Annotated in this window: 48 protein-coding genes and 1 pseudogene (1 of these 49 running past the window's edge); 41 read left to right on the forward strand and 8 right to left on the reverse strand. The window is 59.0% G+C overall.

The genetic code is table 11. The features are described 5' to 3' along the window. A pseudogene (locus G485_RS28775) lies at positions 1-222 on the reverse strand (IS1380 family transposase); the annotation flags it as partial. Positions 223-385: 163 nt separating this feature from the next. Here G485_RS28775 and G485_RS0105440 point away from each other — a divergent pair. From G485_RS0105440 to G485_RS0105455, 4 genes are read left to right on the forward strand one after another with little or no spacing between them, the layout of a single operon-like run. Continuing rightward, a complete protein-coding gene (locus G485_RS0105440; protein WP_156922144.1) occupies positions 386-1,045 on the forward strand; it encodes a hypothetical protein in 660 nt (219 codons plus the stop codon). Continuing rightward, a complete protein-coding gene (locus G485_RS0105445) occupies positions 1,042-1,572 on the forward strand; it encodes an accessory gene regulator ArgB-like protein (RefSeq protein WP_027091722.1) in 531 nt (176 codons plus the stop codon). Before G485_RS0105440 ends, G485_RS0105445 begins: the two co-directional genes overlap by 4 nt. Beyond that, a complete protein-coding gene (locus G485_RS28780; protein ID WP_084423124.1) occupies positions 1,569-1,694 on the forward strand; it encodes a cyclic lactone autoinducer peptide in 126 nt (41 codons plus the stop codon). Before G485_RS0105445 ends, G485_RS28780 begins: the two co-directional genes overlap by 4 nt. Positions 1,695-1,712: 18 nt before the next feature. Next, the gene (locus G485_RS0105455; RefSeq protein ID WP_084423125.1) at positions 1,713-2,105 is read left to right on the forward strand and encodes a LytTR family DNA-binding domain-containing protein; all 393 of its coding nucleotides are present in this window, start codon (positions 1,713-1,715) and stop codon (positions 2,103-2,105) included. 176 nt (positions 2,106-2,281) lie between these two features. On the opposite strand, the gene G485_RS0105460 is transcribed toward G485_RS0105455, so the two are convergent. Both G485_RS0105460 and G485_RS0105465 read right to left on the reverse strand, forming a co-directional pair. Then, a complete protein-coding gene (locus G485_RS0105460) occupies positions 2,282-3,178 on the reverse strand; it encodes an SDR family oxidoreductase (protein WP_027091724.1) in 897 nt (298 codons plus the stop codon). A 51-nt stretch (positions 3,179-3,229) separates the two neighbouring features. After that, complete coding sequence (locus tag G485_RS0105465; RefSeq protein ID WP_276203339.1) at positions 3,230-4,642, reverse strand: SpoVR family protein; 1,413 nt, start codon at positions 4,640-4,642, stop codon at positions 3,230-3,232. A gap of 234 nt (positions 4,643-4,876) precedes the next feature. On the opposite strand from G485_RS0105465, the gene G485_RS0105470 reads away from it, so the two are divergent. The 17 genes from G485_RS0105470 to G485_RS0105550 all read left to right on the forward strand — a co-directional run bounded on the left by G485_RS0105470 (position 4,877) and on the right by G485_RS0105550 (position 22,514). After that, positions 4,877-5,458 (forward strand): TetR/AcrR family transcriptional regulator, encoded by a 582-nt coding sequence (locus G485_RS0105470; RefSeq protein ID WP_027091726.1) that lies wholly within the window; start codon positions 4,877-4,879, stop codon positions 5,456-5,458. 39 nt (positions 5,459-5,497) lie between these two features. Beyond that, positions 5,498-6,022, forward strand: a complete 525-nt coding sequence (locus tag G485_RS25205) for a VC0807 family protein (RefSeq protein ID WP_205620117.1) — start codon at positions 5,498-5,500, stop codon at positions 6,020-6,022. A 170-nt stretch (positions 6,023-6,192) separates the two neighbouring features. Continuing rightward, complete coding sequence (gene helD / locus G485_RS0105480) at positions 6,193-8,559, forward strand: RNA polymerase recycling motor HelD (RefSeq protein WP_027091727.1); 2,367 nt, start codon at positions 6,193-6,195, stop codon at positions 8,557-8,559. Positions 8,560-8,564: 5 nt separating this feature from the next. Continuing rightward, positions 8,565-10,397, forward strand: a complete 1,833-nt coding sequence (gene recQ, locus G485_RS0105485; RefSeq protein ID WP_027091728.1) for a DNA helicase RecQ — start codon at positions 8,565-8,567, stop codon at positions 10,395-10,397. A 47-nt stretch (positions 10,398-10,444) separates the two neighbouring features. Then, positions 10,445-11,560: a M24 family metallopeptidase gene (locus tag G485_RS0105490; RefSeq protein ID WP_027091729.1), complete on the forward strand. Its 1,116-nt coding sequence runs from the start codon at positions 10,445-10,447 to the stop codon at positions 11,558-11,560. A 223-nt stretch (positions 11,561-11,783) separates the two neighbouring features. Beyond that, the gene (locus tag G485_RS0105495) at positions 11,784-12,668 is read left to right on the forward strand and encodes a LysR family transcriptional regulator (RefSeq protein WP_027091730.1); all 885 of its coding nucleotides are present in this window, start codon (positions 11,784-11,786) and stop codon (positions 12,666-12,668) included. A gap of 158 nt (positions 12,669-12,826) precedes the next feature. After that, entirely contained in the window at positions 12,827-13,750 is a 924-nt protein-coding gene (locus tag G485_RS0105500; protein ID WP_027091731.1) for a transporter substrate-binding domain-containing protein, read from the forward strand. 39 nt (positions 13,751-13,789) lie between these two features. Beyond that, positions 13,790-14,578 (forward strand): amino acid ABC transporter permease, encoded by a 789-nt coding sequence (locus tag G485_RS0105505; RefSeq protein ID WP_027091732.1) that lies wholly within the window; start codon positions 13,790-13,792, stop codon positions 14,576-14,578. Beyond that, positions 14,575-15,285: an amino acid ABC transporter permease gene (locus tag G485_RS0105510; protein ID WP_027091733.1), complete on the forward strand. Its 711-nt coding sequence runs from the start codon at positions 14,575-14,577 to the stop codon at positions 15,283-15,285. Before G485_RS0105505 ends, G485_RS0105510 begins: the two co-directional genes overlap by 4 nt. Further along, a complete protein-coding gene (locus G485_RS0105515) occupies positions 15,282-16,034 on the forward strand; it encodes an amino acid ABC transporter ATP-binding protein (RefSeq protein ID WP_027091734.1) in 753 nt (250 codons plus the stop codon). Before G485_RS0105510 ends, G485_RS0105515 begins: the two co-directional genes overlap by 4 nt. Positions 16,035-16,061: 27 nt before the next feature. Further along, positions 16,062-17,075, forward strand: a complete 1,014-nt coding sequence (locus G485_RS0105520; RefSeq protein ID WP_027091735.1) for an LLM class flavin-dependent oxidoreductase — start codon at positions 16,062-16,064, stop codon at positions 17,073-17,075. Positions 17,076-17,101: 26 nt separating this feature from the next. After that, positions 17,102-17,596 carry a DinB family protein gene (locus G485_RS25210; RefSeq protein WP_084423126.1) on the forward strand — a complete coding sequence of 165 codons (495 nt, stop codon included), beginning with the start codon at positions 17,102-17,104 and terminating at the stop codon, positions 17,594-17,596. Between the two features lie 27 nt (positions 17,597-17,623). After that, complete coding sequence (locus tag G485_RS0105530) at positions 17,624-18,163, forward strand: GNAT family N-acetyltransferase (protein WP_027091736.1); 540 nt, start codon at positions 17,624-17,626, stop codon at positions 18,161-18,163. A gap of 24 nt (positions 18,164-18,187) precedes the next feature. Further along, a complete protein-coding gene (locus G485_RS0105535) occupies positions 18,188-19,513 on the forward strand; it encodes an LLM class flavin-dependent oxidoreductase (protein WP_027091737.1) in 1,326 nt (441 codons plus the stop codon). A gap of 89 nt (positions 19,514-19,602) precedes the next feature. Further along, on the forward strand, positions 19,603-20,664 hold the full coding sequence (locus G485_RS0105540) for a lactonase family protein (protein ID WP_027091738.1): 1,062 nt from the start codon (positions 19,603-19,605) through the stop codon (positions 20,662-20,664). A 65-nt stretch (positions 20,665-20,729) separates the two neighbouring features. Continuing rightward, positions 20,730-21,524: a lipase family protein gene (locus tag G485_RS0105545; protein ID WP_027091739.1), complete on the forward strand. Its 795-nt coding sequence runs from the start codon at positions 20,730-20,732 to the stop codon at positions 21,522-21,524. 528 nt (positions 21,525-22,052) lie between these two features. Next, complete coding sequence (locus G485_RS0105550; protein WP_027091740.1) at positions 22,053-22,514, forward strand: cupin domain-containing protein; 462 nt, start codon at positions 22,053-22,055, stop codon at positions 22,512-22,514. Positions 22,515-23,024: 510 nt separating this feature from the next. Here G485_RS0105550 and sda read toward each other — a convergent pair. Together sda and G485_RS29730 are read right to left on the reverse strand one after the other, a co-directional pair. After that, positions 23,025-23,213 (reverse strand): sporulation histidine kinase inhibitor Sda, encoded by a 189-nt coding sequence (gene sda / locus G485_RS25215; RefSeq protein WP_035154899.1) that lies wholly within the window; start codon positions 23,211-23,213, stop codon positions 23,025-23,027. Between the two features lie 211 nt (positions 23,214-23,424). Next, on the reverse strand, positions 23,425-23,637 hold the full coding sequence (locus tag G485_RS29730; protein ID WP_156922151.1) for a hypothetical protein: 213 nt from the start codon (positions 23,635-23,637) through the stop codon (positions 23,425-23,427). Between the two features lie 71 nt (positions 23,638-23,708). On the opposite strand from G485_RS29730, the gene G485_RS28785 reads away from it, so the two are divergent. Genes G485_RS28785 through G485_RS25225 form a run of 3 tightly spaced genes read left to right on the forward strand, consistent with a single transcriptional unit; the run spans position 23,709 to position 27,601 of the window. After that, positions 23,709-26,030: a sensor histidine kinase gene (locus tag G485_RS28785; RefSeq protein WP_084423128.1), complete on the forward strand. Its 2,322-nt coding sequence runs from the start codon at positions 23,709-23,711 to the stop codon at positions 26,028-26,030. Continuing rightward, positions 26,027-26,665, forward strand: coding sequence for a response regulator transcription factor (locus tag G485_RS0105565; protein WP_027091741.1), 639 nt, complete (start codon positions 26,027-26,029; stop codon positions 26,663-26,665). The genes G485_RS28785 and G485_RS0105565 overlap by 4 nt, the downstream gene beginning before the upstream one ends. A gap of 12 nt (positions 26,666-26,677) precedes the next feature. Beyond that, on the forward strand, positions 26,678-27,601 hold the full coding sequence (locus G485_RS25225; RefSeq protein WP_051318046.1) for a polyprenyl synthetase family protein: 924 nt from the start codon (positions 26,678-26,680) through the stop codon (positions 27,599-27,601). A gap of 10 nt (positions 27,602-27,611) precedes the next feature. Here G485_RS25225 and G485_RS0105575 read toward each other — a convergent pair whose 3' ends face one another. Continuing rightward, the gene (locus G485_RS0105575; RefSeq protein WP_027091742.1) at positions 27,612-28,547 is read right to left on the reverse strand and encodes an AraC family transcriptional regulator; all 936 of its coding nucleotides are present in this window, start codon (positions 28,545-28,547) and stop codon (positions 27,612-27,614) included. A gap of 181 nt (positions 28,548-28,728) precedes the next feature. Here G485_RS0105575 and G485_RS0105580 point away from each other — a divergent pair, with 181 nt between their 5' ends. From G485_RS0105580 to G485_RS0105620, 8 genes are all read left to right on the forward strand, one after another. Beyond that, on the forward strand, positions 28,729-29,460 hold the full coding sequence (locus G485_RS0105580; RefSeq protein ID WP_027091743.1) for a ThuA domain-containing protein: 732 nt from the start codon (positions 28,729-28,731) through the stop codon (positions 29,458-29,460). A 2-nt stretch (positions 29,461-29,462) separates the two neighbouring features. Continuing rightward, entirely contained in the window at positions 29,463-30,497 is a 1,035-nt protein-coding gene (locus G485_RS0105585) for a Gfo/Idh/MocA family protein (RefSeq protein WP_051318047.1), read from the forward strand. A 423-nt stretch (positions 30,498-30,920) separates the two neighbouring features. Next, the gene (locus tag G485_RS25230; RefSeq protein WP_051318048.1) at positions 30,921-32,420 is read left to right on the forward strand and encodes a glycoside hydrolase family 3 protein; all 1,500 of its coding nucleotides are present in this window, start codon (positions 30,921-30,923) and stop codon (positions 32,418-32,420) included. A gap of 315 nt (positions 32,421-32,735) precedes the next feature. Continuing rightward, a complete protein-coding gene (locus G485_RS0105600; protein ID WP_027091745.1) occupies positions 32,736-33,062 on the forward strand; it encodes an ArsR/SmtB family transcription factor in 327 nt (108 codons plus the stop codon). A gap of 156 nt (positions 33,063-33,218) precedes the next feature. Next, positions 33,219-34,928 carry a SulP family inorganic anion transporter gene (locus G485_RS0105605; protein WP_027091746.1) on the forward strand — a complete coding sequence of 570 codons (1,710 nt, stop codon included), beginning with the start codon at positions 33,219-33,221 and terminating at the stop codon, positions 34,926-34,928. A 284-nt stretch (positions 34,929-35,212) separates the two neighbouring features. Next, positions 35,213-35,986: an SDR family NAD(P)-dependent oxidoreductase gene (locus G485_RS0105610; protein WP_027091747.1), complete on the forward strand. Its 774-nt coding sequence runs from the start codon at positions 35,213-35,215 to the stop codon at positions 35,984-35,986. Positions 35,987-36,014: 28 nt separating this feature from the next. After that, positions 36,015-36,890, forward strand: coding sequence for a fumarylacetoacetate hydrolase family protein (locus tag G485_RS0105615; protein WP_027091748.1), 876 nt, complete (start codon positions 36,015-36,017; stop codon positions 36,888-36,890). 18 nt (positions 36,891-36,908) lie between these two features. Continuing rightward, complete coding sequence (locus G485_RS0105620; protein WP_027091749.1) at positions 36,909-37,652, forward strand: IclR family transcriptional regulator; 744 nt, start codon at positions 36,909-36,911, stop codon at positions 37,650-37,652. A 286-nt stretch (positions 37,653-37,938) separates the two neighbouring features. Here G485_RS0105620 and G485_RS0105625 read toward each other — a convergent pair whose 3' ends face one another. Beyond that, positions 37,939-38,826 (reverse strand): AraC family transcriptional regulator, encoded by an 888-nt coding sequence (locus G485_RS0105625; protein WP_027091750.1) that lies wholly within the window; start codon positions 38,824-38,826, stop codon positions 37,939-37,941. Between the two features lie 203 nt (positions 38,827-39,029). Between G485_RS0105625 and G485_RS0105630 the strand changes: the two genes are divergently transcribed. From G485_RS0105630 to G485_RS28240, 9 genes are all read left to right on the forward strand, one after another. Next, positions 39,030-39,797, forward strand: coding sequence for an SDR family NAD(P)-dependent oxidoreductase (locus G485_RS0105630; RefSeq protein WP_027091751.1), 768 nt, complete (start codon positions 39,030-39,032; stop codon positions 39,795-39,797). A 24-nt stretch (positions 39,798-39,821) separates the two neighbouring features. Further along, the gene (locus tag G485_RS0105635; RefSeq protein WP_027091752.1) at positions 39,822-40,919 is read left to right on the forward strand and encodes a mandelate racemase/muconate lactonizing enzyme family protein; all 1,098 of its coding nucleotides are present in this window, start codon (positions 39,822-39,824) and stop codon (positions 40,917-40,919) included. Positions 40,920-40,945: 26 nt separating this feature from the next. Then, positions 40,946-43,342, forward strand: a complete 2,397-nt coding sequence (locus G485_RS0105640) for a glycoside hydrolase family 95 protein (RefSeq protein ID WP_051318049.1) — start codon at positions 40,946-40,948, stop codon at positions 43,340-43,342. A 278-nt stretch (positions 43,343-43,620) separates the two neighbouring features. Next, positions 43,621-45,915 carry a helix-turn-helix domain-containing protein gene (locus tag G485_RS0105645; RefSeq protein ID WP_027091754.1) on the forward strand — a complete coding sequence of 765 codons (2,295 nt, stop codon included), beginning with the start codon at positions 43,621-43,623 and terminating at the stop codon, positions 45,913-45,915. Between the two features lie 498 nt (positions 45,916-46,413). Further along, positions 46,414-47,268, forward strand: a complete 855-nt coding sequence (locus G485_RS0105650; RefSeq protein ID WP_027091755.1) for an ABC transporter permease — start codon at positions 46,414-46,416, stop codon at positions 47,266-47,268. A gap of 31 nt (positions 47,269-47,299) precedes the next feature. Then, on the forward strand, positions 47,300-48,196 hold the full coding sequence (locus G485_RS0105655; protein WP_027091756.1) for a carbohydrate ABC transporter permease: 897 nt from the start codon (positions 47,300-47,302) through the stop codon (positions 48,194-48,196). A 114-nt stretch (positions 48,197-48,310) separates the two neighbouring features. After that, positions 48,311-50,017 carry an ABC transporter substrate-binding protein gene (locus tag G485_RS0105660; RefSeq protein WP_027091757.1) on the forward strand — a complete coding sequence of 569 codons (1,707 nt, stop codon included), beginning with the start codon at positions 48,311-48,313 and terminating at the stop codon, positions 50,015-50,017. A 146-nt stretch (positions 50,018-50,163) separates the two neighbouring features. Beyond that, the gene (locus tag G485_RS25235) at positions 50,164-52,449 is read left to right on the forward strand and encodes a glycosyl hydrolase family 95 catalytic domain-containing protein (protein WP_051318050.1); all 2,286 of its coding nucleotides are present in this window, start codon (positions 50,164-50,166) and stop codon (positions 52,447-52,449) included. Positions 52,450-52,455: 6 nt separating this feature from the next. After that, positions 52,456-57,264, forward strand: a complete 4,809-nt coding sequence (locus G485_RS28240) for a X2-like carbohydrate binding domain-containing protein (protein ID WP_051318051.1) — start codon at positions 52,456-52,458, stop codon at positions 57,262-57,264. 180 nt (positions 57,265-57,444) lie between these two features. Here G485_RS28240 and yhbH read toward each other — a convergent pair whose 3' ends face one another. Next, positions 57,445-57,671, reverse strand: the end of a protein-coding gene (gene yhbH, locus G485_RS0105675) for a sporulation protein YhbH (RefSeq protein WP_027091758.1). 922 nt of this gene lie beyond the right edge of the window; only the last 227 of its 1,149 coding nucleotides appear in the window; its start codon lies beyond the right edge, outside the window; it ends in the stop codon at positions 57,445-57,447.

A 57,671-nucleotide genomic window follows, 5' to 3' on the forward strand; every position in this document is an offset into this window, starting at 1 on the left:
GAAAGGTTCGATGTGGTCGAAGTCGCTTTTGCCTTGGCAAAGCAAGCCAAGATAGCTGGTCATGACATCGCCATGACTGTGAATCGGGTTCTCCATTCCTTTCACGGTGGAGCGATTGAGACGCTGCGGCAATCGGGTATGGGAAAGCAAGGCGCCGACGGTGGCCAGGCCAGCATGCGTAGTCAACAGAATTTCCTTAGATTGGGTGAATTGGATTCTCATATGTAGCACCTCGCAGGTGAAAGTGGATCATTCATGGTTCCTTTAAAATTCACCATCGGAGATGCGATTTCCTTTCTTTTTCTTCTTTTTCACAGAAGAACTATCACGGATTCAGGACATTGGTAAAATGGAACTAGTAAGAAGTTGAGGTACGGGGGATCTTATGTCATTCATCATGTTTATAGCTGCCTCTATGCTTGAGTACATTTCGTTTTTCATTTTCGTTCTGGTGCTGTTCCGGTTCTCCATCAAGGAATACATCCTGAAGTTCATGCTCGGCTCCTTAATCCTGGCTTTCGTCTCGAATACGGTTCAGACGGAATCCTTGCAAGATATATCGCCGTTGATCAACGTGTTTATCTTGTTTTTCCTGATCACCATTATTTTGCGCACCAAGCTGTTCCATTCGTTTATCATGGTGACAATCGGATATGTGGCGCAATCTCTCGTTCAATGGTTGCTGGTGACGTTCTTTATCCATTTCGGCGTTTTCGATGAAATTACGCCCTATACGGGCAACGCTTACCGCATCCAAGTGATGACCTTTATCGTGATGTGCCTGATCTCTTACTGCATCCATATTACCAAGGGTGGGTTCAGCTACATTCAGTCCAGCAGCCGATTCTACAAAGATTCCTTTCGCGGCAACAAGATGTTCGCGATATTCATGATTCTCGGGCTGGTTATTCTGTTTGCGGGCAATATCTTCTATATGACTTCCTACGATCGGCTGTCGGATTCGTTGGCTACGATTTGCATCGTCGTTGTCGTTCTCTTAATCGTGATGATCTACTTTTCCATTCGAAAGGACGAGTCGGAATGATCGAGAAGCTGGCCTTATCCATTGCAACGTCGATTAAGAGAGTCGACGCCGAGCAGACGCCCAGCATTGAAGTGATGAAGTTCTCGCTGATTACGATCTTGCATACGCTCTCTGCCGTTGTGCTCGTCATTATAATCAGCCTTTTTTTGGGCAAGCCGTGGGTGACTCTGTATGGAATGGGTTATTTCATGTTTCTTCGATTTTTTTCGGGCGGGTACCATATCGAAAAATCGAGCCTTTGCACCGCTTTATCCGTTCTGCTGATGTGCGCCGCGCCCTTCATTCCGCTAGACGAGAAATACGTTTATATGGTCAATATCGCGAACTTATTGATGATGCTTCTGTTTGCTCCGGCGAATATTAAAGGATTTGCGCGAATTCCGGAGAAATATTTTCCTATCCTCAAGTTGGTTTCGATGGCGATCGTTGCGGCGAACTTCTTGTTCAACAATCCTACGCTCGCTGTCCTTACCATATTTCAATCTGTATTGCTATTATTTAAACAGAGAGGAGGGGAAACGGTATGAAGAAAAAAGCGGTACTTGGCGTCGCCAAGCTGCTGGGCGTATTTGCTGTCTTTTTCGTCAGCACGGCGTGCTTTTATCTTTTTCACCGCCCGGAAATCCCTGCCGAACTGAAACGCTCTTAAAGAAAGGGAGGGAGCGCCATGTCTGGCTTTCGTCTATTGGATGGGGATGGCAAACCGGTCGAAATCGGACTCGATGAGGTGCTGGCGATCCGTCCAACTTCGGACGGTCCGGAATTCCATACGAAGCGAGGCGTCTTCTATTATCCTACTACGCTCGAGGAATTTCAGGCGCTGCTCGGCGAGTCCGGGTTCGAAAGGCTTGACCGCGGATTTCTGGTCAATATGAACCACGCCAAAGCGTTCGACAAGAAAACGAGAAAAGTGTATTTCGAAGATCCGTGGTCGAAGGACAGCTTGTTCGCCACCGTCTCCGAAGCGAATATGCACAAGGTCATGCACTTGGTCCGCGAGGATCAAACCTCTTATTCGGCACCTGCGAAGAAGTTTTTCTGGAAGAGCAAAGAGGTTTGATCGGGTCGCTCGGATCGTCGGCGGCAAGCTGGCTGCTCGCGTTTGTGCATCGTCTCATCGCCCAAGCCTGTCGGCTTGGGTTTTTTTTCGCTTCATTGACGGGAAGGAATATTCGGGCAAACTACCGGACGGACCGGAACGCCGTCCGATTGAAGCGGCCGGTTGACCCCGCAAGGTCAACCGTTCACGATGGCGCCTCCGTTGACGTGCAGTACCTGGCCCGTCACGTAGGAAGAATCCTCGGAGGCGAGATAGACGTAAGCCGGCGCCAACTCGTCCGGCTGTCCGGCGCGCTTCATCGGGGTATCCGATCCGAACTTCGCCACCTCCGAGGCGCCGAACGTGGACGGAATAAGCGGCGTCCAGATCGGGCCCGGCGCGACGGCGTTGACGCGGATGCCTTGCCCGACGACGTTCAGCGCGAACGAGCGGGTGAAGGCGACGATGGCGCCTTTGGTGGCGGAATAGTCGAGCAGCGTCGGGCTGCCCTTGTACGCCGTGACCGAGGCGGTGTTGATGACGGCGGAGCCGGATTTCAGATGCGGCATGGCGGCCTGGGTCAGGTAGAACATGCCGAAGACGTTCGTGCGGAACGTCTTCTCCAGCTGCGCGGGCGCGATTTGTTCCAGCTTGTCCGTCGGGTGCTGCTCGGCCGCGTTGTTCACGACGATGTCCAGCCGCCCGAGCGCTTGCACGATGTCCGCAATCGCCTGACGGCAGAAGGCCGGATCGCCGATATCGCCGGCGATGATGTGGCAGCGGCGGCCTTCCTGCTCGACCTGCCGCTGCGTCTCGCGCGCGTCCGTGAACTCGCTCAAATAAACGATCGCCACGTCCGCGCCTTCCTTGGCGAACGCGATGGCCACCGCGCGGCCGATGCCGCTGTCGCCGCCGGTGATGACGGCGACTTTGCCGGCGAGCTTGCCGGCCGGGCGGTAGACCGGGGATTCCGCTTCCGGGCGCGGGTACATGTCGCTCTCAAGGCCGGGCTGGCGGTCCTGATGCTGCGGAGGGAAATGGTCGGGCCGGTTCGGCGCCGGCGTTCCCTGCGAGGAATCCGATGCGGTTGTCATCGTTCATCCACTCCTTTCCTATGGGAGTAGATTACGACCAACGCGCGCTTTTTAAACATTTTTACGGGTCGTTTTCTTGCCGTCGCAGGTGAACAGAACCGGCTTGTCGTCCACGACCGTCTCCAGATGGACCGTCTTGCCCCATAGTTGGGAGACGAACGGCATCGTGCGCTCGATATATTTCAGATCGAGCTCGGTGCCTTCGTACTGGTGGGACAAATACAGCTCCCCGTTCCGCTGATAATCCCCGTCGGTGACGACGAGATACGGAAATCCTCCGTTCACGCGCGAATAGACGAGCTGATCGCGGATCGTCTCCCACGTTTTGTCCGTAATCGTCCAGTCCTGCCCTTTCTTCTCGAAAATATAAAGGTCGAGCTCGTCGGTCAATTCCTTGGTCAAGTAGTTGCGGATGAAGGAAGGGTCGGAATCCATCTCCCGCACCTCGAAAATCTTCTCCCGTCCCCAACGCTTCTCGATGTCCTCGAAAATTTTCAGCCCCAAATAATAAGGGTTAAGCGAGTTGCGCGACGGCTGCACGACGGCGGAGTTGAGCTTGGCGTACTCGATCGTCTCTTCGCTCGTGAGCGACAGCTCGCGCATGATCCGCTGGTGCCAGAACGTCGCCCAGCCTTCGTTCATGATTTTTGTCTCGATCTGCGGCCAGAAATAGAGCATCTCCTCCCGGAGCATCGACATCACGTCCCGCTGCCAGTCGGTCAGGACGGGAGAGTATTCCTGGATGAACCAGACGATGTCCTTCTCGGGCTCGGGAGGGAAGCGGCGCGGCTCCTGGGCGGCCGACGACTCGGCCTTCTTCGCGTCCTTCTCCCTGTCTTCCAGCGACCACAAGTCGTCGTACGGAGTGGGAAGGGCCGTTCCTTTGCCTCTGCGTTCCTTCTCGTTCTGCTGCTGCCATTCCATATAGCGTCTTTTGTCCAGACCTTGCGGCCGGACGAGCCGCGGATCGACATGCTCCTGGACGGCCATGACCGCGTCGAGGAATTTCTCCACTTCTTCGCTGCCGTACTCGATCTCGTATTGGGCGATGCGCTCGGCAGTGGCCGACATGCTCTCGACCATGTTGCGGTTCGAGGTGGAGAAGCGGGCGTTGTTCTTAAAAAAGTCGCAGTGCGCGAGCACGTGCGCGACGATCAGCTTGTTCTGGACGAGGGAGTTGCCGTCGAGCAGGAACGCGTAGCAGGGGTTGGAGTTGATGACGAGCTCGTAAATTTTGCTCAGGCCGAGGTCGTATTGCATTTTCATCCGGTTGAAGGTTTTGCCGAAGCTCCAGTGATGGAATCGCGTCGGCATTCCGTACGCGCCGAACGTATAGATGATGTCGGACGGGCAAATCTCGTAACGCATCGGATAGAAGTCGAGTCCGAAGCCGCGTGCGACCTCGGTAATGTCCTCGATCGATTTCTCCAGTTCGATATATTCGTCTCCGTGGGACATGAACATGCTCAGTACCCCCTCCGCAAGGCAATAGTTGCACCACCCTATGTATATGCGGGAAGCCGGCAAGGCGTGACAGGAGGACAAGCGGCGCGATATTACATTGATCAGCTTGACACTGCAACCTTCGTTCAAGATTTTCGACTCGATCGGATTTTCTCCTTGACATACCGGCGGTCGGTCTGGCATAATCAAATTACAACATACCGACGGTCGGTACAAAGAAAGGGTTGAACGCAAATGTCCGCTGCATCGGCAAGCTTTCAGAAAATCATGGATACCGCCGAAGCGCTCATCCAGGAGAAGGACTGCAGGCAGATGACGCTGCAGGATATTATCCAGCGCTCCGGCTTGTCCAAAGGGGCGATCTACCATTACGTGTCGGGAAAAGACGAGCTGCTCGGCCTGATCCTGAAATCCCGCGTCGAGAGAGCCAACAAGCGCTTCGACGAAGCGGTGCGGGATCCGGGCTCGTCGGGGATGGAGAAGCCGCTCCGCTCCATTGCGGAGGGAATGCTTCAAGCGACCCGTTACGACAACGTCACGAACAAAATTTTTACGTATTTGCTCAGTCAGGCGGATCAGCCGAAAATTGCGGCCGTGCTCGACGAGGTGCACGAATTTACGCTGCGCACGTGCGCGTCGTGGGTCGAAACGGGGCAGCGAAGCGGCTACATCCCCGCGGAAGCGGACGGCAGGAAGCTTGCCGAATCGCTCCTCACGTTCATGTACGGGATGCGCGTGCAGAGCACGATCAAGCGGGAGGCGTTCCGGGTGACGGAAGACGAATTGATCCGGTTCATGAGCCGGACGCTCAGCTAAATGCAAACCGAATTTTCGGAAAAAGGAGATTCATCCACCATGTCGAAACGCGCGCATGTCATCATGACTCTCATTTTGAACGGGGTCGTTCCCTGGCTTCTCTACGTTTGGCTGAAAGACTACATGAGCGGCACCGCGGCGCTGACGATCGCCACAACGGTTCCCCTCGCGGAGAATTTGATTTACTTGGCCAGAAACCGCAAGCTGGACGCTTTCGGCTCGCTCATGCTGTTTACGTTCCTGCTCACGCTGGCGTTCGTGATGCTCGGCGGCAGCGAGAAAGTTTTGCTCGTCCGGGAATCGCTCATCACCGCCGGCGTCGGCCTGCTGTTCCTCGTCTCCTTGATGTTCCCCCGCCCGCTCATGTTCTATCTGGCCGAACGGTTTGCCGGCAAGGGCGATTTCGCAGCCAACTGGAATTACTCGTACTTCCGCTTCGTTATGCGGCTCATGACGTTCGTATGGGGCTTTATGCTGACCGCCGAAGCGGCGGTGCGCGTCACGATGGTGTTCGAGCTGTCGACCGAACACTTGTTGAGGCGGAAAATCCGGATAACGAGGTAGCCGTTTTTCCGATCCGATGGCGGAACGTTTTGACGACCGAAGAGGCGGATTGGAGGCGGCGATTGGACGAGATGCGGAGCGAAGATTGCCCGGCTTCGGCTTGCACTTGGCGGAATGGCATGATACAACAAGGGATATCGATAAGTTCGCCAGGGGAAAGGAAGAGGCATGTGTCGAAGGAGCGGTCCATCCGCGAGGAGGAAATGAAGCGGTTAACCGAAGTGCTCGGCGTGATCGACCGTCGTCTGCGGAAGGAGCTGTCGGTGCTCGGAGAGAGACGCGGCGACGTCGTCGGCATCCGGCAGGAGTTCTGGGACGACGTGACGGTCAACTTCTCCGACGCGACGGAGCTCGGGGAGACGTGGAGCAGCATCGTGCAGCAGGCCGAGCTGCTGGCCGAGCGCGAGCGGAGCCACAAGGTCGCGTCGGCCGCCGCGTCGCGGCTGGCGCTGCAGCGCGACAACCCGTATTTTGCGCGGGTCGACTACCGGGAAGCCGGCGAAGCGGCCGCGGAGCGCATTTATATCGGAAGAGGCACGCTCGTGGGCGACGACGGGGAGACGTTCTACGTTTACGACTGGCGGGCGCCGGTCTCGAGCTTGTTCTACGACCATGAGCCCGGTCCGGCCGCGTATGAGACGCCGAGCGGCGTCATCGAAGGCGAGATGACGCTGAAGCGGCAATTCGTCATTCGCGGCGGCGTGCTGAAGCATGTCTTCGATACGGATGAGACGATCGGGGACGATATTTTGCAGGCGGTGCTGTCGGAACGGTCGGACACGTCGATGAAAAGCATCGTGGCGACCATCCAGAAGGAGCAGAACCGCATCATCCGCGACGAGAAGCACAAGCTGCTCGTCGTGCAAGGCGCCGCCGGCAGCGGCAAGACGTCCGCCGCGCTGCAGCGGATCGCGTATTTGCTGTATCGTTACCGGGACACGCTGACGTCGGACCAGATCGTGCTGTTCTCGCCGAACCCGGTGTTCAAAGGTTACGTCTCCCGGGTGCTTCCCGACCTGGGAGAGGCCAACATGCGGCAGATGACGTTCCGCGAATTGATCGAATCCAGGCTGGGCCGACGCTACGAAGTCGAGGATCTGTTCTCGCAGACGGAGGCGTTGGCCGCGGCGGAAGGTACGCCCGACGGGAACGCGCGGGAGGCGGCCGCCCGCTACAAAGGCTCGGAGCATTTCTTCGAGACGGTGGGCCGGTATTTGAAGCGGCTGGAGAAGGAAGGCGTCCGCTTCCGCCCGCTGCGCTTCCGCAAGGACACGATCGTGTCGGCGGAGGAGATGGCGGAGCATTTCTACGGCGCGCTCGCCAAGGAGAACTTCGGCGACCGGCTCGCCAAGCTCCGCCGCTGGCTGAACGAGCGGCTGAACGCATGGGTGGACAGCCAAATGGACGAAGCCTGGCTCGATGCGGAGGCGGAGCTCGCCGATCAGGAGGAGATCCAGCGGGCGTACGTGGAGCTGCGCCGCGGCGGAGCTTACGCGGGCGAGTCGTTCGACGACGAAGACCGCATCTCCGAGCTGCTCAAGCGCAGGGCGGCCGAGAACGCGATCGCGCCGCTGCGCAAGGCGGTGAAGGGCTTCCGCTTCATGGACCCGCTCGCCACGTACTGGGAGCTGTTCCGCAGCCGGACGCTGTTCACGGCGTGCGCGCCGGACGGCCGGCTGCCGCCCGGCTACGAATGGATGGCGCAGCGGGCGGAGGAGACGTTCGGCCGCAAAACGATCGATCACGAGGACGCGACGCCGCTGCTGTACGTGCTCGAAGCGCTGGAGGGCTTCCGCAAGGTGGACGGCGAAGTGCGGCATCTGTTCGTGGATGAGGCGCAGGATTACTCGCCGTTCCAGGCCGCCTTCCTGCGCCGGCGTTTCCCTCGCGCGCGGATCACGGTGCTGGGCGATTTCAACCAGGCCATCTACGCGCAAGCGGAAGAGAGCGGCGGCTTCGGCGGCTGGACGCGTCTTTTTCCGCCGGAAGAGACGAAGGTTTGGCGGCTGTCCACCAGCTACCGCTCGACCGAGCCGATCGTGCGCTTCTCGAAGCGCATCTTGAAGCCCGAGGATGCCGAGGGCATCGCGCCTTTTCACCGCGACGGCGAGCCTCCCGTTCTGGAGGTTTGCAAAGACGGGGCCGAGATGGCCGACCGCGTCGCACGGGCCGCGGCCGCGCTGCTGGAGGCCGGCTACGCCACGATCGGCGTCATCGCGAAGACGGCCCGCGAATGCGGCAACGCCAGCGCGATGATCAAAGAGCGGCTTCCCGACGACGTGCCGGTGACGCTCGTGACCGGGGGCTCGGCGAATTTGCCGAGGGGCATATCGGTGCTGCCGTCTTATCTGTCCAAAGGGATCGAGTTCGACGCCGTGCTCGTCTGGGACGCGTCGGAGAGCCGTTACGGCCGGGAGCAGGACCGCAAGCTGCTGTATACGGTTTGCACCCGGGCGCTTCACGTGCTTCATGTCTACTGCCTGGGCGAACCTTCTCCGTTCCTAAGGCAGCCCGAACCGGCCCCGAAGGAAGGGTGACGGCGATGGAACGAATGGGAGAAGCGCGAGAAGCCCTTCGCCGTTATTTCGGCTACGATTCCTTCCGCAACGGCCAGGAACGGCTCATCGGCGCCATATTGGAAGGCCGCGACGCCCTCGGCGTCATGCCGACAGGGGCGGGCAAGTCGATTTGCTATCAATTGCCCGCCGTCCTGCTGCCGGGCGTCAGTCTCGTCGTCTCGCCGCTCATCTCGCTTATGAAGGATCAGGTCGACGCCTTGACCGAGACGGGCATTCCGGCGACGTACATCAACAGCTCCCTGTCGGCCCAGGAGACGAACGAACGGCTCCGGGGCATGCTGCAAGGGCGGTATAAGCTCGTCTATATCGCGCCGGAGAGGCTCGAATCCGAGCGGTTCGTCTCGCTCATCCGGCAAATCCGCATTCCTCTGGTCGCGGTGGACGAGGCCCATTGCGTCTCTCAATGGGGCCACGATTTTCGCCCGAGCTACATGGGCATCGTCCGCCTGCTCGCGCATATCGAGCCGCGGCCGGTCATGGCGGCGTTCACGGCGACGGCGACGGACGTGGTCAAGCAGGACATCGTCCAGCGGCTGCGGCTCGCGGACCCGGTGCGGGTGACGACCGGCTACGCCCGCGACAATCTGGCGCTGTCGGTCGTCCGGAACGCGGACAAGCGGGATTTCCTGGCCCGCTACGTCCGGGAGCGTCCCGGCCAAGCGGGCATCGTCTACGCGGCGACCCGCCGGGAAGTCGAGAGCGTGCAGCAATATTTGAAGAGCCTCGGCATCGCCGCGGGCAAGTATCATGCGGGGCTGAGCGAGGAGGAGCGGGAGGCGGCCCAGGACGCTTTTCTCCGGGACGATCTGCAGGTCATTGTCGCCACGAACGCCTTCGGCATGGGCATCGACAAATCGAACGTCCGCTTCGTCGTGCATTACAACATGCCGAAAAACCTCGAAGCCTACTACCAGGAAGCGGGAAGGGCGGGCCGCGACGGGGAGCCGGGCGAATGCGTCCTGTTGTACTCCCCGGCGGATACGGCGACGCAGAAATTTTTTATCGAACAAAGCGAAGCCGACGAGGAACGGAAGAGGAACGATTACCGGCTGCTAAACGATATGGTCGAGTACGCGAACACGTCCGATTGCCTCCAGCGGAGCATCGTCCGCTATTTCGGCGAAGAGGGCGCCGAGCCGTGCGGCCGCTGCGGCAATTGCACCGACGAGCGGGAGCTTAAGGACATTACCGAGGAAGCGAAAATCGTGTTCTCGTGCGTCGCCCGGATGCGCCAGCGGTTTGGCGTGACGTTGACGGCGAAGGTGCTGCGGGGAGCGAACGACGCGAAAATCCGCCAGTTCGGCTTCGACAGGTTGTCCGTCTACGGCATGATGAGCGGCAGACCGGAGAAAGAGCTGGTGCAACTGATTCATGCCCTGATCGCCGACGGCTATCTCCGCTTGACGGACAGCCAGTATCCGGTCGTGCAGCTTGCGGAACGGGTTCGGGGCGTCATCGAGGGCGAAGAGCGGGTGTTCCGCCGCTTCGAGCCGATCGCCGCCGCCGCACGAAGGCGAAGCGGCGGCCGCTACGGAAGCGGAGGCGCGGATTCGGACGAGCCGATCGATTCCGCTCTGTTCGAGCGGCTGCGCGAGCTGCGCAAATCGATCGCCGATCGCGAAGGCGTGCCGCCGTTCGTTATTTTCCACGACGCGACGCTGCGGGAGATGTGCCAGCGGATGCCGACGACCGAGCAGGCGATGCGAAGCGTGAAAGGAATCGGGGACGCGAAGTTCGCGAAATACGGCACGTCCTTTCTGGCGTTGCTGCGCGAATTTGCGGCCGGGTCATCATAGAATTCGGTTATAAACAATCGATATCCGAAAAGGGAGAGACTCGCGAAATGGCGGATAGCGTATGGGCGACGAGAAAACAACGGCTGCTTGCGCATATGAAGGAGAGCGGCATCGACGCGGCACTGATTACCGCCCCGATTAACATTTATTACTTCACGGGGTTTTTGTCCGATCCGCACGAACGGTTTCTGGCGCTGTTCCTGGACGCACGCTCGGATGAAGAGCTGCTGTTCGTGCCCGAGCTGGACGCGGAAGCGGCCAGACAGACGGGGACGGCGGCTCGGCTCGTTCCGCTGTCGGATACGGACGATCCGTATGCGAAGCTGCGGGCGCAAGGGGCGGCGGGAAGCTGCGGCAGCCTCGGCGTGGAGAAGGGCTGCGTGACGCTGGAGAAGGCGGAGCGGTTCGGCGAGGCGTTCCCGAACGCCCGGTTCGTAGACGTGACCGGGTTCATCGATTCGTTGCGGGTTCGGAAAACGGAGGAAGAAATCGCGAATGTGAAGCTGGCCGTCGAGACGATCGAGCAAGTGGTGGAGTATGCGGCCGGGCGCGCCGTCGTCGGCATGACCGAGCTGGAGCTGACGGCCGAGCTCGAATATCAGATGAAGCGCCTCGGGGCGGAGAAGCCTTCGTTCGAATCGATCGTCCTCACGGGCAAACGGTCGGCGCTCCCGCACGGAGTGCCGGAAGCGGTGCCGATCGCGGCGGGCGATTTTCTGCTGATCGACATCGGCGTCAAAGTGCAAGGCTACTGCTCCGACATCACGCGGACGTTCCTGATGGGCGAGGGGACGCCGGAGCAGGAGAACATTTACCGGACGGTGCTGGCCGCCAACGAGGCCGGCATCGCGGCCGTCCGCTTGGGCGCGGCGGCAGCCGAAGTCGATCGCGCCGCCCGGAACGTCATCGCCGCGGCCGGATACGGCGAGTATTTCACGCACCGGGTCGGCCACGGCTTCGGCATGGACATTCACGAGTTCCCGTCGCTGCACGGCGAGAACGCCCATCCGCTCGAACCTGGCATGCTGTTCACGATCGAGCCCGGCATCTACGTGCCGTCGATCGGCGGCGTGCGGATCGAGGACGACGTCTATTTGCGCGAGGACGGCACGGTGCAGGTTTTGACGGGCTATCCGAAAGACCTGATCCGGCTCGGCGTTTAACGAATTTGTTGCCCCTGGGCTCCACTGTGAGTCTGGGGGCTTTCGCTTTTTGGGGCGGCATTCTTTTGCGGGCCGACTGCATTTTAATGGGCGGAGGTTCCTAGGTTTCTAGTCGTTCATCCCACTATCCCCTGGCATTGACAGGGTGCGGGTTTGCGGTTAACATGGGAATCAACTTTCTTTTAATCCGACTTATTTCATTGGAAAAGTGGGGTGTGCAGCATTGAATATTGAAAACATGGAAGCGTTCGTGTATGTCATCCACTACGGAAGCTTCAACAAAGCGGCGGACGCACTGTTCCTGTCGCAGCCGTCGGTGACGGCGAGAATTCAAACGTTGGAGCGGGAATTGGATTGCAAGCTGTTCGACCGGATCGGCAAGCATGTGCAGCTGACGGAAGAAGGCAAGCGCTTCTTGCCGTATGCCCAGCAGCTGCTGCAGACGTTCCAGAAGGGCAAGCAGCACGTCCAGCAGAAGAAGAAGCTTCCGGACGAGCTTAGGATCGGCTGCACCGTCTCCGTCGCGAATTACATGCTGCCGCTGCTGCTGCCGCGCATGAAGCGCAAGTATCCCCACATCCACTTCAAGCTGCAGACCGGCACGACCGACGACTTGGTAAACCGGGTGCTCAACAAGGAGATCGACATCGGCTTCGTCCGCAACGTCAACCACCCGAACCTCAAGTCGGTCAAGCTGATCGAGGACCCGATCCGGCTGCACGTGTACGAGGGGCACCCGTTCATCGGCGACGAGAACCTGACGATCGGGGCGATCGGCCGCGAGCCTCTCGTTTTTTTCGAATGCGGCGCGCTCGATTGGCTTCGCGTTCACCGGATTTTCGAATCGCTCGATCAGCCTCCGTTGCTGGAAATTCAGACCGACAATTCCGAGACGGCCAAGAAGCTGGTGCTGCAAAAAGTAGGCATCTGTTTCTTGCCCGGAATGTGCACCCGAACGGAAGTGGCCGAAGGCAAGCTGTATCCGATCGAGTTCCCCGAGACGGCGGGCATCTCCATGCAGACCCATATCATCGCTCTCCAGGGGGAACACGACGAGTTCCTGAGAACCTTGTCCGAATTCGGCCGGGAGCTGCTGAACAAGCCTTGAAAAGACCGATCGAATTGTTGAATTTCGTAATAGATTTTCTCTATTATCCGGCGCATTGACGGGTCCCGGACGGGATGATAAATTAATTTCAACATAATTATAACTTAACCAGTAGGAATTATAAGTTATCATCTTCGATCACGGGGTGGAGCAAAAAAATGAAAAAGCCGTTCCTATCTTTATCCGCTTTGATTCTGGCAGGCGCCTTCGCGCTGACCGGCTGCGGCCAGAACAATAACGATGCCGCGCCATCCGCAAGCGCCGGCGGCAGTTCGTCCGATGCGCCGGCTTCCGCCGCTTCATCGCCTAGCGCAAGCGCGAACGCGAGTGCCGCCGGAGAGTCGTCCTCGCCGGCCAAAGTGAAGAAAATCATCGTCGGCACGGGCACCCAGTTCCCGAAGGTGGCGTTCCTGGACGACAAAGGCAAGCTGACCGGCTTCGACGTCGAGCTCGTCCGCGAAATCGACAAGCGGCTGCCCGGCTACGAATTCGAGCTGCAGACGTACGACTTCGCGAACCTGCTGCTCAGCCTGGAGACGAAGAAGATCGACTTCGTCGCCCATGAGATGGAGAAGAACCCGGAGCGCACCGAGAAGTATCTTTTCAACAAAGAGCCTTACGCCCACTGGGAGAACAAAATCATCGTCGCCAAGGACAACAACGATCCGATTCAATCGCTGGACGACCTGAAAGGCAAGAAAGTCATTGTAGGCGCCACAAGCGCGGAAGCCCAAATCGTCGAGAATTACAACAAGACGCACGACAACGCGATCAAGATCGTCTACTCGAACGGCGGGTCGGGCGACACCGTCAACCAGATCGCCACCGGACGCGTATATGCGACGATCGGCGCGGACTTCTCGCTGTCCTTGATCGACCCTCAAGGCAAGCTGAAGGCGGTGGGAGAGCCGCTTAGCGACGCGGACATTCTGTTCGTCTTCCGCAAGGACGATCCGGAGGAGCAAGCGCTGGCGGACGCGATCGACGGCGCCATCCGCGAGATCAAAGCCGACGGCACGCTGGGCAAGCTGAGCGTCGAATGGCTCGGCCAGGACTTCACCAAAGGCGCGGGCGAGAAATAGAGGGCGATTCCAGATGGAAGGGAAAGGTGAGGATGCGCGATGCCGGGAGCGAAATTTGATATCGCCTACTTGTTCGATTACTTTCCCAAGCTGCTGTCCACGTTGAACGTCACGCTTACGATTGTCAGCCTCTCCATTCTGTTCGGGCTGGGCGTCGGATTTCTCGTCGCCCTCCCCCGGCTCTACAAAATACCGGTGCTGCGCCGGTTGTCGGAAGTGTACGTGTCCTTTTTCCGAGGGACGCCGATTCTGATCCAGCTCTTCCTGATTTACTACGGCTTGCCGGAGATGCTGAAGCTCGTTCATATCGACGTAACGCGAACGCCCGTCCTCGTCTTCGTCGTCTTGACGTACTCGCTGCATGCGGGCGCCTTTATCTCGGAGATGATCCGGGCGGGCGTTACGGCTGTGGACCGGGGGCAGGCGGAAGCGGCCTATTCCGTCGGCATGAACGGCTATCAGACGTTCACCCGCATCGTGTTGCCGCAGGCGCTGGCGATCTCGCTGCCCGTCTTCGCCAACCTGGTCATTGCGACGCTGAAGGACACGTCTCTGGCCTTCACGCTCGGCGTCATGGAGATGACGGGCAAAGCGGACACGCTCATTACGCTCGGGCAGCACTACATCGAGACGTACATCGACCTGGCGATCATTTACTTCGTCATCAGCTTCGCGCTTGAGCGGCTGTTCCGGCTGCTGGAACGGCGCCTGCTCCGCCACGAGCGGCGCGAACGTACGGCCGGGAAGCGGTTCGGCCGCAACGTTCCGTCCTTGCGCGGCTTGCTCGCCGAAAGCGCCGGCGTGCCGAAAGGAGGTGCGGGAGGATGAAGCTGGACCCGGCTTTTATATGGACGGCGTTCGTGAAGCTGCTGTCGGCCGTGCCGACGACGCTGTTCATTACCGTCGTGTCGGTTGCCGCCGGCTTCCTGCTCGGGACGGCGATCGCGCTGTTCCGCATTTACAAAGTGCCGGTCCTAGGCCCGCTCTCGGCCGGATATGTCACGTTTATCCGGGGAACGCCGATGCTGGTGCATCTGCTGCTCATCTATTACGGACTCCCGGCTGTGATCGACGGCGTCTCGGCTGCCTTCGGCTGGTCGTTCCGGTCCGTCTCCATTCCGTACGTCGTCTTCGCCTTGATCGCGTTCACGATTACGGCCAGCGCCTATTTGTCCGAGGTTGTCCGCTCCGGCTTGCTCTCCGTCAGCTCGGGTCAGCTCGAAGCCGCTTATTCGGTCGGCATGACGACGCCGCAAGCGATCCGTCGCATCGTGTTCCCGCAGGCGTTCGCGGCCAGCATTCCCAACCTGTCGAACAGCTTCATCGGCATGCTGCACGGTTCCACGCTCGCGTTCACCGTATCCGTCGTCGAGATCAACGCGAAGGCGCAAATCGTCGCCTCGACGAACTGGAAGTATTTCGAGGCTTACATCGCCGCCGCCGTTATTTTCTGGGGACTGACCGTGCTCATCGAGCGATTGGCCGGCGTGCTGGAACGCAAAATCAACATTTACAACCGAGGTGGCGTGGCATGATCCGGCTCAGGCGAATTACGAAGTTTTTCGGGCGCAATCAGGTGCTGAAGGACATCGATCTGACGGTGGAAAAAGGCGAGGTCGTCGTCATCCTCGGTCCGAGCGGATCGGGCAAAACGACGCTGCTGCGGTGCATCAACTACCTTGAGAAGCCGAACGCGGGAGAAGTGGCGATCGGCGAGCTGGCGGTCGACTGCAAGCGCCCGTCGAAGAAGGACATCCAGGCGCTGCGCCGCAAGACGGCGATGGTGTTCCAGCATTACAACCTGTTCAAGCATAAGACCGCGCTGGAGAACGTGATGGAAGGGCTCGTCGTCGTCCGCAAGCTGGCGAAGGAGGAGGCGCGGGAGCGAAGCGTCCGCGTGCTGGAGAAGGTGGGCCTCGGCGACAAGCTGGACGCTTATCCGAGCCAGCTGTCCGGCGGACAGCAGCAGCGGGTGGGCATTGCGAGAGCGCTGGCGCTCGAGCCCGAGGCGATTCTGTTCGACGAGCCGACGTCCGCGCTCGATCCCGAACGGGTCGGCGAAGTGCTGGAGGTCATCCGCAATATCGCCAAGGAAGGGATCACGATGATCGTCGTGACGCACGAGATGGGCTTCGCCCGCGACGTCGCGAACCGCGTCGTGTTCATGGACGGGGGCGTCATCGTCGAGGAGGGCGATCCGAAGATCATCTTCTCCCGGCCGAAGGAAGAGCGCACGCGGCAATTCCTGAAGCGGATTACGCCGGAAGCGAATTATTCGATATAGACGAACAAGCGGAGGGAGAGAGCCCGAATGGGACTGAAGCTAAGCATTTTGGATCAAAGCCCCGTTTTTCCGGGAGAGACGGTGGAGGACGCTTTCCGGCACACGCTCGAGATCGCCCGGCTGGCGGACCGGCTCGGCTACCACCGGTTTTGGGTATCGGAACACCACGACTCCCGGCAGGTGGCGGGGTCTTCCCCGGAGGTGCTCATCGCCTATCTGCTCGCCCATACCGAGCGGATTCGCGTCGGCTCCGGCGGGGTCATGCTGCAGCATTACAGCCCGTATAAAGTGGCGGAGAATTTCAACGTCCTCTCCGCGCTCGCTCCCGGCCGCGTCGATCTCGGCATCGGCCGGGCGCCGGGCGGGCTGCCGGTCTCGACCCGGGCGCTGCAGCAAGGCGTCGCAGCCCCTGCGCCGCTCGAGGAGAAGCTGGAGGAGCTCGCGCGCTTCTTGCGCGGTCCGCTCCCCGAAGGCCATCCGCTGGCCGGGCTTCACGCCTCGCCGGCGGCGAAGGTGCCGCCCGCGCTCCATTTGCTCGGAGCGAGCGCGTCCAGCGCCGAGCTGGCGGCCCGTCAGGGCCTGCCTTACGCGTTCGCCTTGTTCATCAACGGCGATGCGGATGTGGCCGAGTCGGCGTTCAAGACGTACCGCGAACGGTTCGGCAGCGAGACGGAGGCTTCGCCGGAACCGATTCTGGCGCTCTCCGTCATCGTCGCCGACACGGACGAGGAAGCGGCCGCGCTCGCCGCCGACTTCAAGAACGTCAAGGTCAAGCTGGCCAGCGGCAAGTCGGTGACGGTCGGCACGGTGGAGCAGGCGGAAACGTTCGGCAAGCAATCCGGCGAGTCGTACGAGATCGAAGTGCGGGACGCCGACATCACGAAGGGATCGAAAGAGACCGTGCGCAAGCGGCTGCTCGAGCTGAGGGACCGATTCGGCGTCGACGAGCTGATCGTGACGACGGCGGTTCCGGACTTTTCGAGCCGGGTACGGTCCTTCCTGCTGCTTCAGGAAGCGTTCGCGGAGACGCGGGTCGGTTGATTGACAAAAAAAGAGGAGGCGGCGACATGAGTTTGAACGAGAACGAGATCGAACGCTATCTGAACTTGCATAGCCAGTTGGTTCAGGCGATCGAAGGGTTGACGGAGGATCAATTGAGATGGAAGCCGGCTCCGGGCAAATGGAGCGTGACCGAGGTGCTGTCGCATCTGACCGATCACCATCTAATCGTCTCCTTCCGCATCCGCGAGATCATCTCCGGGTCCCCGGCGCAGCTGCCGGGCTTTCGGCAGGATCCGTGGGTCGAGCATTCCTTTGCGAACGAAGCCGACGCTTCCGGCATTCTGGCGTTTTACCGTTCGCTGCTCGAATACAACAGCCTGCTGTTCCGCCGCCTTCCGGCGGAATACGGCGACAAGACGGCGATCAACCAGAAAGGGGACCGGGTCACGCTGAACGGCGTCATTCGGGCCTTTATCGAACATGTGCAGCTTCATCTGGGACAGATCGAGCGGATCAAGCGGAGCCATCCGAGCCTGCAAAATTCGGGTTCCGCCAACTGACCATACGGGAAAGGCGGGGAGTTCGTAATGGCATCATCGCAAATTCGCATCCGGGATGCCGCAGACGCGGACCGCGGCGCGCTGAAGGAGCTGCTGCTTCAAGCGTACGGGCAGTACGAGGCGGACCTTCAGGAGCACTGGGAAGCGTATAAGGAATCGATCCTGGCTTCCGTGGACGCGGCAGGGCCGAAGGCCAGGCTCGTCGCCGAGTTGAGCGGCCGGATCGTCGGCAGCGCGCAGCTGTTCCTCTCTTCCGAGGAAGCGTACGGACGGCCGGAGCTGGGCATCCATGCGCCGATTTTGCGGCTGCTCGCCGTCTCCCCGGACCACCGGGGGAAGGGGATTGCGACCGAGCTCATCCGTGAAAGCGTCCGCCGCGCGATCGGCTGGGGAGCGGACGCGCTGTATTTGCACACGTCGGACATGATGGCGTCGGCCGTGCGATTGTACGAGCGGCTAGGGTTCGAACGCGCCTACGACAAGGAATTTCATAACGGCCGAACGCCGGTCAAGAGCTACCGGCTGCCTCTTCGCGAGACGGCTCCGATCGGACGGGATCCGGTGTAAAACAAGAACGGGAGGAATGTGCATATGGCGAGAAAACCGCTCAAATTGGGCGCGCTCATCCACGGGGTCGGCGGCAACATCTCCGCCTGGCGGCACCCGGAGGTGCCGGTCGACGCCAGCGTCAGCTTTCCTTTTTACCGCAAGCAGGCGCTTAAAGCGGAAGAGGGCAAGTTCGACCTCGTGTTTATCGCGGACGGTCTTTATATCAATGAAAAATCGATTCCCCACTTTCTGAACCGGTTCGAGCCGATCACGATATTGTCCGCGCTGGCGGCCGTCACGTCGCGCATCGGCCTCGTCGGCACGCTGTCCACTTCTTACAGCGAGCCGTTTACCGTCGCCCGGCAGTTCGCCTCCCTCGACCACATCAGCGGGGGAAGGGCCGGTTGGAACGTCGTCACTTCCCCGCTGGAAGGATCGGCGCTCAACTACGGCAAGACGGAGCATCCTTCGCACGACGAGCGCTATCAGATCGCGGAAGAATATTTGCAGGTAACCAAGGGGCTCTGGGATTCGTGGGAGGACGACGCCTTCGTCCGCGACAAGGAGTCGGGCGTGTTCTTCGATCCCGCCAAGATGCACCGGCTGAATCATAAAGGCAAATATTTCTCCGTTCAGGGACCGCTGAACATCGCTCGTTCCCGACAGGGCCAGCCGGTCATCTTCCAGGCGGGCTCGTCGGAGAGCGGCAAGACGCTGGCGGCGAAGGAAGCCGACGCGGTGTTCACCGGCGCCGAGACGATCGAGGAAGCGAAGGCGTTCTACGAGGATGTCAAGGCAAGGGCCGTCAAGTTCGGCCGCTCCGAGGACGACATCGTCATCTTGCCGGGCATCGGCCCGATTATCGGGCGCACGGAGGAAGAAGCGGAGCGCAAGTACCAGGAGATTGCGAACCTCGTCTCGATCGAGAACGCGCTGAACTATCTGGGCCGGTTTTTCGACCATTTCGACTTCTCCCAATTCCCGCTCGACGAGCCGTTCCCGGATATTGGGGACATCGGCAGCAACAGCTTCCGCAGCGGTACGGACAAAATCAAGAGAAACGCGAAGGCGCGGAATTTGACGCTGCGGCAGGTCGCTCTGCAGACCGCGACGCCGCGGGGGGAGTTCGTCGGCACGCCGGAGCAAGTGGCGGACCGGATTCAGCGCTGGTACGAGGAGCGCGCGGCGGACGGGTTTATCGTGCATTCGAACATTCCGAGCGATCTGCACGACTTCGTCGACCTGGTCGTTCCGATTTTGCAGGACCGGGGCATCTATCGCAAGGAATACGAATCGGATACGCTGCGGGGCAACCTCGGCCTTCCGATTCCGGCGAACCGCTACACGCTGGCGCCGTCCGGCCGTTAAGGAGGAAGATCGCAGCCGAATTGAACGCTCTCCCCGGCAATGATAGAATGAGGCGACCGAGACATTCGAATGGCAGGGGAGGAGCGCCGATGCGTCCGCAAGAGGGGAAATCGATATTTATTTTCGCAGGCACGTACGACAGCGCGGATCGGGAAGCGATCCACTTGTTCAAGCTGAACGGAGAAACCGGGGAATGGAGCCGAAGCGGCGGGATTGCCGGGATCGAGAACCCATCCTTCGTCGCCGCACACCCGCATCGCAATTGGCTGTACGCCGTCAGCGAGACGGAAGCGGGAGCGGTCGTCGCCTTCCGTTACGACCTGGACAAGGGCGAGCTCATCGAATTGGGCCGGCAGCCTTCGGAAGGAGACGCACCTTGCCATCTGCATGTCGACCGGACCGGCCGATGGCTGCTCGCCGTCAATTACACGAGCGGGAGCGTTTGCTTGTACCCGATTCGGGAAGACGGGGCCGTCGGACCGCTGGCGGACCACATTCGCCACGAAGGCAAAGGCCCTCGCGAAGATCGGCAGGAGCGGGCTCACGCGCATTCGATTTTCCCGATCCCGAATTCGGATGATTGGATCGTCTGCGACCTTGGGACGGACGGATTGTATGTGTACAGGCTGGATGCGGAGCGCGGCAAGCTCGTCCTTCGTTCCATCACCCGGACGGAGCCGGGAGCGGGCCCGCGGCACGTCGCTTTTCACCCGACATTGTCCCTTGTTTACGTGGTCGAGGAGCTGGCTTGCGCGGTTTCGGCATACCGCTACGACGTTGCCGAAGGTCAGCCGTTCGAGCGGCTGCAGACCGTTCCGACGCTGCCGGACGATTACAAGGGCGACAACACGTGCGCGGACATTCATCTGACCGCGTCGGGCGAGTACCTGTATGCCTCCAACCGGGGCCACGACAGCCTGGCCGTTTATCGCGTTCTGGCGGACGGCTTGCTTCGGCCGACAGGTCACGCACCGACGCTCGGGAGAACGCCGCGCAATTTCGCCGTTATCGGCGACCGGTGGTTGCTTGCCGCCAATCAGGACACGGACACGGTCGTCACGTTCAGGCTGAACGAGGAAGGTTTCCCGATTCCGGCCGGACATTCGGCTTCCGTCGTCAAACCGGTCTGCCTGCAAGCGGTGATCCGGTAAAACCTGCTAAAACAAGCACATGCTCCGCTCTTGCCTAATATGTATTAGGTAAGGGGGCGAGGCGAGTGAGAAGACGCGGGTTCGACGCTCGTAGGGCGATTTGGCTTGCGGCCGTATGCGGCCAGACGTATAGGCAATACGGACATCCGGAAAACGCGTTCGTCGTCCCGGCCGGCTTCGCGGTGCGGTCCGGCTTCATCGCCCACTCGCTGAACCGCGTATGGGAGCCGTTCGGGTTTATTATCGAATCCTCCGACGAAGTCGTCGTAGCTTTCCGGGGAACCAGTTCCACCTCCGATTGGCTGTCGGACGCGCTGGCGACCCAAATCGAATATCCGTATGCGAAAAACGCCGGAAAAACGCATCGGGGCTTTACGCAAATTTACCAGACGGCCCGGGACCAGATCATGACCTCGCTGCGCGGCACGGATCCCCGCAAACGATTGTTCGTGACCGGGCATAGCTTGGGCGGGGCGCTTGCCGTGTTATGCGCGATGGATATGTCGTGCAACTCGGCTTTCCGGACGCCGATTCTGTATACGTATGGAGCGCCCCGAGCCGGCAGCCCCGCCTTCGTGTCGGCCTTCGGCGATCGTCCGATCAACGTCAACCGGATCAGCAACTTGTACGACGCCGTCACGTATTTGCCGCCGCCTACGGTCAAGATTCCGAGAAGCAACCAGGTTTTCGAATATCGGCATATCCAGCCGTTCATCGCCTTGGATTTCCATAACGGAAGAGTGTCCGCCAACCACATGATCGGAAGCTACTTCGCGGAGCTGGCGAAGCGCGATCCGGAATACGCCGGGCGAATGTGCGATGCCAATCCCGGCTTCTGCCCGGCACCGTCCATTGAATAGGCGGAGGGGCCTGAAGAACGCTTCTCCGATTCGAACCGCCGCTGGGCGGTTTTTTCGTCAGGTGCCGCATACCGTATTGGACGACTCGTACCACTATCCCCGTGCATCAGGAGTACCTGCCATTGGCGGCGAATCATCCTACTATCCCCACGAATCAGGTGCAGTTGCCTTTTTGGAGACCCGTACCACTATCCCCGCAACTCAGGATTACCTTGCTGCATCGCGACTCGTACTACTATACCCTTGAATCAGGTCCGAGAACGACGTCATGGGTCATGGAGAAGAGCCTTAAGGACTAAAGGGGATTGGCTGAGCGGATGGGATAATGGGATGGTGGGAGAAAAGGACATGACGACGCGTCGGCCCTGATGCGAGGGGATAAGGGGATGCGCCTGCGAAGCGGAAGACCGAGCGGGCGTGCCGTCGCCATACCGCCTAACGCTCGGGCTTTCTCCCGTCTGCCTTTTCGTATATGATGGGTTCTATAGAACGCATGCGAATGCGAATAAAGAACTGGGAGAGAACCATATGGAGAAAACGGCTTTGTCGCCGCTAGTCGGCCTCTTGGATCTGCAGCCGCACGTGGAGGGCGGTTGGTTCAGGGAGATGTGGAAGTCGTCGTTCGAAATTCCGAAGGACGTGCTCGGTCCCCGCTATTCCGGCGCCCGCGCGTCGGCCAGCTCCGTTTACTTCCTGCTGCATCCGGGAGAAGTGTCGCAATGGCACAAGGTGCTGTCGGACGAGCTGTGGCTTTATCACTCCGGCGGTCCCTTGCAGCTTACGCTCGGCGGCTCGGGAGACGAACCCCGGGAAGGAGAGCGGATCGTGCTCGGCATGGACGTGGAGAAGGGACAAGTTCCGCAGGCGCTCGTTCCGGCTTCCGTCTGGCAAACCGCTGCGCCGCTGGGCGACGAGCCCGTCTTCGTCACGTGCATTGTCGCGCCGGCATTTCATTACGACGACTTTACGTTGATCGAAGCCGGAACATAAATGCAAAATCGTTGTTGAACCCGCTCAAAATTTGCTATGTTAATTCTAGCAAACGATTCGATGCGTACGACGCATTCGTCTGGAGGATCGGACATGACGGGAGATTCGGGCAACGTTTGTTTGGTTACGGGAGGCAACTCCGGTATCGGATTGGAGACGGGAAGGCGTCACGGGCAAGTATTACAACAAGCTGCAAGAGAAACGTACCGTCCCGATCTCCTACGATGCCGCGCTGCAAGAGCGGTTATACGAACGCAGCCTGAAATGGAGCGGTCTGAAATAAGTCATGGCGGAATTCCGATGAATTCGACGTATCCCGGATCGGTTGAACGAGCGTTGATGGCAAGCTATGAGGTGAACGATCTGGTCAATAAAGAAGAACTGTCCTCCGGTCTCCTTGTGGGACTTTCGGGGCAGTTCTTTTATTTTTCGACAATAACATCCGGGACTCCCTACAATTACCTTTTTGCTGTATACTAGGAGGTGGAATTTGGAAGAAGTTGTTTGTTTTTAATAGCTTAACGCTTTGTACTGAATGGCGCTCAATAATCCTCTTCTCGTAATTTCGCTACGCAGCATATCGATGAAGTCCGGTTCCAGCTGGAGACGCTGCGCTTCAACGTAGCTTTCGATCAGATGTTCGTCGTTGAGACATGCGAGTATGGCGTTCATTTTCGCGGAAGATGTACTCAATCCCATTGCTTTTTGCACCTCATATGCATATTGCTGTGAAGTTTAACGGTTTTGTTAATCTATATGCTTAATGTTAAACATTTCCTGATAAAAAGTCAGCGCAACTTTTATGCATCTTCACGCAAATCGTTTTGCATTCTTGTGTAAGGGGGGAATTAGAGAGAAAAAAAGAGAATCGCATGGGCGCGAATCTCTTTGAACTGCAGGTGAATGTAAACTATGACCAAAACTTCATTGTCGGTTCGTTATCTTGCTGTTCTTTTAATTTAACAAAAGAAATATGAATGGCATCTAATTCTTTAGGAGTCAAGGGCAACGAATTCAAGTAGACTGTGGTGCCTTGGATAGTCCTTACAGCTTCATCGGAACCCAAAACTTTAATTCTTTTAACTTCGTTTCTTAAAGCAGGCGAACGCTGAACAAGTGTCATACCATAACGCCCCCCAAACAAAAGATATTATTCTAAATTATAACACAAATTATTAGAAAGATGTGAAGGAAATGTCTAAGAATCGTGCATTTTTGTATATTCTAATTTGTTTTGTTCTTTTACAGCTATGGTTTATTCATATAATGCTTTCTTATCCGTTCAGCGGATTCGACATTAACGAGAAAAATGGGAAATGGATGATTTCAAATATTGATCACAGAAGTAGGGCTTCAGAATTAGGGCTGCATGTCGGAGATATCGTCTTAGAAATTGACGGGCGAGATGTCGACCGCCATTCTTCAGTAATTAGATGGGGTACTGTCGACCAAGCGAAAAAAATTGTCATTGTCAGAAACGGAAATTTATTTGAGGTTGATACTTCCCAAATTGCTCCAATTGATGCGTGGGATGTTTCTTATTTGGCACGCGAATTGATATGTCTTTTTGTAGCAATAGCACTCTACAAGTATATGAATCGTTCGAAATCCGCACGTTATCTAGCGTCCGTCTTTTTTACTATATCCCTAACTTTTATGAGTCTTGGAGCTTCTATAAGAGGGGATGCTTTAGGTAAGATTGTTATCGGAATAAGCATAATGCTGATTCCAGTTACTATGCTTCATTTTTTGATCATTTTTTTCAAAGAAAAAGGAAGTATTACAATTAATTCTAGAATTGTTCGTGTTCTATACTCTTTTATTTTCATAAGTTTATTTCTTCACTTATCATTTTTTATGAATTGGAAGCATACTCAAGAAATCCATCGTTTTTTTTCTAATGCTGAACTCCTGTTTTTTACGCTTGGAGTTTGTTTAAATCTTGGCTTCCTTTTTTATATATTTTTCAAGTTCAGAAAAGCAAGTCCTTATACTTCAGCGATGATCAAAACGATCGGGATTTCCTTTGTGATTTCAACTAGCCCAGTGATATGCCTCTCATTTGTGCCTTTCGTCTTGTATGGTTACGAATGGATTGATTCCCTTAACACAAGCTGGATCGTCCTATTCTTCCCGTTGTCCTTTACCTACCTGCTCGCAGCCAAGAAAATCTATGACATCGACCTGGTTGTCCGCCGATTTATACTGACTACGGTCCTGTCTATCGTCCCAAGCGTCGCCATCGTGGGCATGATTTCCGCATTATTTTCTGCCAGAGCTAAAACCGAACACCTCGTTATGGCGTTTATATTTACAGTAGTTTTACTTTCCGTCACTCTGTATTCGCTGGAATATTTAACGACGCGATTGGAGCGAGTCGTTTTTCCGAGAAGACATTATTTGCAGACCTCGCTCAAGAAAATCGCCAAAAAACTGGGCACCATCTCCAGCATGCGCGAGCTTAAGGATCTCATTCTGGCCGACATTGTTGACATTTTGCAGGTATCCGGGGGAGCGCTCGTCTTTCGATACAGGGACTATACCGAGGTTTTGAGCGAAGGAGAGATTTCCGTCGCGGAATTGGAGCAGGCGCTTGAAGGAGAAGGGCTCGACCCGTCCGTTTACTCCTGCTTTGAAATTACGCGCAACGAAGAGTATGTAAGCTTTCTCGTTCTGACGCCAAAGAAGTCGAACACGCTGCTCGGGTCCGAGGAGACGCAATGGTTGAACCTGATCATCTCCTATCTATCCGTCTGCATGGAGAACTTGTATCTCATCCGCAAGATGACGATGAAGGTCGAGCAGCTCGCCATGCAAATTCCGAACGAGACCGAAGCCGGGGAGCTTGTCTGGCTCCGAAAGCTCATGTTCGACCTCCAGGAGAAGGAACGGATTCGGATCGCGACGGATTTGCACGACACGACGATGCAAGATTTGTTTTTCCTGAAGAGAAAGTTGTCATCCCTGTTCGAGCGTCTCCCGATCCATCAAGAAAATCCGCAGCAATGGGAGGGGCTTCTGGAATATATCGATGTGATCAATATGAACTTGCGGCAAAGCTGCTTCGAGCTTCACCCCTATCTCTTGCAAGAGGCCGGTCTGGTCGGTACGGTTGAGAAATTAATGGATTTGGAAAAGACGAGCGCGCCGTTCCACATCGAGTTTGAAGCTATAGGCAAGGAGGAGATCGAGCGGATCGACATGGAAACGAAACGTCATTTGTTCCGGGTCGTGCAGGAGCTTCTCAACAATGCCAAGAAACACTCCAAAGCTTCTCGCGTCAAGTTTATCCTGAAGGCAGGCAAATCGAACGTACGGCTTTACTACGAGGACGACGGTGTCGGCTTTGATACCGATCGGACAGTGACAAGAGAAATCGGCGGCTCTCGGATCGGTATGGAGCAGATGAAGAGCCGGATTCTGTCCCTGGACGGCCATTTCGAGCTCGCCTCGGCCGAAGGAAGCGGCATGAAGTTCTCGGCGACACTCCCCATGAAGGAAGGACGAACAGCATGAAACGACCGGTAAAGGCGATTGTGGTGGACGATCATCCGCTTATGGCGCAGGCAACGATGCAATTGCTGAACGAGATGGATAGCGTCGAGGTGGCCGGAGTAGCGCATACCGGCAAGGAAGCGCTGGAATTGGCGGAGACGGTGCGGCCGGATCTGCTCATGTTGGATTATCAGTTGCCCGACCAGCCGGGAACGCAAGTCGCCGAGAAGATGAAGGCGAAATGTCCGGGCATCCACGTCGTCATTTTCACAGGAGTCGACGTCTCCGATTTGCTGCCCTTCGTCCTGTCGCAGCAGATCAGCGCGGTCGTCTCCAAAGGAGCGAGAGAAACGACGATCAAGCACACGGTGGCCTGCATACTGGACGGTCATATCGTGCTGCCGAATTCGCTTATCCAGCAATTGAAGCTGCCTTCCAAATACGCGACGGAAATCGCGTTGACGGAGGAAGAGTGCGAGCTCATGGCGATGATCGTCAAGGGAGAGACCTATGAACGGATTGCCGAGCAAATGTTTATAAGCAAGCGATCGGTCGACAACTACTTGCGCCGCATCTACGAGAAGCTCGGCGTACAGACCAGAGTTCAAGCGATCGAGAGGTTCGTGCAGAGCAGACAATATGCGGAGATGAATTAGGAGGCAACGGATTTGAAGACGGGCTTAAGCGTCGAAAACGAAATTCATCGCATGCTGGATCAATACGTCCCGGAGGAAAACTTGCATCGTCTGATTCAAACGTTTATCGAAGACAAGAAGAACGAAAATTCGGCCTGGGCCGGTCTGACGCGGTGCGTCCATTACATGCTGGGGGGAACGTCACCCGCGATCGAGAGGGCTGCCGCGATCACGGAACTGTTCATTCTGCTGCTGGATATCGTCGACGATTTGCAAGATAGGGATCAGCCGGACAAGCCGTGGATGAAGAGCGATTCGGCTGTTACGTTGAATGCGCTTCTGGCCCTGTCCGCCGCCGTCATCGGAGAGATCGGCCGCCTCGTTCCGGGCTCCCTGGCTGCCGAAGTCGGCGCCTTGCTGGCTTGCTCTGTCCACGGACAGCAGACGGATATCGCGGGCGACGTGCGGACGGAGGAAGACTATTTGGAGATGGTGGAACGCAAATCGGGCTCGCTGCTTCAATTCGCCTGCCTGATGGGCTATTCGCTCGTGGACGGCGTGACGGAACAAACCCGCAATGCCCTCAACGAGCTGGCCTGCTGCGCCGGGATCGTCGCCCAAATCGAGAACGATATGAACGACGTGCTTCGGTTCGATCTGAAGAACGACCTTTTGCAAAAGAAACGCACCCTGCCCATTCTATACGTGCTGGAAGACGCCGCGGAGGAATGCCCCGAGCTTGCAGGGTATTACGATGGGAATCTGAACCTGGAAGATATCCTGCCGCGAAAAATGGACATATTGGCCTACATCCGGGATTCCGGCTGCCTCGAATATTGCCGGGTCATTCAGACGCTGTACGTCGACAAAGCCCGGGAGCTTTATCGCACGTTGCCGGCGAAGGAGCCATGGGGAGACCGGTTTATGGAGCAGGCTTTCCCCCAGGGGTTCGACTGACCGGGAACGCTCACGATTCCGATTCCGACTCGGGCTTGCGCAGCCGGTCTCTAAACTGCTTGGGAGAACAGTCGTTGTACCGCCGAAACATATCGTAGAAATGGCCGAGGTTGGAAAAACCGACCGACTCCGCCACCTCCGCAATGCTCGCCTCGTTCGTCAGCAGCTGCTGCTCCGCTTTTTTGATCCGCCGGTAGACGACGAAGTCGGTAAAGGACATGCCGATCGCTTTCTTAAACGTCTTGATGAAGTGGGTATAGCTCAGGTTGACGAGTCCGCTCACGTCGGCGACGGACAGCTTCTCGCCCAAGTTCGCTTCGACGTAATCGATCGCCGGCTGCAGCCGTTCCACCAGGCGGTTGTTGTTGTAATGAAGCTGCGCGCGGGTATCGTGGCGAAGCAGCAGCAGGAGCACGCTCTTAATGCTCGAAGAGACCGCCAGCTCGTAACCGATCTGCGCATCGTTCATTTCCCGGTAGATTTCGCGAATAAGAGCCGCCGTTTGGGCCCGGACTTCTTTATTGTTCTTGTAAATGTAATTCAGCGAACTGAGCGGCCGGATCACTTCGGAGAAATGCTGCATGCTGCTCAGCGTGCTGGCGTCCCAGTATTTGCGCAGGTCGATCTGCAGCACGATGTAGCTCAAGCTGCCGTCGTTGGTCTGCAACGTCGTATGCGGCTCGGAAGAACCGAACAGGGCGACGTCTCCTTTGCGCAGTTGAAGGCGCTGTTCCTTGCAGAAGGCGGTAAGCTCGCCCTTCAGAATGAGCAGGAATTCCACTTCTTCGTGATAGTGCCAGCCGGAGTAGCGGGATTGCTGCCAATCCAGCTCGAGCTTGCGCCTCGTCTCTTCGGATGCGCGGTTTTCCGAGTCGATCTGCCAGATTCGCATGGCGAGGAAGGGATTTTGGTAGACGACGTGCTCGTAGCGCATTTCGGGATGCATGGACAGCCTCCTCTCACGGCTGAAATACGACAGAATCGCGTAATGTTATTTTAACATATCCGCTTCATAAAAGACGACAATGACAGAATACCGTAAAAAGTAAACCGAATCGGCCATCGAATGGCATCGCTTTCTTGAATACAATGAAGGAGGTAATGAAGCGAGGAGGGAATTTTGAGAGATGAGCGCATCGATCAACGTAACGATATGGAACGAGTACCGGCATGAGGTGACGAACGAGAAGGTCGCGTCCGTCTACCCGAAGGGCATTCACGCGGCGATCGCGGAAGGGCTCAGCACTTCCGGCCGGATTCGGACGGCCACGTTGGCCGAGCCGGAGCACGGCTTGACCGAAGAGGTGCTGAACGACACCGACGTTCTGATCTGGTGGGGGCATATGGCGCACGGAGACGTGCGCGACGACATCGTAGAGCGGGTTTATGCGCGCGTGCTGCAAGGCATGGGACTGATCGTGCTGCACTCGGGCCATTTCTCGAAAATTTTCAAAAAGCTGATGGGCACTTCCTGTGATCTGAAATGGCGCGAGGCGGACGAGAAGGAACGGATCTGGGTCGTCAATCCGGCGCACCCGATCGCGGACGGCATCGGCGAATACATCGAGCTGCCGCAGGAGGAAATGTACGGCGAGCACTTCGACATCCCGGCGCCGGACGAGCTGGTCCTGGTCAGCTGGTTCGAAGGCGGCGAAGTGTTCCGCAGCGGCTGCTGCTTCACGCGAGGCGCGGGCAAGATCTTCTATTTCCGCCCGGGCCATGAGACGTACCCGACTTACTACAACCCGCAAGTGTGCAAAGTGATCGACAACGCGGTCAAGTGGGCCGCTCCCGTCAAGCGCGAATACCCGAAGTACGGCAACGCCCAACCCTTGGAAACGATAAAGGGGAACGGATAAAGATGCTGAAGGTTGGAGTCGTAGGAACGGGCGGGATTTTCAAATGGGCGCATCTTCCGGGATGGCTGGCGTGCAAGGACGTGGAGATCGTCGCGTTCTGCGACGCGTTCCGGGTGTCCGCCGAAGCAGCGGCCCGGGATTTCCCGGACGCCAAAGTGTACGACGATTACCGGGAGCTGATCGCGGATCCGTCGATCGACATCGTGGGCATCAGCACGCCGAATTTGTACCATTCGGAGATCGCCATCGCCGCGCTGCGTCAAGGCAAGCACGTCTTCTGCGAGAAGCCGGACGCCGTCAATCCGCTGGAGGCGCAGAAGATGGCGGATGCCGCGCGGGAGTCGGGCAAGCTGCTTATGACGATGCGCAACAACCGGTTCAGCGAGGAAGCGAAGTTCGTCAAGCGGCTCGCCGAGAAAGGCCAGTTGGGCGAGCTGTACATGGGCCGCTGCGGCTGGATTCGCCGCCGGGGCATACCGGGACGCGGCGGATGGTTCACAACGAAGGCGCTGTCCGGGGGCGGCCCGCTCATCGATCTGGGCGTGCACATGATCGATCTGGCCATGTGGCTGGCCGGCAACCCGAAGCCGGTTACGGTGACGGGCTCGACGTACCGCAAATTTGCCGACCGTCCTGACGCTTCGGGCCGCGTGCCGGAAGGCACGTTCGACGTCGAGGATTTGGCGGCGGGCTTCATCCGTTTCGACAACGGGGCTTCGCTTCAAATCGAATTCAGCTGGGCGTCGAACGTCGAAGAGGAGAAGAAGTTCCTCGAATGGAGAGGGACGGAGGGCGGATTCAGCCTGGTTAACGACAAGCTGAAGCTGTTCACGGAGAACGAAGGAGTGCTGATCGACCAGCAGCCGAAGTTTACGGAAGCGGCGGTCCCGCAGCACACCGCCAACATCCGGCACTTCGTCGAATGCGTGCTCGGCCGGGAGCAGCCGTTGATTACGCCCGATCAGGGCGTCGATATGATCAAGATTCTGTCCGCCATCTATGAGTCGGCGGAGCTGGGCCGGGAAATCCGGCTGTAATCCGACTCGGCCCACCGTTGACGAAAAACCGAATGTCATCTCTGTGCCAGGCAAGTCCGCGGTCCGATAGAAACCGCGGGCTTGCCTCGTTTGCCCGGCGTTTGTTCGGAGGGGGCGGATGGGCTTTGAATCATACGAATGCCGGGGACGAAGGGTTTTCCAAATATGTGAGAATATTCAAGAAACGTGTGAGAAATTTGTATTCTTTGGCTCGTTCGGCAAGTGTATCATCGGATGGCAGAAAGGAAGAAACGGTTGAAAGCGATTCCGTAATTGTCCGTTGCCGTGATGCCGGCCGCTCGATTCGCCCGCTGCAGTTCCATACGGCAACAAGACGATGACACCAGGTGGTATTGCCTGGTGTCGTTTCTTTATTTTAACCGAAGTTTGAGAGCGCTGACATTCCTGAAGGAGGTGATGCCCTTGCTTGTATGGCAGGTACAGGACGGGATTCGGGACTCTGGCCGTTCGGCGATGAATCGGGTCGGCGATCTCCAACGCCGGGAGCAGAAGGCGTGGGGCTTCACCGGCACGCTGTCGCCGTTGGCGGAGACGGACACGAAGGTGCTGTACCCGAGGTTCCAGGAGGGAACCGGCGAGAATGCCGACTATTCCGCCGCGATGCTGCGCGCGATGATCGTCGGCATGCAGGGAGGCCCCGAGGTTAATCCCAAGTCGATGATGATCACGGTTAAGCATTGGCCGAGCCAGGGGGCGGGCGGCGAGCAGACGATCGTGTACGACAGCACGACGATCAAATGGCATATGAAGGTGTGGAACGCGGCCATGGACGCGAATCCCGCCACCGTCATGCCCGGCTACGGCTCCGCGCCCTACCTCGATCCGAGCGGCGAAGGGGCGGGCACGAGCAAGCCGACGCTCGACTACCTGAGGGAGGCGGTCGGTTTCGACGGTGTGGTCATGACGGACTGGCTGGCGTCGGCGACCGACACCTCGATCAAGAGCATCGGCGCGGGCGCGGACGTCATGAGCGGAGCGATGGCGTCGGGAACGGACTTCAACGCGCTCGCCGCTGCGGTAGGGACGGCGCGGATCGACGAAGCGGCGAGACGGGTGCTGGAGCTCAAATTCAAGCTCGGCCTGTTCGAGAACCCGTACGGCGATCCGGACTATCCGGCGACAATCTGGCATAGCGTAGAGAGCAACAATATCGTGAACGAAGCGGCCAGGCAATCGCTCACGCTGCTGAAGAATGACGGCATTCTGCCGCTGCGGCCGAACAATGGCGACACGATCGTCGTAGCCGGTCCGCGGGCGACGAGCGACGATATGGCCAACGACAATATCGCGAACGTCATCTGGCAGTCCATCTACCATGACAATCCGGCGGCCAAATCCTATTACCAGGGCATCAAGGACAGAGCCGGAGCGGGAGTGAACGTCGTGCTGAACGACGCTCCCCAAGCGCGAGCCGCCGTCGTGGTCATCGGAGAGAAGAGCTACACCCACGGAACCGAATGGCCGGACAAGCAGATTACGATTCCTGCCGACCAGGTCGCCCAGATTGACAAGTTCCACGACCGGGGCATTCCCGTCGTCTGCGTCGTCGTCATGCCGAGGCCGTACGTCCTGACGGACATTCTGGGCAAGTGCTCGGCCGTCGTTGTCGTGTACCGTCCGGGGAACGGCGGCGGCCTGGCGACCGCGCAGCTGTTGTTCGGCGACTATCTGCCGACGGGCCGGCTTCCCTTCCAACTGCCCCGATCGGTCGATCAGGTCGGCACGGACAACGTCGCCGATCAGCGGGAGAAGTGGGATCTGCCGTACGACCTCGGCGCCACCGATGCCGAGCGCGCCCAGATCCGCAGCTACATCGACAGCGGCCAGCCGGTCCCGACGAACTTCGGGAATCCGCTATTCCCTTACGGCTACGGGCTGCAAAATTTCAATCCGTCGCCTTAACGCAACGGGCTGAACGGGAGAGGATCTCGAGAATCGGAGGCCTGTCCCGCGTGCCAAGTCCGCGCAAGACAAGGAATTGGCCGGACCGCCGGGATCCCCCGGAGTCCGGCCGTTTTATGTTCGCGCATGCGGCCGGCTTCGCTCGGGCATATCCTCGATGATTTCCTGAAGCTGGAGCCGGAGGGCGCGCAACTTCGGAAGCTGCTGCGGGAGGCGATAAAAGTCGTCCGGCCTTCGGACGGACAGGTGACGGTTGCGCCTCGTTTTATGGTATGATGGGAATATTCAGATGTTCAAAGATTAGAGGAGGCCCTAATGTACCAAGAGGTCCAGCAGTTCAAAGCCGATTTCTTCAAAGCGTTGGCCCATCCGCTGCGCATTCGCATTCTTGAAGTGTTGTCGGAAGGCGATAAAACGGTTAACGAGATTCAGACGATTTTAGGGTCCGAAGGCTCCGCGGTCTCCCAGCAGTTGGCCGTTCTGAGGAGCAAGAACGTCGTGGTGGGAACGAAGGACGGCACCTCCGTCATCTACTCGCTGAGGGATCCTCTAATTATAGAACTGTTGAAGGTGGCAAGACAGATTTTCGACAATCATCTCATCAATGCGATCTCCCTGCTGGAAAATATCAAAAATCAATAGCAAATGGCGAAAAGGGTGAACGGTCTTTCGGCCGTCAGCCTTTTTTCGATTTTATAGGCGGATTTTACGGGAAATGGCGATTGACGATACGAAAATTTGGATATATGATTTATTTTGTTTTCAAATAATCAGATATTTGCATACGTGAGGTTGACGATGAAGCTAATTGGTCGATATCAGGGCTACAGCCGGGCGTCTTTTCAGAAAGATCTCATTTCAGGCATCATCGTCGGCATTGTCGCCATTCCGCTCGGAATGGCGTTTGCTATTGCTTCGGGTGTCAAGCCCGAATACGGCCTGTTCACCGTCATCGTGGCGGGCATCGCCGTCTCGTTGTTCGGGGGCTCGAAGTTCCAGATCGGCGGCCCGACCGGCGCGTTCGTTCCGATTCTGCTGGCGATTGTGCTGCAATACGGTTACGAAAATCTGCTCATCGCCGGGTTCCTGGCCGGAGCGATTCTGCTGCTGATGGGCGTCTTCCGGCTGGGAGCGTTGATCCAGTATATCCCGAGACCGGTTACGATCGGCTTCACGGCGGGGATTGCGGTCACCATCTTCACCGGGCAGATCGCCAACTTTCTGGGATTGCGCAACCTGGAGAAGCACGAAGCGTTCCTCGCCAATATGAAGGAGCTGGCCGTTCATCTGGGGACGGCCAGCGGCTATAGCGTGCTGACAGCGGCTATTTGCCTCGTCTGCATCCTCCTCGTGCCGAAGGTGCTTCCCCGCGTTCCGGGATCGCTTGCGGGATTGTTGATCTCGACCGTGGCGGCGTCTCTCTTCTATCCGGACCGAGTAGCGACGATCGGTACGACGTACGGCGCGATTCCGCACAGTCTGCCCGGCATTCAACTGCCGCATCTGACGCTGGACAGCGTATCGCATATGATTAAGCCTGCGCTCGTCATCGCGATGCTCGGCGGCATCGAGTCGCTGCTGTCCGCCGTAGTCGCGGACGGCATGGCGGGGACCCGGCACAACAGCAACCGCGAACTGATCGGGCAAGGCGTCGCGAACATGCTGGCCCCCCTCTTCGGCGGGATTCCGGCCACCGGCGCGATCGCCCGGACGGCCACGAACATTAGAAGCGGCGCGGCCTCGCCGCTGTCGGGCGTCATTCACAGTCTCGTAGTCCTGCTCATTTTGTTCCTGCTGGCGCCCTATGCTTCGTCGATTCCGCTGGCCAGCATGGCGCCGATTCTGATGGTCGTCGCCTGGAATATGAGCGAGCGGAAGGGGTTCGCGCATTTGCTGCGAAACCGAAACGCAGAGTCGCTCGTGCTGGTCGTCACCTTCGCACTGACTGTGCTGACGGATCTTACAACCGCGGTCGGAGCCGGTCTTCTGCTGTCCGCCGTCATCTTCGTCAAGCGGATGAGCGACCGCTTTCGGACGGTGAAGGTGCTGCCGGACTTCGCGGACAAGCGGGGGAAGGTGTCGGCCCATATCGTTCACGCGCAGCACGATTGCCCGCAGATCAGCATCTTCGCCATCGAAGGCGCGCTGTTCTTCGGAACGGCGAACCGGTTCGAGCGGGATATGGCGGAGGCGATCGAGGGCGAACCGAAAGTTCTGCTGCTGCGGATGGGGAACGTTCCTTATATGGACGCGACCGGCGAAGCCCACTTCGGGCGCGTCATCTGGCATTTACAGCAGCATGGCGGCATCGTGCTGCTGTCGGAAGTGCAGCCTCAGCCGCTGCAAGCGATCAGCCGATCGGGACTGGGCCGGCTGATCGGGCAAGATCGCATCTTCGGCAGCACGGGGGATGCGATACAATTCGCGCTGACACAGTTGGATCACAAGCAATGCTTGGGCTGCCGGCACTTTGCTTTTCGGGAATGCCGGGAGCTGTCCGGCGCTTGAACGGAAGGAGCCGACCGCATGGCAAGGGGCGCGCCCGCAAGGGTGCGCTTTTTTGTTGCGCGGGCACGATGACGTGTGTCCATGTTCTCCGGTCGGTCGCAACAGTCCCTTTGCGCCCGGAGTTCCCCTTGCCGCGTCTCATGGCCGATAATATCGATAACAATTCAGGGCAGGGCGGCCATCTCTTTAAATAGTCTTGACTGTTCAAATTGGGGGATGATACCATTTTATATATAAAACTAAGTTTATTATATTAAACTAAATAAAGCGAGGGAGAGAGGATTATGCGTCTGTGCAACAAGGTTGTTCTGATTACCGGAGCCGGCTCGGGCATCGGCCGCAGTACCGCGCTGGTGTTCGCGAAGGAAGGCGCCAGCGTCATCGTGAACGATCTGACCGCCGCTGCGGGCGAAGAGACGGAAGCCGCCATTCGGTCGGAGGGAGGGAAAGCGCTTTTTATCCAAGCGGACGTGACCGACCCCGCATCGGTTCAGAAGATGGTGGCCCGGGCGATCGGCGAATACGGCCGTATCGACGTGCTGTTCAACAATGCGGGCATCAGCGGCGTCGGCGCGCTGCACGAGGTGGAGCCGGACGCCTGGGACCGCATCGTCCGCGTCAACGTTCGCGGCGTCTATCTGCCGAGCAAGTACGTGCTGCCGCACATGATGGAGCGCCGAAACGGCAGCATCATCAACATGTCCTCCTGCGTCGCCGAGATCGGCCTTGCCCGCAGGGCGTCCTATGCGGCGACCAAAGGCGCGGTGCTGGCGCTGACCAAGTCGATGCAGGTCGACTACGCGTCGTACAATATTAGGGTCAATGCGCTGCTGCCTGGCACGATCCTCACTCCTTTCGTCGAGAAATATTTGAAGGAATCTTACGACGATCCTCAGGCCGGTCTGGATGGAATCAGGAGGCGCCAGCTGAGCGGAGACTTGGGGCTTCCCGAAGATGTCGCGCAGGCTGCGCTGTTCCTGGCGTCGGACGAGTCGAAGTTTATGATGGGAAGTCCGCTCTACATTGACGGCGGCGCGGTGTTCGGCAAGAACGCCTGAATATGATTAGCAGAGGAGCTGTTGGAAATTGAAGCTGTTCACTTACATACGGGACGGAGCCTCCAAGCTTGGCGTCAAGACCAAGCATGGTTTGGTGGATGCGCAGCAAGCCGGATTTGACGGGACGGTGATGGAGATCATCGAAGGCGGCGAAGCGAAGCTAAGCGAGCTGCGGCGCGCCATCGATCGGCTTGACGAGGCCGGCGGTCCTCCCGCCGGATTGCTCGACGAATCGTCAATCGAATGGGGGCCTTGCGTCACCCGGCCGAACAAAATCATCTGCGTCGGCTTGAATTACCGCAAGCATGCGGAAGAGACGAACGCTCCGATTCCGGCTTACCCGATACTGTTCAACAAGTTCAACAACACGCTGGCCGGACACTTGGCGCAGATAGCGGTGCCGAAGGTTACCCGCGAGCTCGACTACGAAGCGGAGCTGGTCATCGTCATCGGCAAGCAAGCCAAGTATGTGCCCAAGGAGCAAGCGCTGGACCACGTGTTCGGTTACGCCTGCGTCAACGATCTGTCGGCGCGCGATCTTCAGAACCGGACGTCGCAATGGCTGCTCGGCAAGAGCTGCGACGGCTTCAGCCCGCTCGGTCCGTATCTCGTGACGGCGGACGAGGTCGGCGATCCGAACCGGCTGGGCATTCGCGCGGTCGTCAATGGCGAGGTTCGGCAGAATTCGAACACGGCGGACATGATCTTCCATTGCGACGAGATCGTCAGCTACATTTCACAGCACATGACATTGGTGCCGGGGGATCTGATTCTGACCGGAACGCCGGAAGGAGTCGTGCTGGGGCTGCCTCCCGAGCGGCGGGTCTACCTGAAGCCGGGAGACGAAGTGACGGTCGAGATCGAGAAGCTCGGCTCGCTGACGAACCGGTTCGTCGCGGAATAACGAGAAGGCGGTGGAACGATGGAGCGAAAATATTGGGTGCCGGCGGTGGAGAGAGCGCATCTGGTGCTTCGGGCCATCGCCGCGTCGCCGTCCAAGAAAAGGCTGACGGATCTGACGGAAGAGACCGGCATCAACAAGAGCACGATGTTTTCTTTGCTGCAGACGATGGAGGCGCTGGAGTGGGTAAGTCGAAGCGAAGGGGACTATTACGAGCTGGGCTCTATCTTTGCCACTCTCGGTCAAGCGTACTTATCCGGGCATCCGCTTGTCGACCGCTTCTTGACGCTGGCTCAGACAACGGTCGACACGATTGGCGAGACGGTTCAGCTGTCGCGGCTGGAGCATCGGGAGATCGTTTATCTGGCCAAGAAGGAAGCGAGCCATCCCGTTCGTCTGCTGTCCGAACCGGGAACAAGGCTGCCCGCCCACACGACGGCGATGGGGAAAGCGCTGCTGGCCGGTCTGCCGGATGCCGACGTCAGGCGGCTGTATGAGGGCTATCCGCTGGAGAAGCCGACGCCGCACACGATCGACTCTCTGGATCGTCTGCTCTCCGAGCTGGCGGCCATTCGCCGGAACGGCTGCGCCTTCGACGCGGAAGAGGCCGTGCTCGGCTTCCGCTGCGTTGCGGCGCCGGTCCGCGACCTCCGCGGCAGCGTGCAGGCGGCCGTCAGCGTGTCGATGCTTAGCCAGCAATGGACGTCCAAACGCGATGCGGCCACGGCGGCCATTCGCAAGCTTGCGGACGAGCTGTCGCGCTAGCGCCCGTCCGACTTGATGGGCCCTGCGGAAATTGAACTTTCGGCAACTAACGACTCGATCCAGGGGGGGCGGCTAGCTCGAACTTCGGCATCCGGACCATCGGAATCGCTTGGAGCGCTTCGCGGAGGCAGTGTTGACCGCGCCCGCCCGCGAGCCGCAGGAGCCGCCGCCGCGCCTATCGATGAATATCAATCGCAAGAGCCGCTGTTGCTGACGCCGTCAGCCGGGGGCTTTGTTATTTTGCGCAATTCCTTCAACGAAGGAGTACACGCTATCTTCGCCGTCGTTACTTCCGCATGCCGTGCGGGGCGGCGGGCGCGTTGCGGCGAAAAGCGCGCGGACTCATGCCGTGATAAGCGGTGAAGTGGCGGGTGAACGGGTGTATCGACGGATAGCCAAGCCGCTCGGCGATCGCCGTCACGCTCAGCGCGCTCTCGCGCAGCAGGTGCGCCGCGCGCTTCATTAGCAGACGCTGCCGGTAGGCGTGGGGCGTCATACCGGTCTCGCGCAGGAACAATTCGTGGAAGTACGAGCGCTTGAGGCCGCATATCCGCGCCCAATTCTCTACCGGCTCGCGGAGATCCGGCTGCTGCTCGTCCAGCCGGGCCAGCAGCCGGACGATCCGATAGTCGCTTGGCCGGCGCGTATGGATGGCGTTGTACCAGCCGAGCATCCAAGCGTAGAACAGGCTGTTCGTCGCTTCGTTCCGGTAATAGGCCGACTCGTCGAACACTTTGGCGATGTGGAGGAACGCTTCGTACAGCCAGGGATAAGGCTGCAGGGAGAACGCCCCGGGCAGAGCGTCCAGCTCGTCGCACGGCAGCTCCGCCGCGAGCGGGACGGTGGGCGGAAGCCGTTCCGGGAAATGGGCGAAATGCCGGTTCGCCGACACGGGAGCGTCGCGCTCCCACATGTCGAAGTAGAGGTTGTGGGAAGGGAGCGGATGCTCGCGCGAGATGTGGAAGGCGTGCGGCTGGCCGGGTCGCAGGAAGAAGAGCGAACGCTTCTCGATCGGGTAGCGGATGCCTTCGATCTCGAATTCGCCCGGGCCGTCCGGGAACAGATGCATCGCATAGACGCTGCAGACGCGCAGCTTCTCGTTGGCGCTGCCGTCGTACAGATAAGGCATATATTCGCCGACGAACGGCGTCGCTTCGGACAGTTTGCGGTTCATAGGGCGTCGCTCCAGTCGCGATGAAGTCAACTAAAATTGACGGACAAAATGATAAATAAATGGATGCGCTATCAAAGACGGATTCACTCTATAATGATACGATAAATGCACGGAATACGGTATCCGGTATTCATTGTTTAACGGATGAATTGGCAACTGATGAATGAGCAAGCGGCTGTGCCGGCGGCAAAGGGGGATTCGCTGTGCGCTTCGAGGGGAAGGTAGCGATCGTCACCGGGGGCGGTTCCGGCATCGGCGAGGTCAGCGCGGAGCGGTTCGCGGCGGAGGGAGCGAGCGTCGTCATCGCAGATTGGAACGAGGAGGCGGGAAGACGCGTCGCCGATCGGTTGAACGGCGCTTACGGGTCCGGCTGCGCCATCGCCGTGCGGACGGACGTCTCCCGCGAGGAGGAGGCGCGGAACATCGTCGAACGGACATTGCGCGCCTACGGGCGGCTGGACATTCTGTTCAACAACGCGGCGGTCATTCTGCCCAAGCCGCTCGCGGCCATCGCCGCTGAGGAGTTCGACCGCGTCATCGCGGTCAACTTGAAGGGCGTCTTCCTGATGACGAAGCATGCGGCTCCGGAACTGCAGCGAACCCGGGGCGCGATCGTCAACATGGCTTCGCTGAACGGACTGGTCGGCCAGCGGCAGAACCCGGTCTATGCGGCGTCCAAAGGGGCGATCATCGCGATGAGCAAGTCGCTGGCGCTCGACTTCGCCGCGTCCGGCGTCCGGGTCAACTGCGTCTGCCCGGCCGGAGTCATGACGCCGCTGCTGGAAGAGTGGACGCTCCGGCAGGACGATCCGGCGGCGACGGTTCAGGCGCTGAACGACATGCATCCGCTCGGCCGGCCGGCCTCCGCCGAGGAGGTCGCGCAGGCGGTGCTTTACTTGGCGAGCGCCGAATCGTCGTTCGTCACCGGAGTGGCGCTGCCGGTCGACGGCGGCGCTATGCTTGGCTATTGATCGACAACACAGGGAGAGAGAAAAATGAAGATTACGAGAGTGGAATCGTTCGTGCTGCACGTGCCGATTACGCCGCCGATTACGGACGCGATCAACGCGGCGACCCATTGGGGGCTGCCGGGCGTGCGCATTTTCACCGACGAAGGGTTCACCGGTTACGGCTATACCGGCACGACCGCGCACGGCGACGATATGATCGCGGATACGATCGACCGCTATTACGCGCCGGAGCTGATCGGCAAGGATCCCTTTATGGTCAAGGAGATCTGGGACTCGCTGCGCTTCGGCAAGATGCACTGGATCGGCCGCGCCGGCATCGCGCACATGGCGCTCGCCGCCGTCGATATTGCGCTGTGGGACCTGATGGCGAAAGCGTCGAACAAGCCGCTATGGAAATATCTGGGCGGCCATAAGAGCAAAGACATCAAGGCGTACAACACGAACGGCGGCTGGCTGAACTGGTCGAAGGAACGGCTGCTGAAAGACGTGGCGGACATCGTCGAACAGGGCTTCACCGGCGTCAAGATCAAGGTGGGCAAGCCCGATCCGCGCGAGGATTACGATCGGGTCAAGGCGGTGCGCCAGGCGATCGGCGACGACATTATCTTCATGATCGACGTCAACCAGCAATGGAACCTCAACACGGCGATGACTTGGGGCCGCAAGCTGGAAGAGTTCGACCTGTTCTGGCTCGAGGAGCCGCTGAATCCGGACGACATACTCGGCCACAAGAAGCTGGCGGACGAGCTCAACGTTCCGATCGCGCTCGGCGAGCACGTGTACAATAAATACGCGTTCAGAGATTACATTCACCAGGGAGCGGTCGAATATTGCCAGGTCGACGTCACCCGCGTAGGCGGCATTACGGAATGGCTGCAAGTGGCGAGTCTTGCGGCGGCGTACGACGTGCCGGTCTGCCCCCATGTCGGCGACATGGGCCAAATTCACCAGCATCTCGTCGCAGCGACGCAGGGAGCGGTCATGCTCGAGTATATCCCGTGGATTCGCGACATCTTCGTCGAACCGGCGACGGTGCGAAACGGCATGTATGTCTTGCCCGAGCTGCCCGGCGCGTCGACGGAGATTGCGCCGCGGTACTTCGAGCGGTATCGGCTTCGATAGCACGGACGGCGGGAGGTGAACGCGGCATGCAACCAGTGGACAAAGCGGCATCGGATGCAAGATACAACGAGATGAAGCTCCGGTACGAGACGCCCGCGTTGGAATGGTCGCAAGGGCTGCCGCTCGGCAACGGCCGCCTGGGCATCGTTCTGCACGGGGACGCCGGACATGACCGGTGGACGGTGACGGAATCGACGTACTGGTCCGGCAAGCGGGAGCGGACGCCGAGCCCGTCTGCGGGCAAGGCCGATCTGGAGCGGATGCGCCGGCTGTTCTTCTCCGGCGATTACGCCCGAGGCGAAGCGGAGGCGGGGCGGCTGCTGCAGCCGGTCAAAGGCAACTTCGGCACCAATCTCCAAGTGTGCGAGCTGAAGATCGATCATGCGCACGTACTGGCGGAAGAGCGGCCGTACGCGCGCGAGCTGTCGCTTGAGGACGCGGTCGCCCGCTCCGAATGGCGGGCGGAGGGCGCCGTCTTCCGCAGCGAGTCGTTCGCTTCGCATGCGGATGGAATTGCGGTATCGCGAATCCGGAGCGATCGGCCGGGCGCTGTATCGTTCTTGCTCGGTCTCGAAGGGCGAACGGAGACGTTCGAGGCACGGACCGACGGCGCAGCGGCGATCGTCTTCGCCGGCCGGGCGACGGAGCGCGTGCACAGCGACGGCGAATGCGGCGTGAGCTGCCGAGGCGCGGTCCGCATCGCCGTGCGCGGCGGAGCCGTTCGCGCCGATGGAGACCGGCTTGTTGTCGAAGGGGCGGACGAGGCTTGGATCTGGCTGGCGCTTGACACGGATTACGAGCGGGAAGGCGAAGAATGGGCGGCCGCGGCCGAAAAGCGGCTGCGGCTCGCCCTGGACAAAGGGTACGACCGCGTGCGGGAAGACCATATCCGGGATTACCGCAGCCTGTACGGGAGGGTCGAGCTACGATTGAGCGGCAGCGGCAATGACAGCGGCAGCGATGCCGAAGTCGAGCGCGCGTCGCTGCCGACCGACGAACGGATCCGGCTGCTGCGCAGCGGCGCGGGAGAAGATCCGCAGCTGTACGCGCTGTTCTACCAGTACGGCCGCTACCTGACTATCGCCGGCTCGCGCGCCGATTCGCCGCTGCCGCTGCATCTGCAGGGCATCTGGAACGACGGCGAAGCGAACCGGATGGCCTGGAGCTGCGATTATCATCTCGATGTCAATACGGAGATGAACTATTATCCGGCCGAGAGCGGCAATCTCGGCGAATGCCAGCTGCCGCTCGTCCGCTTCGTCTCCCGGCTTGCGGAAGCCGGACGCGAGACGGCGCGGGACTTCTACGGGTGCGAGGGCTGGGTCGCCCATGTTTTTACGAACGCATGGGGCTTCACGGCGCCGGGCTGGCACTACTCTTGGGGCATGAACGTGACCGGCGGATTGTGGATCGCCGCCCAGCTGCGGGAGCGCTACGAGTTCGGACTCGACCGCGAATATTTGGAGCGCGTCGCTTATCCCGTCCTTAAGGAGGCCGCGCTGTTCTTCCTCGACTACATGACGGTGCATCCGAAGTACGGCTGGCTCGTCACCGGACCGGCCAACTCGCCGGAGAACAGCTTCTTCGCCGAAGCGGCCGGCTCGGCGCAGCATCACCTGTCGATGGGACCGACGATGGACCAGACGCTCGTGCGGGAGTTGTTCGAATTCTGTCTCGCGGCGGCGCGGACGCTGGAGACGGATCCCGAGCTGCGCGACCGGCTGGATCAGGCGCTGAAGCTTCTTCCGCCGCTGCAGGTCGGCGCGCGCGGCCAACTGCAGGAATGGCTGGAAGACTACGGAGAAGCCCAGCCCGATCATCGGCATCTGTCGCATCTATACGGGCTGTACCCGGGCCGCGCGATTACGCCGGATGCGACGCCGGAGCTTGCCGCCGCGGCGAGAACGTCGCTCGAGACCCGCAAGCGCAGCCAAGGGCTGGAAGACGTCGAATTCACGCTGGCGCTGTTCGCCTCCGGATTCGCCAGGCTGCGCGACGGCGATGAGGCGCTGACGCATCTGGCATATCTGATCGGCGAGCTCAGCTATGACAACTTGTTCACCTTCTCGAAGTCAGGCATCGCCGGCGCGGAGACCCGTATTTTCGTCGCGGACGGCAACTTCGGGGGAGCGGCCGCCATCGCCGAGATGCTCGTTCAGGGCCATGCCGGATTCGTCGAGCTGCTGCCCGCGCTTCCCGGGCAGTGGCGTTCGGGCCGCGTCTTGGGGCTGCGCGTCAAAGGCGGGCTGGAGGTCGACATCCGCTGGCAGGACGGCGAACTGAGCGAGGCGGAGATCAAGGCGTTCGCCTCCGGCGCGACCGAGGTGCGCTTCCGCGACCGCTCCGTCTCTCTGACATTTGCGCGGGGAGAGCGCATCGTCCTGGACCGCGAGCTTCGTCTCACGAAGGCGGCTGCGCTTTAACGACAGATGCAATCACGAATTTGCCGCATCGGCAACTGCGAGGGAGTTTCTCCCCGCGGTTGCTTTTCGCCGTTTTGCGGCGGGATATCTCCCGATAGGGAAAGCAGCGAGCCCGCTCGGCGAATTCGGCAACAAGCAGACGTTCCGTGGCTTTAGGCGCTATTCTAACGATGCGGAAGTCCGGCCTTACCGCGAAACAGGTTTGACGGCGACCTGACATGGCACGCGGCCGTTGCGCCGTCCGCTTATTCATTTGACTCGGAAGGAGAGTATCGAGCGTGCCCAAGCCATCCAGATTGTTCCGCAAATTTCTGCTCTCTTACCTTGCCATTTTGATCATCCCCAGCTTGGCCGGCTATATGTCCTATCGGACGTCGATCTCCGTGACGCAGTCCGTCTCGATCGAGAACAGCATCACACAACTGCAAAAAAGCCAGAGCCTGCTGGAACGAAGAATGGCCGAGGTGGAAGGCTTTACGAGAGAGTTGGCGCTGAATCCGGAACTGAACATGCTCATGAACGAGAAGCCGTCCTCCCAATCGAACGTCTACAGCATTTGGAGCTTGATGCGGGAAGTAACCGCCTTCACGCAAACGAACGATTTTCTGCAAAATTTCTTTATTTATCTGAACAATTACAATGTGATTATCACGCCAGGGACGACTTACTATCGCCCGGATCATTATTTCGATACGCAGCATTACACCGATCTGACGCTTCAGCAATGGGAGCAGAAGATGCTGAGAAGCACGCACAGAAGCGAGCTCATGCCGCTGAGCGCCTATGTGAACAAAGGGACGGATACATCCGTCATTACGTACATGCAGTCGCTTCCGCTGGACAGCTTCACCGGCTCGTCGCCCGCTACGGTGGTCGTTATGATCGATGAGAGCACCGTTAATTCGCTGTTGTCCAGCCTTCAGGAACGATACGGGGGCTGGGTGTATGTAAGCGATGCGGAAGGGCGGGATATCGGATCGATCGGCATCGACGGGCCGGAGATCGAACGTCTGCAGTCCGACGTCCGCTTCGACAAGAAGAAGACAAGCCAGTTCTATGGCGGCGATCTGGTCATCAGCATTCGTTCTCAGAAGAACGGCTGGGTATACATGGCCGGCATACCGAAGCAAGTGCTGATGAAGAACGCGAACCATATCAAGCATATGACTTGGACGGTCACCGGCGCCGCTCTGCTGATCGGGCTGCTGGCGGGTCTTGTGCTGTCTTACCGGAACAGCGCGCCGATCAACCGTCTGCTTGGCATTATGCGCGAGCAATTTGGCAGCGGCGCGGCGGCGGGACGCAACGAATACGATTTTTTGCAAGGCAATATATCGGCTATGCTGACGACGAACAAGCGGCTGGAGAACGAGCTGATCCGGCAGCTTCCGGTCGTCCGGGACGCCTTTCTGAAACGGCTTCTTGCCGGCGAGCTTCAATCGCGCGAGGAGATCAGCGCAGTCGCGTCGCAAGCGAATGTCGCTTTAAGCGAGAACGGATATGCGGCGATCATCCTGATCAACGGTTATTCGGACATGGACAGCGTTCAAATATTGAACGAGTTGAGCGCGGCCAGACTGCTGCTGAAGCAGGAATTGGCCGGGCTGAACGGTTCCGTGCTTTTGACGGATTTGGGCTCCGATCGGATCGCCGCGTTGATCGAGGTCGGGAACGAAGACGCGCAGGCATGCGCTAACGGCGAGGAAGTTGCGCAACTGCTGGAGCGGCTGTCAACGGTTGCCTTCGAAGAATATCGAATTACGATTACGGCGGCGATCGGAGAACCGTTTGCCTCCATTATGGAGGTGCCGCGTTCGTACGAGCAGGCCTTGCAGACGTTGGAGTTCGCCGTCTATACGAACAGGAAGGGCATTGTGCGGTTCAGCGACACGCCAACGGACAGCACGACCTATTATTACCCGTTGGAGTCGGAGCAGCGGCTGATCGGCACCGTCCGGGCCGGCGACGTGGAAGAGTCGAAACGGATTGTTCAGACGATCTTTGATGAAAACGCTCACAATCGGGCGCTGTCGATCGAGATGAAACATCAACTGTTGGCGGAGCTACAGGGGACGTTTATGAAGCTGATCGACCAGAAGGCTTTCCTGAAGTCGGATCAGTTCGAGAAGATCAAGCGGCGGATTGCCGAAATTCCGCGTGCGGAGACTGTGGAAGCGGCTCGCGGAGAGATCCATGCGATCATTGCGGCGCTGTGCGATATCGTCACGAGCCGCAAGAACGAGATGCATACGCAGACGGTCGAACAAATCAAGCGCGTGATCGAGGAGATGTACGCCGATCCCGAGCTTACGCTTTATCGGATCGCCGAGCAGGTGGAGCGGCCGGAGAAATACATCTCGCAATTGTTCAAGGAAGTGACGGGCGTCAACCTGTCCGACTACCTGGAGAAGGTCCGGTTGGATCATGCCGCGGAGCTGCTGCGGCGCCATACGCATACGGTTGACGAGATTTCGGAGCGCGTCGGCTATAACAGCTCGCATTCGTTCCGGCGGGCATTCAAGCGGGTGATGGGCGTATCCCCCAGCTCGTACCGGCAATCGCTTCAAGAATGAGGCTTCCGAATAAGGCTCCTGGCTGCGACAAGCAGCCGGGAGTTTCCTATTTCCGGCCTCTTCGGACTTCGCAGAAGCGTACGGCATCGAAAGTGTACCCTTGGCGGCGCAAGTGTACTTATGCGGCGGACAAGGATTCCCATCGCCGGCCGCTCCTCCGCATACGCCTTGCCGGCAAACGGGAATAAAGGCCTTCCGCCGTGCAATTGTCCCCCCTAAATCGGGGTTATTGTACGCAAAATGACGCAAGTGTACCTTCCGGGGACGGGGCTTTTCCCCTAGAATCGGTCCTGAGGAAAGCGCTATCAAAGCTTGCCGGCAAAGAGAAAGCGCAGGTTCGTTCGATGAACCTCGCCGCTTCAAATGGAATGAGGAGGAATTCATCTGAGAACGGTCACGGTCGCTAAACACCAGAGGGGCAAATCGGCGGGAGCCAGGGCTGCTCCCGGGACGAAAGCGGGCAAGAGCTTCAGGAAGCATTGGCAGCTGTATCTGCTGATCGTTCCGCCGGTTCTTTACTTTATCATTTTCAAGTACATTCCGATGTTCAACGCCGTCCTGGCCTTCAAAGACTACAACGTCATTAAGGGCATATGGGGCAGTCCGTGGGTCGGTATGAAGTATTTCAACCTTTTCTTTCATAATCCGGTGTTCGGCACGCTGCTGAAGAACACGCTGTTCATCTCCTTGTATTTGCTTGCCGCCGGTTTTCCGATCCCCATTATATTGGCGCTGGCGCTTAACGAGGTCAAGAGCGGACGATTCAAGCGGGTGGTTCAACTCGTCACGTATGCGCCTTATTTCATCTCGACCGTCGTCATGGTCTCCATTATTATGCTGTTTCTTGCGCCGAATCTGGGTATTGTGAACATGATCCTCGGCTCGCTGGGGATCGATTCGATCAACTTCCTGGGCAATCCCAATATGTTCCGTTCGGTTTACGTCTGGTCCGAGGTGTGGCAGAGCGCCGGTTATTCCGCGGTTATCTACTTGGCGGCGCTCGCCGGGGTCGACCCGTCCCTGTACGAGGCGGCGCGCGTCGACGGGGCTTCACGCCTTCAGAAAATATGGAACGTGGACGTTCCGGGCATCTTGCCGGCGGCCGTCATCATCCTGATTTTGAACGTCGGCAACGTCATGTCGATCGGCTTCGAAAAAATTTATTTGCTTCAGAATCCGCTCAATACGACAACGTCGGAGATTATTTCCACTTACGTCTACAAAATCGGGTTGTTAAATGCCAACTACAGCTTCGCGACGGCGGTCGGCCTGTTCAACTCCGTCATTAACCTGATCTTGCTCGTAACGGTCAATTTTGCGGCCAAACGGCTTTCCAAAAACAGCCTTTGGTAACGACTTCGCACGGTAAAGGAGCCATCTGCTTATGGCAGGCGTGAAACAAAAGATACGCGAATCTTACGGCGACCGGATATTTCTGGTATGCATCTACGTCTTTCTTGCGATCATATTGGCGGTCACGCTGTATCCTCTGATTTTTATCGTAAGCTCCTCGTTCAGCAGTCCTTCGGCCGTCTCCGGCGGCCGCGTATGGCTGTGGCCGGTCGAGGCGACCTTGATCGGCTATAAGTCGGCGTTGCAAAACAGCCAGATCGTGACCGGTTACGCCAACTCGATTTTTTATACGGCTTTCGGCACGCTGATTAGCGTTGCGCTGACGACGATGATCGCTTATCCGCTGTCGCGCAAAACATTTTTCGGCCGGAGCGGACTGATGATGTTCATCGTCTTCACGATGCTGTTCTCCGGCGGGCTCATTCCCACCTATCTCGTCGTGAAAGCCGTCGGACTGATCGACACGCGCTGGGCGCTGCTGCTTCCGAACGCGATTTGGGTATGGCAGGTCATCATCGCCCGGACCTTCTTCTCGACGTCGATTCCCGACGAATTGGCGGAAGCGAGCGAGATGGACGGCTGCAGCGACCTCCGCTTCATCTGGAACGTCGTCCTGTCGCTCTCCAAACCGATCCTCGCGGTTCTGGCGCTGATGTACGCCGTCGGTCAATGGAACGCCTATTTCGATGCGCTGATCTATTTGAAGACGAACGATCTTTTCCCGCTGCAGTTGTTCCTGAGATCCATCCTCATTCAGAACGCCAATTCGGGCGGGCTCAACGCCGGCCAAATCGCCGACACGCAGCAACTGCTGGCGCTGATGAAATATTCGATCATCGTCGTGTCGAGCTTGCCGGTGCTCATCGTCTATCCGTTCGTGCAGCGCTACTTCGTGCAGGGCATGCTGATCGGCTCGGTTAAAGGGTAACGGAAAGGCGCCGCGGACTTCGGCGTGCCGGACATGGAGAGGGGGGATGCCTATGTAGATCAAGGGGGCAACCCGCAACAATACCATCTATTCAACAAAAGGGAGAGGTTGCTATTGAAAAAAGTATGGACGATGGCGGCGACGCTTGTCTTGATCGCAGCGGTTGCGCTTACGGGCTGCTCCAAGAGCGGCAACGACAAGGCAAACGGAGATGCTGCCGCAAGTTCTCCGAGCGGTTCAAACGCCTCGGGAACCGAAAGCGCTTCACCTTCCAACCCGGTCACGATTAAAGTGTTTGCGGACGAGGATACCGCGAACAACCAGGATCTGGCGACGAACGCGTTCTCGAAGGAACTGGAGAACAAATTCAACATCAAGTTCGAATGGACGACGGTTCCGTTCGACGGCGCGCCCGAGAAGAGACAAATCTCGCTGGCCAGCGGCGATTATCCGGACGTATTCCTGCTTGTGTCTTACATCGATCATTTCTCGCAAAGCGATCTGCTGCGTTACGGCCAGCAGGGCGTTATTCTGCCGCTGAACGATCTGATCGACCAGTATGCGCCGAACATTAAGAAAGCGCTGGACGGCAATCCGGATTACAAAGCGATGAATACGGCTCCCGACGGCAAAATTTACGGTTTGAACGGACTGAGCGCTTGTTATCACTGCTCCTTCCCGAACAAAATGTGGGTCAACACCACTTGGATGAAGAAGCTCGGCATCGAAACGCCGAAAACGACCGACGACTTCAAGAAAATGCTCGAAGCGTTCAAAACGGAAGATCCGAACGGCAACGGCAAGCAAGACGAAATTCCGCTCAGCGGCTCCACCGAAACGTTCGGTGTCCACGTCATTCCGTTCCTGATGAACGCCTTCATTTACGACGACGATCATTCGTACCTGATGATGAACGACGGCAAGGTCGATCTGGCGGCCAACAAGCCGGAGTGGAAGGAAGGCCTGCAATATATCAAGTCGTTGTACGACGAAGGGCTGATCGATCCGGGCGCCTTCACGCAAAACGCCGATGCGTTCAAAAAAATCGGCGAGAACAAGGATGCGCAAATTTTAGGCGCCGGCGCCGGCATGCACCCCGCCATCTTCGTGGATATTGCCGACGGCAACCGTTATTCCAAAGATTATGATTCGATTCCGCCGCTGGTCGGACCGAACAACGTGCAATTTGCGACCTACAGCTACACGGGCAATGCCGGAGCGTCGTTCGTCATCACGAACAAAGCCAGCAAAGACGTGCAAATCGCCGCCATCAAAGCGCTTGATTACATCTTTACGTTCCAAGGCCAGCTGGAGGCGAACGCCGGCATCGAGAACGTCGACTGGCGCAAGCCGCAAGCCGGCGAGAAGGCGCTGGACGACACGATGCAGCCGCAATGGGCTTCGATCTCCCTGCCGGCAGGCGAGAAGCCGCACAACAATGCATGGGGCTCCCTGGGCCAATATAATCTGAGCGATGAATTCCGCGGGTCGCAAGTGCAGTCGACGGATATCTACAACGACGACGGTTACGAACGCCGCTTGTTCGACGCGACGAGAGACAACTACGACGGCAAACAGCCGAAGCAGGTGTTCCCGTACTGGGGCGTCTGGATCGATCCGAGCTCTGCGGATCAGGCAGGCATGCTGCAAACGAACATCACGAATTATATCGACCAAAGCGCGCTTCAGTTCATTACAGGCAACAAGAGCTTGGACAAAGACTGGGATGCTTACGTAAAAGGCTTTGACGGTCTCGATCTGCAAAGCTACCTCGACATTATGCAGAAAGCGTACGACTCGTCGGCGTTCGGCAAAAATTAATCGCTTACTTCTCCAAGCCCTGCCTGCCTAGCAAGCGGGGCTTTTGCAAGAGGCCTATCATCAGGACGCGTACATGCCGCCCGATTCGCTGCGCGGCAACCTTCCTTCATCATCGGCAGCAAGAGGCGGGCAAGGAGGCAATGGCTATGAATTCTTTGGAGACGGCAGGCAAGCACGCGATTCGGTACGACCGCCCCGCCGCGATTGTCGTTCACTTCGGGCACAACAACGTATGGGACATCCGGATCGCGGAAGATCACAAGGAAGAAATCGGCACGTTCGGGGAGTTGTTCGCCCGGTTGAAGGCGATCCCCGCGGATTATGCCCATCTGAGCGACGACCCTTGGTATCGCAAGTACGTTAAGATGGCAGGTGAAAATTACGAGAAGCCCTATCCCCGTCCGATGCCCTGCGGCTCTTTGCTGCTCGGCTTCGATCCGCGGACGACGGAGGTGCTCGGCCATCGGCTCCATCTGGACAGCGGGCTGTGCGACGTATATTTGCTTGTTGACGGGTCTCGCGTCACGCTGCAGCTGTTCGTCGAGCAGCAGGCCGATCGTCTCTGGGCGTCCGTGAAGGAGCCGGAGGACGGCAGCCGGGCGCTGGCGGGTCCCGCCTTCATGAACCGCATCAAGCTCATTCCCGACCCCGAGACGCCGCCGGAGCTGCCGCGATATGCCGTCTCGACGGACCGGGAGCGCCGCAGGCTGGCGTTTCGCCAGACATTGCCGTTCTCCCTGTCGGAGGACGGCACGGCGGCGGGGCATCCGCGGGACCGGGCTTTCCGGCTGTCGGTCGAGGTGCAGAGCGCCGAGACGTTCGCGGAGACGGGTGCCGAGCTGGAGGCGAGCGTTCGCTGCGCCTCCGGCTTCCTCCTATGCGTCAGCCTGGAGGAAGGCCCCGATTCGTTCGTGCCGGCGGCGGCGGATATTCCGTCGGACCGGCCCGACGAATCGGCTTTCGCCCGCGCGCTTGCAGGCTCGCTTGACGGCTGGCGCGAATATTGGTCAAGATCCGGCGTCGCGCTCGAGGACGAGGAACTGGAGCGGCTGTGGTACCGCAATCTTTATTTCTATAACTGCTCCGTCAAGCCGGACGCGACGTGTCCCGGACTGTTCGCCAACTGGAGCTACGGCAAGATCGGCTCGGAATGGCACGGCGACTACCATATGAACTACAATACCCAGCAGCCGTTCTGGGTCGCCTTCTCCAGCAATCATGCCGAGAAGCATCTCGCATATGCGAGCATGGTCGAACAAGTGCTCCCGCTCAGCCGCCGCTGGGCCCGGGACTACTACGGCTTGCGCGGCGCTTACTTCCCTCATTCCGCCTACCCGGTGGAGATGAGCATGATGCCTTATCCGGTGCCGCATTGGGGCTGGGAAGTGTGCGAGACGCCGTGGACGGTGCAAAGTCTGTGGTGGCACTATCTCTACACGATGGACCGCGAGTTTCTCGCGGACCGGGCGTTCGTGCCGATGAAGGAAGCCGTCCTGTTCATGGTCGATTACATGAAGCGGCCGGAGGCGAGCGGCGAAGGCTGGAGCGACGACCGCTATCATATCTACCCGACCGTTGTGCCGGAGCTGTACGAGCTGACGCCCGGCTTCAAGCTGAACCGCGACTGCATCGTCGACCTGACGCTGACGAAGTTCTTGTTCCGGGCGTTCGGCAGCGCCTGCGAGGCGCTGGGGCGCGAGGAGCAGGAGGCGGAGCTGCTGGCGGAAGTTCGCGACGTCCTGAGCCGCTTCCCGGATTATCCGACGGCCGAGTCGCGGCGGGGGACGGTGTTCGTCTCCGTGAGCGGCGAAGATCCCGAGGTTGTATACAACGTGCCGAACAGCGTCACGACCGTATTCCCGGGCGAGGATCACGGCTTGCACTCGGATCCCGAGACGTATGCGATCGCCGTCAACTCGTATCGTAACCACCGCAACGAAGGCGGCAACGACATTGTGTTCTGCGCGCTCGCCGGGGCCAGGCTCGGCCAGCTTGATCTGGAACGGTTCAAGCGGCAAGTGAATTACTGCATGCTGCCGAACGGCACATGCACCGACAAGCTGCTGCTCTCCGGCGGCCGCTACTCGGATACGACCCCGTTCGACTACATGTCGTCGATGGGCGTCTGGTTCGAGAACTTCGCCCTGCCCGCCGTCGTGAACGAATGCCTGCTGCAGAGCTACAACGGCATTCTGCGCTTGTTCCCGAACTGGCCGAGCGGGAAGCGGGCGGAGTTCAAGACGCTTCGCGCCGTCGGCGCCTTCCTGGTAAGCGCATTATGGGAGGACGGTGAGGTGCAGTGGGCGGAGATCCGCAGCGAAGCGGGGAGCGAACTGAAGCTGTACAGCCCGTGGACGGCGGGCGAAGTCATCGTGCGCCCGACGCGCCCGGGCGAGACGATTCGATTGACGAAGGATCGACAAGGGGGATAAAAGCAGATGACCAACCGATGGAAGCGAAGAGGAAAGCTTTGGCTGGCGCTGTTCATGGCCGTCGCCGTCATCGCGCAGTTCGGCTACGTTCCGGCGCGCGGAGACGTGGCGGAAGCGGCTGACAACGGCTTGGCCCAGAAGCCGTATATGGGCTGGAGCAGCTACAGCATGCAAGTGTATGACGGTCCGTCCGGCAACTGGATCTCCGAAGCGAAGATCAAGCAAATGTCCGACGCGATGCACGAGAAGCTGCAATCCCATGGCTATAATTACATCAATATCGATGCGGGCTGGAACGACGGCATGGACGAATACGGCCGGCCGCTTCCGAGTGCGGCGCTGTATCCGGACGGATTCGAAAATCTGGTCGATTACGTGCACGCCAACGGCCAAAAAATCGGAATTTATCTCATCCCGGGCGTGTCTCCGGACGCGGTTAACCGGAATCTTCCGATTTACGGGGCTCCCGGCTGCACGATCGGGGATATCGTCGTCAAGCCGTATCAATACGCGGACTACTGGAACATCGGCTACAAGATCGACTTCAGCAAGCCTTGCGCGCAGAAGTACGTCGATTCGGTCGCCGACCAGATCGCCTCCTGGGGCGTCGACTTCGTCAAGTTCGACAGCGTCACGCCGGGCTCGGGCCACAACGATCTGACGATCGACGCGCGCGGCGACGTCAAAGCCTGGTCCGAAGCGCTGAGCAGGCACCATATCTGGTTCGAGCTGTCCTGGGCGCTCGACCACAACTACGCGGACTATTGGAAGCAGTACGCGAACGGCTGGCGCGTCGACTGGGACGTGGAGTCCTACGACCGCAATATCGGCATGACGCAATGGGTCAACATCGCGCGGCTGTTCCCCGACGCGGAATTATGGTGGCGCGATGCCGGTCCCGGCGGCTGGAACGATTTTGACTCGCTGGACATCGGCAACGGCGCGACTTCCGGGTTGACGCGGGACGAGAGACAGACGGCGGCGACGCTGTGGGCGATATCGTCCGCGCAGTGGTTCACCGGCGACGATCTGACCAATCTGGACGATTACGGTCTGCAACTGCTGACGAACGACGAGGTCATCGCCGTCGACCAGGCCGGCCATCCCGCGCATCCGGTATCTACGGCGACGAACCAGCAGGTATGGTACGCCAACAACGGAGACGGGACGTATACGGTGGCGCTGTTCAATCTCGGCAGCAAAGGCGCGAACGTCAGCGTCGACTGGCGCGACATCGGCCTCGCCGGCTCCGCTTCCGTGCGCGATCTGTGGAGCCGCAAAGAGCTGGGCGCCTACGACACCGGGTACGGACCGGTTTACTTGGAGCCGCACGCTTCCCGCTTGTTCAAAGTAACGGCCCTAAACGGCACTTCGATCGTCAATGACGACGATACGGGAATGAGGTATACGGGCACGTGGACGCGCAACGGCGGCAAGGAGCAGGTGCACGACGCGCAGGACTTGTTCGTCGCGATCACCGATTCTTCTTCGGCCCCGAACGATTCGAAGGGCGACAACAGCGACACCGGCGACAACCGCAGCGACAACAACCGCAGCGACAACGGCAACAGCGGAGACAGCGGAGACAGCGGAGACAGCGGCAATCCTTACGCGCCTCCGGGCGTTGCGAATAACGATTCGCCGCCGGCAGACGGGAACGGCGCCTCCGTTACTCACACCGTATACATCAACGACAACGATCCGGCGATCCAGTATGCCAACCGGTGGGGCTACAGCAGCGGGCGGTCGTTCGGCGACTACGGGGACGACGTGCATTACGGCGAACCGGACAACGACAGCGGGACGGAACCGGAGTTTACGTACACGTTCACGGGCACCGGCATCGAAGTGCTGTCCGAGCTGGGTCCGAGCGACGGGAAGATGGACGTGTACATCGACGGCCAGCTGATGACGACGGCCGATTCCGAGGGATCGCCGCAAGCGGGCGAATATTCCGCGTACAGCATATCCGATTTGCCTCAAGGCTCGCATACGCTGAGAGTCGTCCGCAACGGAAGCGGCCAATATTACCTCATCCTGGACGCCTTGAAGGTGACGACGGACACGCTGCTTGGCCGGCTTTCGGCGAGCGTCTTCAACAAGGACGAGCCGGCCGACATTACCGTGGATCTGCCGTTCGGCGCAAGCTCGTTGACCGGCATCAAGAACGGCGATACGGCGCTTCAGCCGAACGCCGACTATACGATCGACGGCAGCACCGTGACGATCAAGAAGGAATATTGGCTGCAGCAGCCTTCCGGCGGGACGACAACGCTTGATTTCGGCTTTGCCGGAGGCGATGGACAGAGCCTGTCGGTCGCGATTACCGGGACGTCGATCGCTCCGGCGACGGCGAGCTTCGACAAGCGCCCGGCGGCCCAGGCGGATATCGCGGTGACGCTGACGCTTGGCGACGGCGATAGCCTGACCGGCATCAACGACGGCACGGACAACCTGAAGGAAGGCGAAGACTACACGGTTGCCGGAGTCGTCGTCACCATTCTGAAGTCGTATTTGGCCAGCCGGCCGGTCGGCGTCACGAGTCTGACGTTCGAGTTCGATCGGAGCGATTCGCGGACGCTGGCCGTCACGGTGAGCAACTCGGCTTCGCCGGGCCGCTATTTGACGGTGAACAACGACGATCCGGGCATTCAGTACACCGGATCGTGGAATCGCAGCAGCGGCCGCGATCTGGGAGACTACAAGGACGATGTGCAGTGGGCGGAGAATAACGGCGATTTCTTTGCGTATACATTCCAAGGAATGGGCATCGACTACATTACGGAGGTAGATCAAGGCCAGGGAGACGTCGAGATTTTCATCGACGGCGTAAGCCAAGGGACGGTCAGCACGTATGGGGCGGACGCCCACAATAAGCCTCAGCAGACCGTATACTCCATCTCGGGATTGACGAACGGCTTCCATACGCTGAAGGCGGTCAAAAAATCGGGTCAATTCATGCTGCTTGACGCGCTGCGCGTGCAGCTTCCCGATTTGATCGACGTATCGTCGGCCGACTTCGATAAGGGAGCTTCCGCGCCGGCCGACGTAAGCGTCAACGTTCTTGGCAGCGTCGCCAGTCTGAGCGGCATCTCGAACGGAGCGAACCGGCTCGTGAACGGCGTCGATTACACGATTACGGGCCGGCAGGTGACGATCAAGAAGGAATACCTCGCGGCTCAGCCGGTCGGAACCCTTCATCTGACGTTCTCCTTCCAGGGCGACTACGGGGATGACGTTCATTCGACCGCGACGGACGGGGATTATTACCAGTATTCGTTCAAAGGCACGGGCATCGAGCTGCTGGCTCCGACGAGTCCCGACCAGGGGGAGATGGACATCTACATCGACGGCGAGCTGAAGCGGACGGTTGACGCCAACTCCGCGTCCAGAGCCCCGCAGCAAAGCCTGTTCAGCATTTCCGCGCTGCGGGCCGGTACGCATACGCTCAAGGTCGTCAAGCGATCGGGAGAGATCATGCTGGCGGACGCGCTCCGGTTCGACGTCGCGCCGAACAGAGGCGCGGCGCCGACGGGCGGAGGAAGCTCGGGGGCAGCCGATCCGGGGACGATCGACGTCGTGCGTTCGACGCTGCCCGACGGTACGGTCAAGGACGAAGCGAGGCTCTCGGACGATAACGTTCAGGCGTTGATCGATAAGGCGAAGACGGCGGGCGCGAAGTCGGCGGCCCTCGATCTGCCGGACGCGCAGGACGAAGTGTCGCTGACGAACGTCCTGCTAACGAAGGACTCGCTCGGCTTGCTTGCGGACAGCGGGCTCGGACTGGATCTCGACACGGCCAATGTGAAGGTGCAGATTCCGAACGCGTCTTTGCAAGGCTTGAACAACGACGTTTATTTTAGCATCGTCCCCGTCAAATCGACGGATGACGGCCAGAAGCTGGAGCAGCGGGCCAACGCGGCGACGGTTGTGCTGGCGGCAGCCGAAGGAGGCAAGGCGACGCTCGTCGGACGCCCGATGAGCATCGAGACGAATTTGCTTGACCGCGAGGCCACGCTTGTGCTGCCGATTCGGGACGATACCTTAAGCGACGCCGATCTGCAGCAGCTCGGCGTGTACATCGAGCACAGCGACGGTACGACCGAGTTCAAGCAGGGCGCCGTCACCGCATTCGACGGCGGCCGGGGAATCCGGTTCACGGCGAACAAGTTCAGCACGTTCGCGCTTCTCAAGCTGGAGGGCGGCGCGTCGGCCTTGTCGCACGAGCCGTATATGCAAGGCTACGAGGGCGGCCTGTTCAAGCCGGACAACAGCGTCACCCGCGCCGAGATGGCCGCGATTCTGTCCCGCGTCGTCAAGCGCGAAGCGACCGGAGGCGATCGCGCTTACAGCGACGTTCGCCCGGGATACTGGGCGGCAGAAGCGATCGCCCAAGTAACCCGCATGGGCTTGATGCACGGCTACGCGGACGGAACCTTCAAGCCGCAGGAACCGCTGACACGCGCCGAGATGGCGGCTCTCGTCGCCGGTCTCGCGCCGGCCGGCGCACAGCCGGGAACGGGCTATGCGGACACCGTCGGGCATTGGGCGCAAGCGGCGATCGAGACCGTTCAAGGCGCCGGCTACATGAAGGGCTACGCGGACGGAACGTTCCGCCCGGCCAGCCCGTTGACGCGCGCCGAGGCGGTCGCCGTCATCAACCGGGTGCTCGACAGAGGTCCGCTCTACGGACTGGAGCGCTCGCCGTGGAAGGATGTGCCGGACAGCTGTTGGGCGGTTCGGGACATCGAGGAGGCGTCGGTCGCCCACCGCTCCGTGCCAAGATCGGCCGGAGGGGAACAGGCGGCGGACTGAGACTCTCCCGGATATCCAAATGAACGAAGGGGCTATTCCCAGGTTTTCGGACCTGCGGATAGCCCCTTTTAAAGGCCGCTTGCCGGCCCGGCCCGATCGATCTCGCCATGCCGCCCGCGGGAACGGACCTTGCCGTATGATCTGCCTGTCGCCGTACACGCGGCCGTGGCCGTTCCTTTTTTAACCGAGCGCCAATTCCCGCTTCTTGAAGAACGTCTTGAGCGCGTTGTAGATCTCGGCTTTATCGCGGATGACGTAGTAGAGGAATTGCTGATCGTCGAGATGCTTGTAGGCCGACATCAGCGTGCTGCTGCGGTTGTACTGGTTCACTTCGCCGTAGCCGAAAATATTCGCAACATTCAGAATTTCTTTGATAAGCCTCACGCAGCGCTCGTTGTCGCTTGTCA

The organism is Cohnella thermotolerans DSM 17683 (genome assembly GCF_000429825.1).
Taxonomy (GTDB): Bacteria; Bacillota; Bacilli; order Paenibacillales; family Paenibacillaceae; genus Cohnella; species Cohnella thermotolerans.

What these genes read in the sequence shown, in the direction of transcription:
- G485_RS0105585 (WP_051318047.1), top strand. Translation starts at nt 29,463, where the DNA reads ATGCTGAAGGTTGGAGTCGTAGGAACGGGCGGGATTTTCAAATGGGCG.
- G485_RS0105550 (WP_027091740.1), top strand. Translation starts at nt 22,053, where the DNA reads ATGGAGAAAACGGCTTTGTCGCCGCTAGTCGGCCTCTTGGATCTGCAG.
- G485_RS0105620 (WP_027091749.1), top strand. Translation starts at nt 36,909, where the DNA reads ATGGAGCGAAAATATTGGGTGCCGGCGGTGGAGAGAGCGCATCTGGTG.
- G485_RS0105600 (WP_027091745.1), top strand. Translation starts at nt 32,736, where the DNA reads ATGTACCAAGAGGTCCAGCAGTTCAAAGCCGATTTCTTCAAAGCGTTG.
- G485_RS0105490 (WP_027091729.1), top strand. Translation starts at nt 10,445, where the DNA reads ATGGCGGATAGCGTATGGGCGACGAGAAAACAACGGCTGCTTGCGCAT.
- G485_RS0105540 (WP_027091738.1), top strand. Translation starts at nt 19,603, where the DNA reads ATGCGTCCGCAAGAGGGGAAATCGATATTTATTTTCGCAGGCACGTAC.
- recQ (WP_027091728.1), top strand. Translation starts at nt 8,565, where the DNA reads ATGGAACGAATGGGAGAAGCGCGAGAAGCCCTTCGCCGTTATTTCGGC.
- G485_RS0105500 (WP_027091731.1), top strand. Translation starts at nt 12,827, where the DNA reads ATGAAAAAGCCGTTCCTATCTTTATCCGCTTTGATTCTGGCAGGCGCC.
- G485_RS0105445 (WP_027091722.1), top strand. Translation starts at nt 1,042, where the DNA reads ATGATCGAGAAGCTGGCCTTATCCATTGCAACGTCGATTAAGAGAGTC.
- G485_RS0105580 (WP_027091743.1), top strand. Translation starts at nt 28,729, where the DNA reads ATGAGCGCATCGATCAACGTAACGATATGGAACGAGTACCGGCATGAG.
- G485_RS25205 (WP_205620117.1), top strand. Translation starts at nt 5,498, where the DNA reads ATGTCGAAACGCGCGCATGTCATCATGACTCTCATTTTGAACGGGGTC.
- G485_RS0105440 (WP_156922144.1), top strand. Translation starts at nt 386, where the DNA reads ATGTCATTCATCATGTTTATAGCTGCCTCTATGCTTGAGTACATTTCG.
- G485_RS0105565 (WP_027091741.1), top strand. Translation starts at nt 26,027, where the DNA reads ATGAAACGACCGGTAAAGGCGATTGTGGTGGACGATCATCCGCTTATG.
- G485_RS0105465 (WP_276203339.1), bottom strand. Translation starts at nt 4,642, where the DNA reads ATGTTCATGTCCCACGGAGACGAATATATCGAACTGGAGAAATCGATC.
- G485_RS0105625 (WP_027091750.1), bottom strand. Translation starts at nt 38,826, where the DNA reads ATGAACCGCAAACTGTCCGAAGCGACGCCGTTCGTCGGCGAATATATG.
- G485_RS0105530 (WP_027091736.1), top strand. Translation starts at nt 17,624, where the DNA reads ATGGCATCATCGCAAATTCGCATCCGGGATGCCGCAGACGCGGACCGC.
- G485_RS28785 (WP_084423128.1), top strand. Translation starts at nt 23,709, where the DNA reads ATGTCTAAGAATCGTGCATTTTTGTATATTCTAATTTGTTTTGTTCTT.
- G485_RS0105655 (WP_027091756.1), top strand. Translation starts at nt 47,300, where the DNA reads ATGGCAGGCGTGAAACAAAAGATACGCGAATCTTACGGCGACCGGATA.
- G485_RS0105535 (WP_027091737.1), top strand. Translation starts at nt 18,188, where the DNA reads ATGGCGAGAAAACCGCTCAAATTGGGCGCGCTCATCCACGGGGTCGGC.
- G485_RS25210 (WP_084423126.1), top strand. Translation starts at nt 17,102, where the DNA reads ATGAGTTTGAACGAGAACGAGATCGAACGCTATCTGAACTTGCATAGC.
- sda (WP_035154899.1), bottom strand. Translation starts at nt 23,213, where the DNA reads ATGGGATTGAGTACATCTTCCGCGAAAATGAACGCCATACTCGCATGT.
- G485_RS0105515 (WP_027091734.1), top strand. Translation starts at nt 15,282, where the DNA reads ATGATCCGGCTCAGGCGAATTACGAAGTTTTTCGGGCGCAATCAGGTG.
- G485_RS0105610 (WP_027091747.1), top strand. Translation starts at nt 35,213, where the DNA reads ATGCGTCTGTGCAACAAGGTTGTTCTGATTACCGGAGCCGGCTCGGGC.
- G485_RS0105575 (WP_027091742.1), bottom strand. Translation starts at nt 28,547, where the DNA reads ATGCATCCCGAAATGCGCTACGAGCACGTCGTCTACCAAAATCCCTTC.
- G485_RS29730 (WP_156922151.1), bottom strand. Translation starts at nt 23,637, where the DNA reads ATGACACTTGTTCAGCGTTCGCCTGCTTTAAGAAACGAAGTTAAAAGA.
- G485_RS0105520 (WP_027091735.1), top strand. Translation starts at nt 16,062, where the DNA reads ATGGGACTGAAGCTAAGCATTTTGGATCAAAGCCCCGTTTTTCCGGGA.
- G485_RS28780 (WP_084423124.1), top strand. Translation starts at nt 1,569, where the DNA reads ATGAAGAAAAAAGCGGTACTTGGCGTCGCCAAGCTGCTGGGCGTATTT.
- G485_RS0105470 (WP_027091726.1), top strand. Translation starts at nt 4,877, where the DNA reads ATGTCCGCTGCATCGGCAAGCTTTCAGAAAATCATGGATACCGCCGAA.
- G485_RS28240 (WP_051318051.1), top strand. Translation starts at nt 52,456, where the DNA reads ATGACCAACCGATGGAAGCGAAGAGGAAAGCTTTGGCTGGCGCTGTTC.
- G485_RS0105505 (WP_027091732.1), top strand. Translation starts at nt 13,790, where the DNA reads ATGCCGGGAGCGAAATTTGATATCGCCTACTTGTTCGATTACTTTCCC.
- G485_RS0105640 (WP_051318049.1), top strand. Translation starts at nt 40,946, where the DNA reads ATGCAACCAGTGGACAAAGCGGCATCGGATGCAAGATACAACGAGATG.
- G485_RS25235 (WP_051318050.1), top strand. Translation starts at nt 50,164, where the DNA reads ATGAATTCTTTGGAGACGGCAGGCAAGCACGCGATTCGGTACGACCGC.
- G485_RS0105455 (WP_084423125.1), top strand. Translation starts at nt 1,713, where the DNA reads ATGTCTGGCTTTCGTCTATTGGATGGGGATGGCAAACCGGTCGAAATC.
- G485_RS0105460 (WP_027091724.1), bottom strand. Translation starts at nt 3,178, where the DNA reads ATGACAACCGCATCGGATTCCTCGCAGGGAACGCCGGCGCCGAACCGG.
- G485_RS0105510 (WP_027091733.1), top strand. Translation starts at nt 14,575, where the DNA reads ATGAAGCTGGACCCGGCTTTTATATGGACGGCGTTCGTGAAGCTGCTG.
- G485_RS0105605 (WP_027091746.1), top strand. Translation starts at nt 33,219, where the DNA reads ATGAAGCTAATTGGTCGATATCAGGGCTACAGCCGGGCGTCTTTTCAG.
- G485_RS0105635 (WP_027091752.1), top strand. Translation starts at nt 39,822, where the DNA reads ATGAAGATTACGAGAGTGGAATCGTTCGTGCTGCACGTGCCGATTACG.